We start from the raw sequence: 55,752 nt of genomic DNA, 5'->3' as shown, positions 1-55,752 counted from the left end.
CACGATGGAAACCAACCTTGGCGAATACCGCGAGACGGTCCATTACAACAACCATTCAGGCGTGCGGGCGATCTGCTCTGACTGCCACGTTCCCCATGAATGGCAGTACAAGATGAAGGCCAAAATCATGGCCGTCAAAGACGTGTACCATGAGATAGCGGGCACCATCTCGACCCCCGAGAAATACGAAGAGCGTCGCTTGGAGATGGCGGCAGCAGTCTGGAAGAAGATGAAGGCCAGTGACAGCCGCGAATGCCGCAACTGTCACGCGTTCGAATACATGGACTTCACCATGCAAGAGACCCGCGCTGCCGACAATCACCAGCTTGCCATCGACACCAACATGACCTGTATCGATTGTCACCAAGGGATCGCCCACGATTTGGCCCCCGGCTACATGGAAGAATACAAGCATGTGGTTGATACGCTGGCTGGCACCGCTCCGGCCCGTGACGGCTCCATCGATGTGGCGCAGATCAAAACCTACCTCGGCCTTTCGGCTGACTAAGGCCCAAGGGGCGCGGGCATTCCCATGCCCCGCCCACATAGAAAGGGACAAAGAATGCTTAGTGTATTGGATCTTGTTGGCACCATCGGCGGTGCTGTGCTGGGGCTGCCCGGTCTGGTGGGGATCGCTTTTGGAATGATGACGCGCAAACCCTTGGTGGCGCTGGTGCTGGGGGCCGCTGTCGGGGTTCTTGCGCCGGTCCTGCTGGGAGGCTCTCATTCAACCGACGTTCCGATAACCACGCTTGAGATGGCGATCTCGGTGGTGATCGGCGTGCTGGCCGCGCAGGTGGGCTGCGTGATCCGGCGGCGGGGCGCGACGGTCTAACCGCCGCTTCCCGCAGGTTTCGGCACTGTGCCGAAAAGCAAAACGGGCCTCTTTTCAGAGGCCCGTTTTACGTTGTCCGAAGCTATGTCCACCTTAGGCGGGAACCGGCGCGGTCATCCAGTCGTAAAGCAGCGCGGTATCGGCCTCTAGCCGCGTGGCCATACCGCCCGCATAAGCCAGAAAGTCGTCATGGTTCAGTTGGTTAACTGCGGTCAGAACGGGAATGCCCCTCTCGATCGCTTTGGCAAAGGCATCGCACATCCCGCGCCTCTGACATTCCTGCGCCCCGAATTTGTTGATGATCAGCGCGTCCGCCCCGTCATCCAAAGCACGGACCACCCAAGCCGAGGCATCCTCAAGCGAGGCAGGGTCCAACCGGCATCCCCGCGACCCGCTGCCTAATTGCTGCGCGATAGCGATCTGCGGGCCTACAGGCAGAACCGCCAGATCCATATCGCAAGGATGATCGCTGTCATCGGGCGCACGGCACTGGATAAGTCCCGCCACAGTCCGCCCGTCCGCGTGCAGCCGCGCCGCAAGGTCCGACAGGGCAGCATCTGCCGCGCCGCGCTGGGTCGAAAGAATATAGCCAAAGCGGATCATGTCAGGCTCCTTGTGGGAAGGGGATAAAATCAACTGGTGCACCGGTTGGCAGGGTTGTGACGTCCGCAGGGATGATCACGCATCCGCCGGCATCTAGCAACGGCGACATGCGCCCCGAATGCACAGTGCCACCGATAGTTACAGTCATAGAACGGCGGTCCAGACTGGCAGGCCGGACCTCGGCCCGACCGGACGAGCGTACGATGGTGTTCGCCGCCCGCAGGTTCTGCCGAAAATCCTGTGAGGCTGCGCCCGAAAGCCCCGCCAGCACCGGCAATCCCAGAAGGAGGAACGTCACAAAGGCCGACATCGGATTGCCCGGCAGGCCGATCCAGCAAGCATCCCCGATATGGCCCAAAGTCACCGGCTTGACCGGTTTCAACGCGACCGAGGGCACCGTGACCCGCGCGCCCATTGCCTGAACTGCCGCCCGCATGTGATCTTCTTCGCCCACAGACACGCCGCCAGAGGTGATAATCAAATCCGCATGAGCCAAGGCAGTGGTCAGAGCCGCCATATGGGCGGCCAGCGTGTCAGCCACATGCTCTTGCATCACCAGTTGCGCGCCGTGTTGGGCCAGCAATGCACTGAGCATAGGTGTGTTCACATCGTTGATCTGACCGGCTCTCAGGGTGCTGCCCGCAGGCCGCACCTCATCGCCCGTGGTCAGCAGCGCCACGCGCACTTGCCTGCGCACGGACACCCGATCAATTCCAGCAGAGGCCGCCACCGCAATCGCCCGCGCGGTCATCTGCGTGCCTGCCGCCAGCACCTCTTGGCCTGCCGCGATCTCTTCACCTGCATGGCGAATATTGCTGCCCACAGGGGGCAAGTTGTGGAAGGTCACGGTTTGGTCGTCATAGGTGGCGTTCTCTTGCATCACCACCGTATCGGCCCCCATAGGAATGGGTGCGCCCGTGAAAATCCGTGCGGCTGTGCCGGGCAAAAGCGGCGCGGCTTCCGCCCCCGCAACAATCCTCTGGCTGATCGCAAGACGCCATCTGCCCACCTCTTTCAAACCATGCGACCTGATCGCAAACCCATCCATTGCCGAGGCCGCAAAGATCGGCACGTTGCCCGCCGCCAACACAGGCTGCGCCAGAACGCGTCCGCTGCTTTTACCAAGAGGAAGGGTTTCAAAACCGCTGACGGGTCGGGCCAATTGGCTTGCGGCGATCATGGCCTGCTCTAGCGGCATAGCCGAGCCAACCCCGCAACCGCAGGGGTCTTTTTCCAGAACTTGTCCCATGAAACCTCACGCACCAGACACAACGTTTATCCCGTCGTGTGTGGCCGAAAGCCCGTTCAAAGAACTTAACTTATGTCAAATTCTTGATAAAAAAGCTTAGAACTTAGGCATTGTCCCTTAAAGACACTGCTGCTTACAGAATGTAACCCGTTTCCGAGGTGACCCATGCTTTTACAAGATCGACGGATCGCGCAGTCTTCGCTGCTGCTTTCGGGCTTGGGCGCGGGTGTAACAGATGACATCCTTGCAGGCGCGCAGGTGCAAGACACCGCCCGCGCCAGCACGATCTTTCTTCAAGGTGATCCGGCTCGCAGGATTTTCATCGTACTGGACGGCTGGGTTAAACTCTACCGCATGACCCCCGCCGGGACCGAGGCTGTCGTGGGCGTCTTTACCCGCGGCCACAGCTTTGGCGAGGCGGTGGCCTTTCGCGGTGACCTCTACCCTGTCTCTGCCGAGGCCGTCACCGCCTGCCGACTTGTCAGCATCGATGCAGGGCACATTCTGGGGCAGATCCAGAAAACGCCAGAGATCGCGGTCTCGATCCTTGCGGCGACCTTCACCCACCTGCACGCGCTGGTTCAGCAGGTTGAGGGGCTGAAGGCCCGCACCGGCCCCCAGCGCGTGGCCGAGTTTCTGCTAGAGTTGGCCGATTGCCAATCGGGCACCTGCACGGTGCAGCTACCCTACGACAAAGTGCTGATCGCAGGCCGCTTGGGGATGAAGCCCGAAAGCCTGAGCCGCGCCTTTGCCAAGCTGCGCGAACACGGCGTCACCATCCGCAACAACAGTGCCGAGATCACCGATATGACCGCATTGGCCGCTTTCGTGGCCGAAGATCCTGCAAACGCATGGACCCGTTGAGACGGTAAGTTACTCGGCTGAAGGGGTGGCCAGTTTTGGGCCGGTAAAGACCGGATAGAGGCTAACCGAATACAGCAGAAACACCGCAATCCACATCAAGCCCGACAGCAGGATGTTGGCGTCATAGGTCTGCGGCCACATCTCGGCGCTGTAGCGCAGGAATGCGGTGACCGGCACCAACCCATAGGCAATCGCTAGCGCCTTGGGCGCGATCAGCGGCCTTCCCGAATGGCCCAAGGCCGCCCGCGACATCACGGCCAATGTCATGCCCGCGATCCCGCCGATGGACAGCACATGCAGGGCGGCGATCTCGGACCCCGTTCCCAAGGCTGCCAAACCCCACATCAACAGACCCGCACCCGTCGCCAGATAGGACAGGTGCAGCGTCCACAGGATTGGATAGGGCAGCGTCCAAAGGGGCCGCCAAAGGCTGGTACGGATCATCACCAGAACGCCTGCCAGCATTGCCGGAACCGCTGCATAGTGATCGCCCAAACCTGTCAGCAAGGCCAGAACAGTGGCAATTGCGCTGATGATACTGGCCGCCGCCAATGGCGCTGGATTGACGGGCAGTCCGGTTTCCCGACCGGTGCGTAGCATGGCATTGCGGGTAAAGGCAGGTGTCACCCGCCCGCCCAAGATGACAATCAACGCAGCCAGAGCCAGCACGCCCACACGCATCCCCCGCACGGAGGTATCTTCGGTCCAGCCAAGCCATTCCAGATGCATCATCAGGTTCCCGCTCCAGACCAAAGCGATCATGGTCAAAAGGATCATCTGCGGGGCTTTCGGGCGGCGCAGCAACAGCATCAGGATACGCAAGCCGACCGCAGGCAGCAGGGCCAGATCCACCAGAGCAACGACCCACACAGGCAAGGCACCCGATAGATACAGCGCCAAGCGCCCCGCCAGCCATAACCCCGAAACCGCTGCGAAATACATCTGCGAGGCGCCCTTGCTTTTGGTCCAGTTCGGCGCCGCCGTCAGCAAAAACCCAGCCACCGCAGCCGAACCGTAGCCGAAGATAAACTCGTGGGCGTGCCATTCAAACGGACTGATCGCTATCGAGGTGAACAGATCACCTTCCCCTGTACGCAGCAAAAGATGCGCCAGCCAAAGGGCCATACTGAAAAGGGCGAACAGCCCCGCGAGGAAAAAGAAAATCCGGTAGCCTGCGGAAAACAGCAAAGGAAGGGGACGGCGCGCCATTTGCGAACTCCTGATCGCATCTTTTGGCTGACGCTAGGGTCCGCCACGATCCAGCGCCTTGACTAAAATCAACGGGTGGCGTGGGGATGGGACCTGTGGGATCGGATGAGGTTTCAGACCCAAGCTACAAGCTCTTTCCTTTAGCCGACTTCGCAGAAGCTGCCGGTCTTTACGAGCGTTATTTGACGAAGGTTGTCTTGGGAGGCCCTGCGTAAGAAAACGAGCTGCCGGTTTTCCGGGGTGTGAAGTGTAGTAGGGTATGCGCAATGCTGCGTTCGGGGCGTCTGAGCGTGGCAACCAGCCGAAGCATTGTCTTTGGTCGCAACAAGAAACGTACGTAGAAAGAGCGAGAGACGATATGACCATCCCGACCGCCGCCCAGATTTTTGCTCTGCTGAAGAAGGCGGCACCGCGACCGACGTCCGAGGCGCCGCAGGATGCGTGCGGGATCTACGGGCTGTATGATCACACCGGAACCTTCTGCTACATCGGTGCGACGGCCTCGGGGGCCGAGACGTTTTACACGCGTATCCATCAGCAGCATCGCACAGGATCAGAGACCGGCCCTCATTATTTCGCGCGGGCTTACAACACTGGGCGCATGTGGCGGCAACCGGATGATCCTGTGACCAAGGCAGACGGAGACATCGCCAAGCGACTGCGGGACGAATTTATTGGTTTCTACTGCGCGGCAGTCTGGGTGCCGCTGCCTGATCATGCAGATATTGCAGCGCTTCAGGCCGAGGTGGTCGCGCTTGCTCCGGCAGAGATGGTGTCATGGAACCGTCGCGGGACCACCGAATATGACGAGCCGACAGAGTTGGTGGACGCGCTGGTCGAACGGCTGGCGCTTGGCGCCTATGAACGCGCTGCGCTTGGCCGCCAGCGGGACCGCGCCCGCACGACAGAACCTAGCGGCGCGGCGCTGGCCTCGGGGTTGCCGCCACTGCCCAAAGGCCCTTTCCGCTTTTTCGCGCTGGATGTTGAGACCGCCAACAGCGACCGCAGCAGCATTTGTCAGGTCGGGGTCGCCTGTGTGCGGCACGATCGGCAGATCGAGACGTGGGTGACGCTGGTAGACCCACAGACCGGACGCTGGCGCTTTAGCGATCTGCACGGCATTACCAACGCGATGGTGCAGGGTGCGCCAACCATTGATGTGGTGATCGACGGGCTGGACAGGCTGCTGGCGGGGCAGACGGTCTATCAGCATTCGGGTTTTGACCGCAGCGCAATTCGCGCCGCCTGCGCAGGTCTTGGCCGGTTAGAGCCCGAATGGGACTGGCTGAACAGCGTCAGTGTTGCGCGTCGGGCATGGCCCGAGCTGAGCGGGAACGGCGGCCACGGTTTGGCCTCGCTCAAGGCGTATCTGGGGTTGCGGTTTGAACACCACGACGCCGGTGAAGACGCCCGTGCCGCTGCAGAGGTGGTTCTGCTGGCAGAGCGTGGCATTTCTGGTGGTGTGGACAGATACGACGTTCTGGACGATGGTGATTATTGATTAGCCTTCTTACACGGCAGAGCTGTCGCTTGACTGGAAGCAGCTGTTAGCTGACAGCAGATTTGCGGCCCAGAAACAGCGGGACTAGCCCTACCAGAATGACGATCCGCGCGAAGTGATGGGCGGCTACATAGGCGGGATCATAGCCAAGGGCCAAGCCGATGGCGGCCATGGCCTCGACCCCGCCGGGGGCGAAGGCGACAAGGATCTCTCCCAACGGCAGGCCGGTCAGGGCGCGGGTGCCAAGGGCAAACAGCAATGAGACCACCGAGACCGTTCCCACCACCACAAGACCGGCGCTGAACAGGCGCAGGACGTCGCGCAGGCGGATGGCGTTCAGGCGGGTGCCGATGACCGCGCCGGTGATGCTAAAGGCCCCGAACACCAGCCACGGGGCGGCGCTGCCGTTCATAGCGCCCAAGGCGTGCAGTGTGGCGCTTAGAAACAGGCCGGTCATAAGGCAGGCGGTCGGCACTTTTAGCGCGGCTAACCAGCGGCCCATCGGCAAGCCAACGGCGATCAATAGGGCGACCGCCCAGAGGGGCATCACCGCATGAGGGGTCAGACCGGCAGCTTCTGGCACGCCGATCAGCGCGGCCACAGGCGGCACGCAGGTGACCAGCAACACCAGACGGATCAGTTGCAGCACCATGACGGTGGTGACATCGCCGCGCCCTTCGCTGGCCAAGGCGATTACATTGGACATAGTGCCAGGGGCGCTGGCCAGAACGGCGGTCTCATGGTCCAGCCCGTAAAGACGGCGCAGCAGCCAGACGCTGACCGCCATCGTGCTGACCAGCGACAGCACCAGCCCTCCAAGGCTTAGGGACCATTCGGGCAGCCGCGCCACGACCGAGGCGTCAATCCCCGCCCCAAGCGACAGGCCGATCAGCAAGAACGCCATATCCCGCGCCAGCATCGGCACGCGGGCCTTCAGCCCGAACGCGCCTGCGGCGGCCACGGCCAGAAGCGCTCCGATCAGGGCGCCTGCGGGAACGTGGAAAAGGGCAGCAACCGCCGCCCCTCCCAGTGCTACAACCAGCGTTGCAGCCGTATGCATGGTTTGGTTCATGCAGCAGCGACCTTTCGGGCGCGGCGGGCCAGCACCACGGGCACCAGAACCACCAACAGAGCCAGCAGGTAAAGCAGAACGCTCTTCCAGTTCTGGACCAGAATGCCCCAGTCCCCGCCAGAGATCGACAGTGCGCGGCGCAGGTTGTCCTCGAACAGACCCCCCAGCACAAAGCCAAGGATGATCGGGGCCAGACTGAAGTCCAGTTTCCGCAGGAACCAGCCAAAGACGCCAAGCATCGTGATCATGAACAGGTCATGGGGATTGCCGACGATGGTGTAGATGCCGATGAAGGCCAGCACCGCGATCAACGGGGTCAGATAGTGCTGGGGGATCGTCAGCATGCGGGCGAAAAGGCCCACCAGCGGCAGGTTGATCACCAGCAGGGCCACGTTCCCGATATACATCGAGGCCACCAGACCCCACGCCACTTCGGGGCGCTGCGCGAACATCATCGGGCCGGGCTGGATGTTGAACATCAGCAAGGCGCCTAGCAGGATCGCCGTGGTCCCAGATCCGGGAATCCCCAGCGTCAGCATCGGCACCATGGACCCGCCTGCTGCTGCGTTATTCGCTGCCTCGGGCGCTGCAAGACCGCGCACATCGCCGGTGCCAAAGGTGCCGTGGGTGTCCGAAATCCGCTTTTCCGTGCCATAGGCCACAGCCGAGGCGACCGAGGCGCCGGTGCCGGGCAGGATGCCGATAAAGAATCCGATGACCGAGGCGCGGGCGATGGTCCATTTGGTCTGTGCCAGATCGGCCATGCGCACAAAGCTGCGGTCCACGGGCAGGGACTTCAGCGTGCCCCGCGCTTGGTGTTCCACCAGTGAAAGCAGCTCGGCCATGCCGAAGAGTCCTACCACAACGATCAGAAAGTCGATGCCCGCCAGAATGTCGGGAATTCCAAAGGTATAACGGGCAACTCCGGTGTTGGCGTCAATGCCGATTGTCGCCAGCATCAGACCGATTGTGGCCCCCAGCAGGGTCTTCACCGTGCTTTTGCCCACCAGCGAGGCCAGCGAGGCGAATGCGAAAACCATCAGCGCCACATAATCCGCAGGCCCGAAGGTGACTGCGAATTTGGCCAGTGCAGGGGCGAACAGGGACATCAGGATCACCGCGAAGGTGCCGCCCACAAAGGACGCGACCGCCGATAGGGACAAGGCGCGGCCAGCCTCGCCGTTGCGGGCCATCGGGTTGCCGTCAAGGGTGGTCATCACCGCCCCCGCGTCCCCCGGCACGTTCAGCAGGATGGATGAAATCCGCCCGCCATATTCCGCGCCGTAGTAGATGCCCGCCAGCAGGATCAGCGCCGCTTCGGGCTGAAAGCCAAGACCGTAGGCGATGGGCAGCAGGATCGCGACGCCGTTGATCGGGCCAAGACCGGGCAGAGCGCCAATAAGGGTGCCCAGAAAGCAACCGACCAGCACCAGCATCAGGTTGAAAGGATCAAGCGCGACGGCAAAGCCCGTCGCCAGACCGGAAAGAACCGTATCCATCAGTTGCCCTCCTTGTTGAAGGTTTCCAGCAGGGCCTCGACCACCGCCCCTTCGGGCAGGTTCAGGTCCATGACCGTGACACACAGCAGCCAGCCCAGAACGCCTGCGGCCACGCCAAAGGCGACAGCGCCCCAACGCGGCGCACTAAGCATCAGGGCCATGATGGTGCCGAAGAGAATAGTGGCGATGACAAAGCCCAAGGGCTCGTACAGGCGCCCGTAGGCCAGCAGCAGCGCGACCGCCGCGCCAAGGCGGAACCATACGCTGCGGGTCAGGTCCATTGTCACGTCATCGGGCCGCCACAGGATATACAGCAGGCACAGAACGGCCACGATGGACAGGATCTGCGGCCAGCTTTCGGGTCCAAGGGGATCATATTGGAAGGGCGCACTGATGACGGTAAAGGCGATCACCGCGTAACCGATGGTCACCGCCAACAGGACGGCCGCAAAGATGCGGTCGGTCATGTAGAGCCTCATGTTTCTAAAGAAAAAGATGCGTGAATGCACCGAAAGGGCCGCCCCCTTTGACAAGGGGCAGCCCGTTTTTGGAACTGGCCGATTACTTGATCAGACCGGCTTCTGTCGCGATGGCGCGCAGCTCGTCCATTGTACCGTTGATCGAGGCGGTCAGCGCCTCGCCCGAGAGGTTCAGCGGCAAGAGGCCACGCTCGGCCTGAACGTTGGCGAAGGCGTCGGTGGCATAGGCGGCCTCAAAGGCGTCTACCCATGCCTGATAGTCGGCATCCGACACATCCTTGCCCATGTAGAAGCCGCGCATGATGGTCCATTCCACATCATAGCCCTGCTCTTTGGCGGTTGGGATCTGGTCAAAAGGCGCTGCCAGACGGTCGGGCGACAGGGTCGCCAGTACTTTCATCTCGCCGCTTTCCAGATAGGGAACCATTTCGCCCACATCGCCGGTGTAGACCTCGATCGAGCCGCCAAGCAGCGCGGCAATCGCATCGCCGCCGCCATCGAACGCCACATAGCGCATCTGCATCGGCGTGCCTCCTGCCTCGCGCATCAGCAGCGCGCCTTTCATCCAGTCTTGCGAGCCGACAGAGCCGCCCGCACCCACAACCACGCTTTGCGGGTCAGCGGCCAGATCATCCATCACGTCCTTGAGCGAGGCATATTCGCTGTCCGCCCGCACGACCACCGCGCCAAAGTCCGCGCCTGCGGTCCCCAGCCAGCGCACATCGTTTTCGTCAAACGCGCCGTATTTGCCCACGATGATGTTCAGCAGCGATCCGGTCGAGAACGCCACAATCGCCGAGCCGTCATCGGTGCGGTTGGTGTTGAACTGGTTGAACGCCACAGCGCCGATGCCGCCGGGCATGAAGGTGACCTGAACCGGCGCGGTCAGGTGGGGCTCAAGGCCGGTCTGCGCCACGCGGCAGGTCAGGTCAAATCCGCCACCGGGGTTGGCGGGGGCGATGCACTCGGGCTTGTCGATGGTGCTTTGGGCAAAGGCGGGTGCTGCAACGGCGCACGCCATGGCAGTGGCGAGATAAACGATTTTCATGATGTCCTCCCTGAAATCTCGGGCCCGATGGGGCCGTCGCGGGACCATGCGCGAAACCTGCTGAGCATTTCCTGACCCGAAACTGACAGGACGCTGACCTGCGGCGAAACAGGCGCAAATTGCTTTCGCGGATGTGGGACGCGCAGTAATGTCCGGCCATGAGACTGCTGTTGGTAGAAGACAATGATGCCCTTGCCGATGCCGTGATTGAACGGCTGCGGTCCGAAGGGCATTCCATTGACCGCGAGGCCGACGGCTCCGCCGCCGATGGCCTGTTGCAGTTCGCCCAATTTGACATTGTCCTGTTGGACATCAACCTGCCCGGCCAGTCGGGCTATGACATCCTGCGCAACATGCGGGCGCGGGGGGATGCGACCCCTGTGATCGTTCTGACCGCCCGCAGCGAAATTGACGACCGTATCATCGGGCTGGATGCAGGGGCTGATGACTATATGGTCAAGCCCTTCGATTTCCGTGAACTCTCGGCCCGTTGCCGCGTGTTGGCCCGCCGTAGGGCAGGGGCCTCTAGCAACGTCTTTAGCGCAGGCGCGTTCCGGTTCGACCGCGCCGCGAAACAGGCCAGCGTTGGCGGTGTGGCTTTGGACATGCGGGCGCGTGAGGTCCAGCTGCTAGAGATCATGCTGGATAACTTGGGCCGGATGCTGACCAAGGAAGAGGTCGCAGACCGCCTTTATACCTTTGACGAAACCCCCAGTCTGAACGCCATCGAACAGCTGGTCGCCCGCCTGCGCCGCCGCCTTGAGGGCACACCTTTGGCGATCAAGACCGCGCGGGGGCTGGGGTATATGGCCTATGTCACCGACGATGACTGACCCGCGCCCCTATTCGCTGCAACGGCGGCTGCTCATCTCGATGGCGGTGGGGTTCTCGGTCCTGCTGCTGATCATCTCTTGGCTGCTGTGGACCTATGCGCGGACGGCGGCGAACCGGACCTACGATCTGCTGCTGGCCGGCGCGACCCTATCGGTTCTAGAGCGTGTGACCTTTGACGCCAACGCCCCCACCGTGGACCTGCCGCAAACGGCGATGGATATCCTGTCGCTGGCCCCCGAAGACCGGATCGTCTACCGCATCTTTGCCCCCGAACACGGAGAGATCACCGGAACGCCCGATCTGCCCCTGCCGGATGGGCTGACTCTTTCGACCGAGATGCAGTTCTACACCGCCGACCTGTCCGAGCCCTTTCGCTTCGCTGTTCAAGGCCGCCAGATGACCAGTCCGACGGGGCGCGATTGGGTGATCGTGCAGGTGGGCCAGACCCTACGGGCGCGCAACGAACAGCAGATGTCCCTGTTCCTTTACGGCATTGGCTGGCTGGCGGGGGTGTCCTTGTTGGGGCTGCTGTTCGTCTGGCTGGCGATCCGCGCTTCACTGCATCCCCTGCGGGCGATTGAGGGGGCCTTGGCCAACCGCTCGGCCTCGGACCTGTCGCCCCTTAGCGGCACGCCGCCCCATGAGATTGCGGGGCTTTTTGAGGCGATCAACACATTCATCGCCCAACTGGCCCGCAGCCGGAAGCTGTCGGAACAGTTCATCGCCGATGTGGCCCATCAGACCCGCACTGCCCTGTCGGCCCTGCGCGGGCAGTTGGATTTGGGGCAGGACGCGGCCAGCGATGCTGCCCTGCGCGACCGCCTGTCCCGCGCCCGAAAGCAGACCGACGCAACCGTCCATATGACCAACCAGTTGCTGGCGAACGCGATGGTCAGCCACCGTTCGGAAAGCAACCGCTTGATGCCGCTGGACCTGCGCCTTCTGGTCCGTAACACCTTGGCCGATCTGCTGCGCGAACGGCGGATGCGCGATGTTTCCTTGTCCTTTGACGATCAAACCGCGCCCGAAGACGCCATCCGCATTAACGGGGATGAGGTCTCGATCCGTGAGGCGCTGCGCAACCTGATCGACAACGCCGTGCGTCATGGAGGCGCGGCGAACACCATCGCCGTGCGTCTGATGCGCGAAGATCAGGACGTGGTGCTGGTGGTTTCGGACGCGGGGCCGGGCATTGCGCCGGAACACCGCGCTGCGGCGACGGAACGCTTCCGCTCCCTTGATCCTGTCACCGCAGGTTCGGGCCTTGGGTTGGCCATCGTGCGGCAGGTGATAGAAGGGCATGATGGGAAGATGCAGCTTGGAACCTCGCGCCTTGGGGGGCTACGGATTGCGCTGTTCTTTCCGCGCCTTCTGGCGCTGCTGCTGGCGTTCGCGGCCCTGCCATCGCTGACCCGTGCCGAGGAACTGGTGATCCACGCCGCCGCCGACCCGCAGGCCATGCGCCCGCTGATCGCGGCCTTTCTGGACCAGTACCCAGAACAACTGCCCCAGCCCACGATCACCTACGTCGATTACCAGACCGTCGATCTGTACAATGACATGCTGGATGACAGCGTGCCGGTGCCGGACGTAGTGATTTCATCCGCGATGGATTTTCAGGTGGATCTGGTCAATCGCGGGATGGCGCGGCGGCTGAACCTTTTGACCGCCATCCTTCCGCCCGATTGGGCCCGTTGGCGGTCCGAGCTGTTCGGCTTTACGTTCGAGCCCGCCGCCGTTCTTTACAACACCAACACCCTCAGCGCCGGTGATCTGCCGCGCAGCCACCGCGATTTGTCCAGCTATATCCGCGACAATGAGGCGGCGCTGGATGGCCGGATCGGCGGCTATGATCTGCGCCGCTCGGGCATCGGGTATCTGTTCGCCACCCAAGACACCATCCAGAGCGTGCAGGCCCAACGCCTGATGGAGACTTTGGGCCGCGCCGCCATGCGCCCCTATGAGACCACCGCCCTCATGGCCGAGGCCGTCGCCAAGGGCGAGATCGTGCTGGCGCTGAATGTAATCGGCTCATACGCGATGGCCCGCAACGCCGCCAAGCCCGCGATTGGGGTGCATTTCTTTGACGACTATAATCTGGTGATGACCCGCAGTGTCTTTGTGCCGAAGGATGCGGCGAACCCTGAAATGGGCGAGGCGTTTGTGGCCTTTCTGCTATCCGACGACGGTCAGCGCACCATTCAGGAAAGCACGCCCCTGATCGCGATCCGCCCCCCTGCGGATGCCGAGGCGACGCCAGCCCTGCATGCCTCGCGCAGTGACACAAGCTTTCTACCCATCCGCCTTGGCGCGGGGCTGCTGACCTTTCTGGACGGGATCAAACGCGAAGGCTTTCTGCGGAACTGGGAATCCACCCTGCGCCAGACCAATGCGCCCTAAGGCGCTTTGGCGCATCAAGGCGCGGCAAAGGTTTCTGCGGCAAAGTCGATAAAGGCTCGCAAGGCAGGGGTGATCCGGCGGTCGGGGGCATAGAGGATATGCATGGGCCGCGTCGGGGCCTGATGATCGGGCAATACCTGCACCAACTCGCCCTGCGACAGGGCGTCGTTCACCAGCTCTTCCGGTTGCAAGATCAGCCCTACCCCCTCAAGGGCTGCATAGACCAAAGGCTCGCCGTGATCGGAGGACAGCCGCCCCTTGACCTGCACGTCTGTCGCGCCTGTGGGGCCGTCCAGATGCCATGTGCGCCGTAGCTCAGAATGAACGAACCCAAGGCAATTGTGCGCGACCAGATCGGCGGGCGTTGTGATCGGCGGATGGCTGGCCAGATAGGCAGGGGCGGCACATAGGATCAGCCGGTAAGGCGCCAGCTTGCGGGCCATCAACCCGCTATCCTCTAGCTGGCCCACGCGGAAGACCGCATCAAAGCCGCCCTCAACCAGATCGACCATGCGGTTGCTCAGGGACAGTTCAACCTCGACCTCGGGATTGGCGATCATGAAGGCGGGCAGGCGGGGGGCCAGGGCCCGCATCCCCCAACTGACCGGCGCGTTCACCCGCAGCTTGCCCCGAGGCGCGGCGCTGGTTTGGGCGGCCATCGCCTCGGCCTCGGCGACCTCGGCCAGAATGACCTTGGCCTGTTCGTAAAAGCGCAGGCCAAAGTCCGTCAGGCTTTGGCGGCGGGTGGTCCGGTGCAACAGCTGCACGCCCAAGTGCTGTTCCAGATTGCGGATCTGCTTGCCCACCTGCTGGGGCGACAGATCCAGACTGTCCGCCGCCGCCGTGAAAGAGCCCAGATCGACCGCCCGCACAAAAGTTTCAAACCCGCTTAGCTTGTCCAATTGCCGCCTCTTGGTTTCAAGTGATCCGCATTCAGGTCCATTTATCGAATTTTGTTTCAGGTAGATAGTTCCGCCCAGAGTGATTTCGAAAGGAAAGAAGATGAAAATCGCGATTATCGGTGTGGGCAACATGGGCGGAGCGTTTGCCCAAGCATTGGCCGGAACGGGGGCCAAGGTTCTGCTGGGAGCCCGCGACGGTGCCAAGGCCGCACAGCTGGCAAAGGACACCGGCGCCACTGTGCTGACCCCGAATGAAGCCGCCGCGCAGGCAGATGTGGTGATCCTTGCCCTGTACTTTGCGCAGGCGCAGGAATTTCTGGCGCAAGCAGGGGATCTGACCGGCAAGGTGCTGGTGGATATCAGCAATCCCATCACGGCGGATTTCAAGGATCTGGTTGTGGGTCATACCTCCTCGGCGGCCGAGGAATTGCAGGCGCTGGTCCCCGCCGCCCATGTGGTCAAGGCGTTCAACACCCTCTTCGCCAGTCTGATCGCCCCTGCCGTACGTGCTGGCAAAACGGTGCAGACCTTTGTGGCGGGCGATGATGCCAGCGCTGTCGCGCAGGTGTCCGAGGTCGCCAAGCTGATCGGTTTGACGCCCGTTATCGCAGGCCCCCTGCGCAACGCCCGCTTTATCGAGCCGACAGGCATGTTGAACATCCAGCTTGGGGCGTTTCAGGGGCTTGGCCCCTTGGTCGCGCCGGTATGGGCCTAAGGAGGGCATCGTATGAAACGCATTCTGCTAGCCTTGGCCTTAATGGGCTCTGCCGCCCATGCCGAGGGGCCGGACGCCAGCCTTTGGGCGCCGATCGAGGCTTATGAAACCGCGCTGAACAACGGCGATCTGGCCGGTGTGATGGCCCAGTTCACCGATGCCCCCGTGACGATCCCCAACGCCAATCAGGAACTGTTCGTCCTGCACCGCGAAGAGGGCAGCAACTGGCAGATCGCCCGCTACATCTTCGCCACGACCCTACCCGCGCAGTAAGCGCGAACTGTACAGCGCGCCCTTCAAACGGGCGCGCTTTCCTCGCCGGACAACATTATTTTCTTTGCTTTTTCATCCAGATAAGCCTTCGCTAGCATCCAAGGACATTGGGACGGGGCAGACATGAAAATCGGTTTTATCGGGTTGGGCCAGATGGGCAAACCGATGGCGATCAATCTGGGCAAGGCCTTTGATGTGATCGCCTACGACCTGCGCCCCGACGTGCTGCCCGCGGATGTGGCGGCGAAACAGGTGAATGATCTGCGAGCATTCGCAGACTGCACGCATGTTTTTCTCAGCCTGCCCTCGGTCAAGGTGCTGGAAAGCGTTCTGTTCGATCACGCCACAGGCCTGACCGGCATTCTGAAGGCCGGAACGGTGATCGTTGATACCTCGACCACCGAATACAACGCGACCGTGGATATGGGGAACCGTTTAGAGGCGGCGGGCTTTCCGTTTCTGGATGCGCCCGTGTCGGGAATGCAAAAACGGGCCGAGGATGCGACGCTGACCATGATGATCGGCGGGGATCGCGATTTGGCCACAGTGCTAGAGCCGCTGTTGGCCACGATGGCCAACAAGATCCTTTATATGGGGCCGCGCGGGGCGGGGCAGTTGACCAAGCTGATCAACCAGCTGCTCTTTGACATCAACATGGCCGCTTTGGCGGAAATCCTGCCGGTCTCGGTCAAACTGGGGCTGGACCCCGAACAGGTGGCCGAGGTGGTCAACTCTGGCTCGGGCCGCAGCTTTGCGTCAGAGTTCTTTCTGCCCAACATCCTGAACGGGGTCTTTGATCAGGGCTATCCCATGAACCAAGCTTATAAAGACCTGATTTCAGGGGCAGAACTGGGGGCGCGGCAGATGGTGCCGATGCCCGTACTGGGGGCTGCCACGGCCACCTACCAGCGGGCGCTGTTGGAGGGTCTGGGGGATCAGGACAAAGGCGCCATGATCAAGGTTTTCGAAAATCTGTTGAATGTCGCGTTTCGCAATGCCCGCGAAGGAGAGCAAAAATGACCATGCACATGATTAAACTGAAAGCACTGGATCACCTTGTGCTGACCGTCGCCAGCATTGAGGCCACCTGCGCCTTTTACCGCGATGTTCTGGGGTGTGAGGTGATCACCTTTGGCGAAGGGCGCAAGGCGCTGACCTTCGGGACGCAAAAGTTCAACCTGCATGAGGTCGGCCATGAATTCCTTCCCAACGCCCGTGTGGCCTGTGCAGGCTCGGCCGATCTGTGTCTGATCACTGAAAACCCGCTGGATGAGGTTGAGGCCGCATTGAACGCCGCCGGTGTTCCCATCGAAGAAGGCCCCGTCCCGCGCACCGGCGCGACCGGCCCTTTGCTGTCCCTCTATATCCGCGACCCCGACGGGAACCTGATCGAGCTTTCAAACCGCACTTGACGCCCCCTAGCAAAGGGCCTTTCGCAGGTTGCGGATGGCCTCGGCTGGAACGTGGTTGCCGGTCAGGAAACCGCCTTCATGGACCCAGTAGGACCGCTCGGGGGTGTCGCAGTTCAGTTGGAGCACCCCAAAGAAGTCACCGTGTTTCCCGTCGCCCCTGATAAAGACCTCTTGGGCGCCGGGCAGAAGGCCAGGGCCTTCGGTTGGCGTGGCAAACCACTGCTGGAAATAGGGCGGGGGCAGATCGTGGGTGTCGTGCAGGATCAAAATGGTCTCGGCCTGCGCTGGCAGGGTTAGTGCAAGCAGCACGGCGGCGACAGGCGCTAAGAGGCGTTTCATCTTGGTCCTTTGGCTGGGTTTCCCTACTGCTAAGCATGTTGCAGGCACCCCGCGCTGATCAAGCTGTATCCGGGTGCTGAAATGCAGGTTTTAGGCGGTAAACCCTGACCGCCCATCACAGGGCTGAATCGGACGGGCCCCTTTGATTCAGGAAATGCATTGGACCGGTTGGGGCGGTGGGCCGCATACTGCGCTCTATGACCCACACGCCTTTGCCCCTTCGCATGACCCGTTATGACCCTGCCCGCAACATGGCGCGGTTTTATGCTCTTAGCCTTGAGCCGACCCTGTTCGGAGAGGTCATGCTGGTGCGCAACTGGGGCCGGATCGGGACGCGGGGGCAGGTACTGACCCAGACCTTTGCGCAGGCAGATGAGGCGACCGAGGCGCTAAACACCTTGCACCGCCAGAAGGCCCGAAAAGGCTATCGCGCCCTAGCCAGCCAGTGACAGCCCGCCCTTGCGGCCAATTTCGGCGCGGATTTCGTTGATCAGCCCTTCCAGTGCTGGATTGTGGGTCTTGCGTGCGCGCCTGACCACATAGCTTAGGCGGGGCGGCTGGGGCAGGCGGCTGTCGATCATGGCGATATCGGGGCTGACGTAGCGCCCATTCAGCAGGGCGATCCCAAGGCCCGCCTTCACCGCCGCCGAAATCCCCGCCGCGCTAGAGCATTCAAAGACCGTCTCCAGCACATCGCCTGCGTCCTGCCCGAAATCCATCGCCCATTTGCGGTAAAAACAGTTGGGATCATAGGACAGAAACGGCAGGGGGCCTTGGGCTGGCATCTCGAACTCGGGCGAGGCGACCCAGTGCAGGTCCTCTTGAAACAGCACCTCATCGGTGGGGCGCACTTCGTGGTCAAACATCTGCATGATGGCAAGGTCCAGCTCGCCTGCTTCTAGCTGCTCGCGCAGGATCAGGCTCATGCGGACGCGGGTGCGCACAGCGACTTGGGGATGTAACCTGCGAAAACGGCCCAAGATGCGGGACAGGTCTGTCAGGGTGGTGTCTTCGGTCAGTCCCAGCATGATGCGCCCTGACAGGTCTTTCTGCGCTAAACTCAGCAGGGCTTCATCATGCATGGCCAAGATCTTTTCCGCGTAGTCCAGCAGGTCCAGCCCCAGCGCGGTGAACATCGGCCCCTTGGGCCGCCGCGTCAGCAGCGCGCAATCCAGACTGTCCTCTAGCCGCTTGATCTTGTGACTGACCGCTGATTGCGTCAGGCCAAGAGCCTCGGCCGCGCGGGTGACGCCGCCATGCTGCTTGACGGCCCGCAGCACGCGCAGGGCGTCAATTTCCAAACGTCGCGATTTCAGATCAGCCATCGGGTGTCCTTTCTGTTGCCCATTGAGCATGCCTGTCCGCGCCATCTGCATCAAGCTATGCGTGACGGATTTAGATGACTGTCATCATCATATCAGTTTTTGTCATTCAACATTGTGCCGAGCCTGCCCCTATGTCGAAAGAGCATCTTGTTTATGAGGCTCCCATGACCAATATTGATACCACAAGAATTGCTCCCCGCGCCCAATCGCTGCTTTGGCCCGTCATGGCGGGGCTCTTGGTGATCGGGTGGAGTTCCGGCTACGTTGGCGTCCGGTATGCCAACCAAGAGGCCAGTGTGCCGTTGTTGCTGTTCTGGCGCACGCTGCTTTCAGGGGTGATCCTTTTGCCCTTTGCGTTGCTGATCGGGCCGCGGATGACAAGGCGCGGAGTGCTGTCGCAGATGGGTTTTGGCGTCGGTGCGGTCTATATCTATCTTGGCGGCTTTGCCCTAGCGATTGAACAGCGGGTGCCCACGGGGCTGGTCGCTTTGATTGCTGACCTTCTGCCGCTGGCGATTGCTGTGATGTCCCAACCTGTGTTGGGCGAGCGTTTGTCCAAGGCCCAATGGGCTGGGACTGGGCTGGCTGTGATCGGCGTGTTGGTTGTCTGCTCGCACAGTCTGTCCGTGGGTGACGCGCCCCTTTGGGCCTATGGGCTGACAATTGCGGCGATGCTGGTCTTTGCCGTCGCCTCGGTCCTGCACCGCAGCCGCCGTGAAGGCGCGATGGCCGTCCATCAAAGCATGACCATCCACTGCCTGACCGGCGCGGTGCTGTTCGGTCTGACGTCCCTATGGATCGGTGACGGGCTGGCCCCGCCGATGACGGGGGCCTTTGCCTTTGGCATGGGCTGGCTGGTCTTGCTTGGGACCTATCTGGCGTATTGGGTCTATTACACCTGCCTGCGCCTTTATCCGGCGGCGCAGGTCAGCGCGGTGATCTATCTTTGCCCGCCGGTCACGATGCTCTGGGCTTGGGCCCTGTTTGATGAGCCGATCTCGGGCGTCATGATCATCGGCTTGGCCATCACGATGGTGGGCGTAGCCTTGACCTCGCGGGGCAAAGCGTAGGGGGCTATGAGGGCGGGTCGGAATTGAGGGTCGGCGCAGTGAAGCTAGCTGGAAAAGCGCGCGGCTGTGCTATGCTTGCTTCGGAATCGATATCCCCTCCGAAGATCATACCAAACCGTTTGACCACCCGCGCTGCCGCATCGATGGACAAACCTATTCTACGGCTTACTCAGCCTTCATTTTGTGGCAACGATACACGGTATTCCGGCGATCAGGTGGGGGAGAGATTTCTGAAATGATCACTGAGATCGAAGACTATTTCGACAAGGGCTGCGATCGCTGCGCGCGCTTTGCAACGCCGGACTGCTCAACGCGCCTTTGGGCAGGGGGCTTGGGCGATCTGCGTCGGATTTGCCGTGACGCGGGTCTGGAAGAGACCGTGAAATGGGGGCACCCCTGCTACATGCACGCGGGGCGCAACATCGTCATCATGGGCGCGTTTCGCGGTGATTTTCGCCTGACCTTCTTCAATGCGGCCCTCATGACAGACCCCGAAGGGGTACTAGAGCGATCGGGTCCGAACAGCCGCCATCCCGATATTCTGCGGTTTAAGGGCAACGATCAGGTCGCCGCACGTGAACCCGTCATTCGCGCCTATCTGGCCGAGGCGATGGCCTATGCGCAAGAAGGCCGCAAACCGCCACGGGACGAAGTAGTGCTAGAGTTTCCCGAAGAACTGACCGAGGCGCTGGATGCGGACGCGGAACTGGCCGAGGCCTTTCATGCCCTGACCCCCGGACGCCAGAAAAGCTATGTGATCAACCTGCGCAATGCGAAAAAGCCCGAGACTCGAACAGCCCGTATCATCGGGTTTCGGGACAAGATTCTAGCGGGAAAAGGCGCGTTGGACAGGTAAGCGAACAGACCGTTTTTTACCGTAATCCGGCTTTGGCCGGCTCCATTAAGGAGAGAAGAATGCCAGAAATGATTACCTGCCTGTGGTATGACCATGGCGAGGCACGACGCGCGGCGGAATTCTACGCCAAGACCTTTCCCGACAGCAGTGTCGGGCGCATCAATGCGGCTCCGGGGGATTATCCCGGCGGGCAGGAAGGTGTTGAGTTGACGGTGGAATTCACCGTGCTTGGCCGACAGTTCCTTGGGCTGAACGGCGGGCCGAACTTTACTCCGAACGAGTCCGTCAGCTTTGTGGTGGTGACAGAGGATCAGGCGGAAACCGACCGTTACTGGTCCGCCATTGTGGACAATGGTGGCAGTGAAAACGCCTGTGGCTGGTGCAAAGACCCTTGGGGGTATTCGTGGCAGATCACGCCGCGCCGCTTGCTGGAACTGACCACCCATGCCGACCGCGATATCGCGAAACGCGCGTTTGAGGCTATGATGACCATGTGCAAGATCGACATCGCCGCATTGGAAGATGCGGTGCGCGGCGCCTGAGCGAAAGGACACCCCATGACCGATCAAACCATCACCATCGAGGCCATGGTCGCCGCCCCGCCCGCGCGGGCTTGGCAGGCTTTCACCACACCTGATGACATCACCAAATGGAACTTTGCGTCCGATGACTGGTGCTGCCCCGGCGCAGAGGTCGACCTGCGGGTCGGGGGCCGCTATGTCGCGCGGATGGAGGCGAAGGACGGCAGCTTTGGCTTTGATTTCGAAGGCGTCTATGAGGACGTGGACCCGCAGAAGGCGGTGACCTTGTTGCTGGGGGATGGCCGCAGGGCCAGAACGACCTTTGATCCTGTGGATGGCGGCACGCGGGTTCAGACTACGTTCGATCCGGAAAACACCAATCCGCTAGAGATGCAGCGTTTTGGCTGGCAGCAGATATTGAACAACTTCAAAGCGCACGTCGAGGGCAGCTAACTGGCGCCGCAGACCCGTTGCGCCCTTAAAACGCCAAAGCGCGGTGGCCGGTTTTGCCCGCCACCGCGCTTTGTCTGTTTCTGACGATCAGCCCAAGGCTTACATCGCACGCAGACCTTTCGACAGGCGGTCGATGGTATCGCCCATGGATTTGGTGGCGCTGTCCACTTCACCCACGCCTGCCAGCAGCTGCTCTGCCGAGGCGGCAGAGCGTTCAGAGGCCGCTTTCACCGTTTGCAGATTGTTGTTCGACACTTCCACGTTGGTCATCGTGCGGCGCATACGCTCGGCGATCTGTTCGGTGGCCTTTTTCTGTTCATTGGCCGACGAAGAAATATTCTGCGTCTGCTCGTTCACCTCAGAGATCAAGCCCGAGATTTCCTGGTTGGCCGCCAGACTTTTCTGGATCAGCGAGGTGACCGCATCGATCTGTGCGGCAATCTCGGTTGTGGACTGGGTGGTCCGCGCCGCCAGTTTGCCGATCTCGCCCGAGAGCACCTTAAAGCCCGTGCCCCATTGGCCCGCATTCGCGGCCTCGATCCCTGCGTTGATCGACAGCAGCTTGGTCTGCCGCGCGATCTCTTCGATCAGGGTGACAACGCCCGCGATGTCCGCAGCCGCTTTGCTCAGGTCCTCGCCTGCCATTGACGCAATCTCTGCTTTCGAGGCCGAGACCTCGGTCAGAGAGGTGGTCTTTTCCACCGACCGCGACACGGTTTCCAAGGCGCTGGACAGCTCTTCGATGGCGACGGCAACGTCGGTCACATCGGCATTCACCTTCGACGTTCTGTCATTGACCTCGCTCACCTGTCTTTGCGTCTCTTTCGAGGCTTCCGCCAGCTCCGTGGACGCATCTCTGGCCTCACGGGATGTGCGTGACAGGGTTCCCAGCGATTGCGTTGCCTCGGACGAGGCGATCTCGGTCACCTTGCGGATGGGGGCCAGTAGATAGCGGGTCAGCAATGCCGCGAAGGCCGCGATGAGCACGGCGAAAATCCCCATAGTTTTTAGAGATTTATCGCGTATCTGGTTGGACGATGACATGACCTCGTCATAGTCGATTTCGGAAACGATCTTCCAATCGAGACCGTCCAGTTCAAGTTCGTTCCATGTGGTCAGATGGAGGATGTTCTCGGAATCCGGAACGACCTCGGAACCAGCGTCACCAGACAGAACAGCCTTTTCAATCGTGGGCTCGATCCGATCCCCGATGGAACGACCCTCAAGATAGGGGTGGTTCGAACGTAGCGCGCCATCGGCCGCCACCAGAAACGCCTTGTTCTTTGCGTTGGTAGGTTCTGACTTCGTGACCATCTTCGCGATCATTTCCAACGGCAGCTGGACTGCGAAAATCCCTGCGAAATCCTCGCCCGAGCCAATCGCGAACAGCATAAAGGCCGCCTGATCGCCATAGGACGGCGCATAGGGTTCGAAATCGACAACAATGTGGGGCTGCGCACCTTTGTCTTTCAGCATCTGCTGCGCCGCAAGGCCAAAGGCCGTATCAGCGAAGGGGCCGTCAATCAGGCTGGTTCCGAAATCAACCTCTTTGAACACCGAATAGACGATATGTCCCTGTTCCGGCTCGATCAGGAAAAATATCGTAGAAGCCGTAGTTCTCCAGATATTGGCGGTACATGGGGTGAATTTTGGCGTGTAGCCGTGAATAGCTGCTGCCATCATTCGCGTTATCCAGCAGCTGCTTCTGGCCAATCGGGTGCGTGTTCTGCGCGATATATAGTTCCTGCAGCGCGATCGTCTGCGGATCCAGGTTCTTTTGCCATTCCGCTGCGGCTTGGGGCGTTGCGGATTTGGTGTTATCCGCCTGATGCTTGTAGCGCGCTTTCAGGGCTTCGCTGGGGACAGTCTCGACGTCGCGTTTGAAAAGGTAGCCGGCGTTCTTGATAAGGGTTCTGATCTCTGTTGGCAGTTCATCTCTGGCGGTGATCACCTCGCCAAAGTCGATCATGCTGTCAAAGTAGGAAGAAACGAATTTCCCTTTTTGAACCAGGCTGGATTCCGCAGTTCGGATCGCCTCGGCTCTGGAAAACGCTTCAAGGTCATCAAGGTTAAGCTTGGAGACCACCCCGATCGGGATCATACCAGCCGCCAGAAGCGCCAGCCCCAGTTTGTATTTGAAACGCATGCCGACCTTCTACTTTTGTGAAATCTAGGCTAACGGTATACGAGACATGGTTTGCAAAAAGGCCCTACTCTTTGGGGTGCTAGGTAGGTCATTTCGGTAGGTGACTAGGCGTTCTTACGTGCCGTTCATCAACAATTTCCTGAGATATCTGCGAAAACTCTAACCGGATCCGAGTTGGCGTCTGAATTCCTTACTTGACGAGGGTACTTGATTCTATCGGCGGCGGCCCTAAGGGAGTATGACCAAACTGTTAGCCAACTTTGGACTTAAAGTGCAGCTATTCGGGCTCCGCTTGCGCGGGCTCTTCGGCAAGAGGCAACGCGGCTGCGGGCAGTTCCAACCGCACGCAGGTGCCTTTTTCAGTCTGCTCTAGACGGGCGCTGCCGCCGTGGGTGCGCATGACTTGCTCGACAATCGCCAGACCAAGGCCCGTCCCCTCGCCGTGGCGCAGCTGTGAGAACCGCCGGAACGCAACGTCGGCCTGATCAAAGGGGATGCCGATGCCGTCATCCTGAACCACCACCACAACCCTGTCTTGTTCGTGCAAGATGCGAACGGCGATCTTCGTCAGTGACGGGCCGCCGTGCCGCAGGGCGTTCTCGATCAGGTTGGCAATTGCCTCACCGATCAGTACGTGATCGGCGTTGACCCAAAGCGGCTCGGGACACGGTTCGAACGAGAAATCCAGATCGCGGGACAGGGCCACCGGCGCAAGGCGCTGGCAGATATCGCGAACCACGACGTTCAGATCGCACCGCGTCATGGCGCCATCATAGCCGTAGCGCAGCCGTTCCAGCGACAGTAGCTGATCCGCCAGCCGCGCCGAGGCGCGGGCGGCGGCGATCAACTCGGCCTCACGCAGGGCGCGTTCGGCGGGGTCTTTCACGTCCGGCAAAGTTTCGGCCAGCGCCAGCAGCGCAGCAGCGGGGTTTCGCAACTGATGGGCCGCGTCAGAGATAAAAGCCTGATGGGATTCGATACTGTCCTGCACCTGTCCGAACAGACGGTTCAAGGTTTGCACGACACCGGCCACCTCGGTCGGGACCGGACGCCGGATGCGCCCCAGATCATCGGGCGAGCGGCGGCGGATGGCCTGTTGCAGGTCATTCAGTGGACGCAAGCCGACCTGCACCCCGAACCAGATCGTAAAGGTCAGCGCCCCGATCAACCCGCCCATTAGCGCGATGGCCCGCAATGCCAGATCGCGGGCAAAGGCCTGCCTGTCGCTGACCCTTTGCCAGACGGTCACGACAATCTCGCCCGAGAGGTTGCCGATGGTCTTGCTTTCGGTCATGCGCAGAACCCGCATTTCCTCGCCCCGATAATCGGCAAGGTAATAGCTTGGCAAATCGCTGTTCACGGCTTGCTCAGAGCGGGGTGGATAGGCGTAGCCGGTCACGTAATAGCCCCCCGGCCCCGTGACGTGGTAAAAGATCTCGCCCCCGCCAGCGTCCGAGATAAAGCTGCGCGTGCTGGGGGACAGGGCATCCCCGTCAGAGATCGAAACATCGCGGGAAATCGCAAGGGCGGCGGACAGAAGGCTGCGGTCGAACAGCTCTTCCGAGGTGTCCTGCGCGGCCTTGAACCGCCAGATACCCAACATGACCGAGACCAGCAACAGTGGCGGCAGGATCACCAGAAACAGGCGCATCCGCAATGACATCGCTTTTTGCGGCTTTGCCTGCGGTCTATCAGACACTGCCGATTTCCAGCATATAGCCAAGGCCGCGGGCGGTTTTGATCCGGATGCCAAAGGGTTCCAGCCGCTTGCGCAGACGCGAGACATGGGGCTCGATCGCGCTGTCATCGGCGTCAGAGCCGGTTCCGTAGACATGGGTAATCAACTGCGATTTCGACACGATCCGCCCGCGCCGTTCCAGCAGGCATTCCAGCGTGGCGATTTCCTTGCGCGGGATGTCGATGGGCTGACCATCCTGAAGCAACTGCCGCCCGTTGCGGTCAAACACCAAGGGGCCAAGGGTATCGCAGGCGGAAAACTCAAGGTTCTTGCGGCGGGCCATCGCGCGCAGGCGGGCCTCAAGCTCGTCCATCTCGAAGGGTTTGGTCAGGTAGTCATCGGCACCGGCATCCAGACCCGCCACACGCTCGGCGGTCTCGGAACGGGCGGTTAGCAGGATGACGGGCGTGTTGTCCCCGCGTCGGCGCAAGGAACGCAGCACATCAATGCCGTCCATCAAGGGCAGGTTCAGATCCAGCACCACCAGATCGGCCCCTTCCTGCGCTAGAAAGGCGTCGGCTTCTTGTCCGTCATGCAGCAGATCAACCGCGTGGCCACGGTCCCGCAGACGAAAGGCGATCCCGTTCGCCAAAGCCTCGTTATCTTCGATGACTGCGATGCGCATGATTACTTCTTTGTCAGGATGCGCAAGTTTCGCGCAAGGTTGGAACGTCATGGTGACGCCGTTGGAGGAGGGAATCAATCCCTCGGGAAAAGAACATCAAGTGCACCGGACACGCGTTCGGTACTGTTAAGGTCTAGGGAGGACACCAATGACCATCAAGCATCTTGCAGCCTCTGTTGCTGCTCTTGCCTTTGCCGCGGCCCCTGCGTTTGCCGAGGTCGATTTCAGCGGCAAGACCATTGAATGGGTCATCCCGTTTTCGGAAACCGGCGGTTCGGCCAAGTGGGCAAACTTCTTTGCGCCGCTCTTGGCGCAGGAACTGCCTGGCCAGCCGACGGTTGTGGTCAAATTCATGCCGGGCGCCGGGTCCACCAAAGGGGCGAACTGGTTTCAGGAGCAAAAACATAAGGATGGCACGCTGCTGTTCGGATCGTCGGGATCAACCCAGTTCCCCTACCTGCTGAGCGATCCGCGCGTGCGCTACGAATACAATGACTGGATTCCGGTCATGGCAACCGGCACAGGGGGCGTGGCCTATCTGAACCCTGAAGACGGCGCAAACTTCGATGGCTCGGCGAACGGGTTGAAGGATGTGGACCTGATTTTCGGCTCGCAAGGGGCCACGGGCCTTGATCTGGTGCCACTGCTGGCGTGGAAGCTGCTGGGTATGAACGTCGAGCCGGTGTTCGGCATCAAGGGCCGTGGTGATGGCCGGTTGATGTTCGAACGGGGCGAGGCGACCATCGATTACCAGACCTCTTCGGGTTACATTTCGGGGGCCGCTGATCTGGTGGCCGCAGGCACCGCCGTCCCGATGATGAGCTGGGGCGCATTGGATGAAGACGGCATGATCGTGCGTGATCCGACCTTCCCCGATATGCCGTCCTTCAAAGAGGTCTGCGCCGCGACAGAGGGTTGTGAAACCGAAGGCGTGGCGTGGGATGCGTGGAAGGCATTCTTTATCTCGGGCTACCCGTCCCAGAAAATCGCTTTCCTGCCCAAAGAGACACCGCAAGAGGTGATCGACACCTATGTCGCCGCCTTCGAGGCCGTGCGTGCCCGTCCTGATTTCAAGGAAATCTCGTCGAACGAAGTGGGCCAATACCCGATGTTCGTGGGCGAGGGCGCCGTCAAGGCCACCCATGAGGCGACCACCGTAACCCCCGAGGCCAAAGCCTATGTCATTGACTGGCTCAAGACCTCTTACGGCGTGACGATCGAGTAATCGGCGCGTCTGCGGGTCCGTCCCTGAGCGGACCCGCGCACCCTCATACCTCCTAAAAATTCAACCGAAAGAACGGTGCGATGGATCTCTTCGCGACCGCCCTGCCGGCGCTTGCCGACGCATGGGCTCTTATTTTGCAACCTATTGTTCTGGGTTATCTGGTTTTGGGCGTCGTTATGGGCCTTGCCGTGGGCATTTTCCCGGGTTTGGGCGGCATTGCGGGCCTGTCCCTGCTGCTGCCCTTCATGTTCGGGATGGAGCCCGTTCTGGGTCTGGCCCTGATGATCGGCATGGTGGCCGTGGTGCCGACCTCAGACACGTTTTCATCCGTCCTCATGGGTATTCCCGGATCATCGGCGTCACAGGCCACGGTGCTGGACGGCTTTCCCCTAGCCCGCAAGGGCCAAGCGGCGCGGGCGCTATCGGCGGCCTTCACGGCCTCGCTCTTCGGGGGGCTGGTCGGCGCACTGTTCCTGACCTTGTTCATCGTGATCGCACGCCCCTTGGTGCTGGCCTTCGGCCTGCCAGAGATGCTGATGATCTCGATCCTCGGGCTGTCGATGGTGGCGGTGCTGGCGGGGCGCGTGGCCCTGAAGGGGCTGGCAGCCGCCGGATTGGGCATGTTGATCGGCACCATCGGCATTGCGGATGCGGGCGGGTCGTTGCGGATGGCCAGCTATGACTTTCCCTACCTGACCGACGGGCTGCAACTGGTGATCGTGGGTCTTGGCATCTTTGCGGTGCCTGAGATCGTATCGCTGCTACGGCAGGATCGGTCTATCGCCAAGGACGCCAGCCTTGGCGCGGGCTGGATGGACGGTGTGCGCGACTGGTTCGAACACAAGTGGTTGTCGATCCGTTGTTCGCTGATCGGCGTTCTGGTCGGCGTTATTCCGGGTCTGGGGGGATCGGTCGTGGACTGGATCGCCTATGGCCACGCAGTGCAGACCACCAAGGACAAATCCGGCTTTGGCAAGGGCGAGATCCGCGGCGTGATCGGGCCGGAAAGCTCGAACAACGCGAAAGAGGGCGGCGGGTTGGTTCCGACCCTGCTGTTCGGTATCCCCGGGTCAGGCTCAATGGCGATCTTTATCGGCGCGATTGCCCTTTTGGGGTCCGGCGATATCGAGGTCGGCCCCGCCATGCTGCGCGACAACCTTGATATTACCTACTCTATCGTCTGGCTGCTGGCCTTGGCGAATGTGGTGGGCACCTTGCTTTGTATCGCCGTTTCGGGCGGCATCGCAAAGCTGACGACGATCCGCTTTACCTATCTGGCACCGTTCCTGTTCATGCTGATCGCCTTTGCCGCGTTCCAGTCGGGCCAGAACTTCGAAGACATCCTAGCTCTGTTCGCCATCGGCCTGATCGGCATCTTCCTGCGCCGCTTTGACTGGTCGCGCCCTGCCTTTCTGATCGGTTTTGTGCTGTCCAATCCGGTCGAGAAATTCTCGAACCAGGCGTTCCAGATCGCGTCCTTCCGGTTCCGCAAATCCTTTGAAGAGGGCATCGACTATCTGTTCTCGCCCATTGTGATCGTGCTGCTGATTGTGACCGTGATTTCGGTGGTGCTTGGCCTGCGTCAGGCGAAATCAATCATGGCCGAAGGGGCAGTTCAGTCCGGCTCGAAGCGGGCGCCGATCGTCTTTTTGCTGGTGATCATGGCCTATGTTGTGGCCGCTTTGATCAATGCCAACGCGATCCCCGATTACAACCTGACCGACAAGATCGTGCCGCTGTTCATCGGAGGCGTCACCTTGGTCGCCCTGCTGATCCTGCTGGTGCAGATGATCCTGCGCCCCGAGACGGACGCCCTGTTCGCCGACAAGGAATCCGCAGGCGAGGATGCAGATGCGCCTTACGGCCTTTGGGGTACGCTGGCGTGGTTCGCGGGGCTGATCATCGCCACCTATTTCGTGGGCTTTATTCTGGCGCTGGCCGGTTTCCTTGTGACCTTCCTGCGGGTGCGGGCGCAGACCCCTTGGGGCAAGACGCTGGTTCTGGCCGCATCGGGCATCGCCCTGATGTGCGTCATGGGTGGTGCGCTGAACCGCGATTTCCCCCCCGGCTTGCTGCAAGAGGCCGCCACCTTGCCGTGGCCCCTGACATGATCTCCGGAGCAGAGCAGATGAAACAGATAGGTATTCCCTATGTCTTCATGCGCGGGGGCACGTCGCGCGGGCCGTATTTCAACCTGACCGACCTACCGCAAGACCGCGAGACTTTGGCCGAGGTTCTGATGGCGGTGGTCGGCGCGGGGCACGCGTCGAACATCGACGGGATCGGCGGCGGCGTGGCGGTCACCACCAAGGTCGCCATCCTGTCTCCGTCCGATGATGAATGGGCCGACGTGGACTATTTCTTTGCGCAGGTCTCGGTCGAGGATCGCTTGGTCGATTTCAAACCCACCTGCGGCAATATCCTGTCCGGCGTCGGTCCCGCCGCCATCGAAATGGGGCTGGTCACGCCCGCTTTCGATGAGACCGAAGTCAAAATTCGCGCCGTCAACACAGGGGCGCGGGTGCTGGCGCGGGTTCAGACGCCGGGCGGTATGATCCGCTATGATGGTCTGTCTGAGATTGCAGGCGTTCCCGGTACAGCCGCACCGATTGCCCTGAACTTTATGGGGGTGGTCGGATCATCCACGGGGGCGTTCCTGCCGACAGGCAAGCTGCGGGACACCTTCGACGGGATCGAGGTCACTTGCATGGACGTCGCCATGCCCATGGTGATCGCCGGCGCCGCCGACTTTGGCCTGACCGGCTATGAAACCGTGCAAGAGCTGGACAGCAACAAGCCCTTCTTTGCCAGAATGGAGGCGATCCGCCTGCAAGCAGGCGCGGCCATGGGCATGGGAGACGTGTCGAAATCCGTCACACCAAAGTTCGGCCTTCTGGCCCCCGCAAAGGACGGCGGCACCATCTGCACGCGCTATTTCATGCCGTGGAACACCCATCCGTCGATGGCAGTGACGGGGTCCCAATGTCTGGCCGCCTGCGCCTTGACCCCCGGCACGGTGGCTGACGGGCTGTTGCAACGTCCCACCCAAAGCCCTGCGAATGTGGTGCTGGAACATGCCTCGGGCACTATCGATGTGCTGATCGATTTCGGCATGAACAACCACTTTACCCTGAACTCGGCAGGCATTCTGCGCACCGCCCGCAAGCTGGCCGATGGCCGCGTCTATGTGCCTGCAAGCATCTGGAAAGGTTACTGAAATGCCCATGATGAACCTGTTGGTGGCCTTCAACGGATCCGCCGGCTCTGTGGCCGCTTTGCGTTATGCGGCGGCCTTGGCCAAGCGTTTCGACGCCCATGTCACGGCCCTTTTGGCCCACAGCGGGCATGAGGTCATCGACCGCCGCTCGCGCTGGATCCCGAAAGAGGCCCGCGCCTTGCTAGAGGCTGCCAACGCCAGCATCCTGACCCAGATCGAGGCCACATTCGAGGCCGAGCGCGCCGCCCTTGGCCTGACCGGCACCCTGCATCTGCGTTCGGTTGCGGGCCGTGTTGATACGGTTCTGTCCGAGGCCGCACGCCACTATGACATGCTGATCGTCGGCACCCGCGATGAGGCCGATGATGAACATGTGGCCCTGCACCCTGACCGTATCGCATTGCTGTCGGGCCGGCCGGTGATTGTGGTTCCGGCGGGCTATGACGCGGGGGCCAACCACAGCCATGCGGCCTTGGCGTGGGACGGGGGACGGGCCGCCGCGCGGGCCTTGTCCGACAGTCTGCGCCTGCTTGAGGCCGATGGCCGCGTCAGCGTGCTGACGGTGGGATCGCGCAGCGGCTGGCCCATCGATGATTTGATGACCCACCTGCACCGGCATGGCGTTTCGGCGGTTCACGAAGACTGGCCCGACACCCATCCGGTCGCCGCGACATTGCTGACGTGGTGCGCCAAGCATGATCCCTCGCTTTTGGTGCTGGGGGCCTTTGAACACTCGAAATTCCGCGAGGATTTTCTGGGGGGCGTGACCTCGGAAATCCTGTCCAGAACCACGATTCCGGTTCTGCTGTCCCATTAAAGCGAAGGGCCGACGATGACCTATTACGAAAAACTCAGCCACATGCGCCGCGACCTTGAGGCCATCCGCGCCGAGGTGTGCCAGCGCATCAGCACCGACCCGACTGACAAGGCCGATCTGTCCATCCTGCATGAGCGCATCAGCCGTGCGATCAAGGCCCTCTCTGGCCAAGGCTGAGCGTCCCGCATGGGACTAACCTATTGAAAAGACGGAGACCGATTTGACCCAAAGTCATTCCCCGACCAATCCCGACATTGTGGTGATCGGGGGCGGGAACGCGGCCCTTTGCGCCGCCATGACCGCTGCTGAAGCGGGCGCAAGCGTGCTTGTTCTGGAGGCCGCGCCCAAAGCCTATCGGGGCGGCAATTCGCGCCACACACGCAACTTTCGCTGTATGCACCAAGGCCCTTTGGGGCCGCTGGTCGAAAGCTATTCGGAAGAAGAATACCTTGCCGATCTGATGAAGGTCACAGGCGGCAAGACCGACGAACAGCTGGCGCGTCTTGCGATCCGCACGTCAGAGGAATGCCTGCCGTGGATGCAGGCCCACGGTGTGCGGTTCCAGCCCTCGCTCTCCGGCACGCTGTCGCTGGCGCGGACGAATGCGTTTTTCCTTGGGGGCGGCAAAAGCCTTGTGAATGCCTATTACCGGACGGCGCAGCAGCTGGGGGTTCAGGTGCTGTATGAGGCCGCTGTGACCCATGTGCATCTGGCCGGTGATCAGGTCGAATACATTGACTACACGCATATGGGCGAAACCCACCGGATCACACCGAAATCGGTGGTGGTGGCCTCGGGCGGGTTTCAGGCGGACACCGACTGGCTGGCCCGGGCATGGGGACCTGCGGCCAAGAACTTTCTGATCCGCGGCACGCCCTATAACCGCGGCGTCGTGCTGGCGGACCTGCTGGATCAGGGCATCGCCCAAGTGGGCGATCCGACCCAATGCCATGCGGTGGCCATCGATGGCCGCGCGCCAAAGTTCGACGGCGGGATTGTGACGCGGCTGGACTGTGTGCCTTTTTCCATCGTGGTGAACCAGAACGCCGAGCGGTTCTATGACGAAGGCGAGGACGTCTGGCCCAAACGCTATGCCATCTGGGGCAGGTTGGTGGCCGCGCAGCCCGATCAGGTCGGGCATGTGATCATTGACGCGAAATCCCTTGATCTCTTCATGCCCTCGGTCTTTCCGCCGATCAAAGCCGCCAGCCTGCGCGAACTGGCCGAAAAGATGGGCCTGCCCGCCGACGGGCTAGAGCGCACAGTGGGCGAATTCAACGCCGCTTGCGGGGATACCTCTGGGTTCCATCCCACCGAACTGGACGGGGTCTCGACCACGGGGCTGACCCCGCCGAAAACCAACTGGGCGCGCCCGATCACCCAGCCGCCGTTCTACGGCTACACCCTGCGGACCGGCGTCACCTTTACCTATCTGGGGCTCAAGGTTGACGAACGGGCGCAATGCTCGGTCGGGCAGGGGCCTGTGCGCAACCTTTGGGCTGCAGGCGAGACGATGGCCGGTTCGATCTTGGGGCAGGGCTATCTGGCCGGTTTCGGCATGACCATCGGAACCGTCTTTGGACGCATCGCAGGCAAGGAGGCCGCCGCTTATGCAAACGCACACTGAGGTTCTAGAGGAAGCTCGCCGTCAGGCCGAGATTTGCAACGCCTGCCGCTATTGTGAGGGCTATTGTTCCGTGTTCCCCGCCCTGCACGCGGAACGGGCCTTTGCCGACGGGAACCTGACGCAACTGGCAAACCTGTGTCACAACTGTCGGGGCTGCTATTACGCTTGCCAATACACTGCCCCGCATGAGTTTGATCTGAACCTGCCTCAGGCCTTGGCGAATGTGCGGCAGAGCAGTTGGGAAGAGCTGGCCTTCCCCCAAGCCGCTGGCCGGGCCTTTCAAAAGAACGGGATGCTGATCGCCGTCGCGACGGTCATCGGCTTTGCCCTGCTTTTTGCTGCCCTAAGGGCCTTGCCCGCCGCTGGTGGCGAGGGCTTCTACGCCGCGCTGCCTCATAACGCGATGGTGGCGATCTTCCTGCCCGCCTTCCTGTTCCCGCTGGTTAGCATCGGGATCAGCCTGCGCCGCTACTGGCGGCAGGTCGGTGGTCGGCCCGTGAAACTGTCTCATTTGGTGCAGGCGTTTGGGCAAGCCGCGCGGATGAAGAACCTGAAGGGCGGACATGGGGACGGGTGCAATTTTGAGGATCAGGACCGGTTCTCGCACGCCCGCCGCCATGCCCATCAGGCTGTGATGTACGGGTTCTTGCTGTGCTTTGCCGCGACCAGCGTGGCGACTGTGATGCACTATGCGCTGGGGATGCCCGCGCCCTATGGATTGCTGTCCTTGCCGAAAATTCTGGGAAACTCGGGCGGTCTGCTGCTGGTCGCAGGCTGCGGCGCGATGATCCGGCTAAAGCTGCGATCGGATCGGTCCTTTGGTGCACCTTCGGCCTTTGGGGCAGAGTTGGCTTTCGTGGGGCTCTTGGGTTTTGTTGGGCTTAGTGGTCTGGCGCTTTATGCGCTGGGTCAAACGGCGCTGATGCCCGCGCTGCTGGCGTTGCATCTGGGGGCAGTTCTTGCGTTCTTCCTGTTGGCCCCCTTCACCAAAATGGCGCACGGGTTCTACCGCCTTGCGGCGCTGGTGGCGGACGCGCAGCGATGACGGGCCGGTGCGGGCGGCGGGCGCGACCTATTCGCGCCGCTGGTTGCGGTCATCATCGGGGCCGCGATGGGCGAGGCTGTGACTGCCGTCGAACTGATCGCTTTGGTGATGATCTTGGGCGGCGTGGTACTGATCCAGACCGGCAAGCAACGTGGCTTTCCGGTCGCCCAAGCCCAAGCCAAAACCACTTAAGCTGTGGGGGCAGGGCCGGTGGTGTCACGCACCACCAGCTCGGCCGCCAGTTCTGACACCGTAGGCGGCATTTGTGGATCCTCGATCCGGTCCAGCAGGGTACGGGCCAGACGGTGGCCCAGTTTCTGGGGCGAGACTGACATGGTAGTTAGCGGCGGCGTCGCGACAGCGGCGTCCTGAATATCGTCGAACCCGATGACCGAGACATCCTTGCCGGGTTTCAGCCCCAGACGGGTCAGCGCCAGACTGGCCCCGATCGCGACCACGTCGCCATTGCAGACCACCGCCGTAATCTCGGGATGCGCGCGGATAAGGGCGGTCATGGAATCAAGGCCCGCCCGCTTGTTGTCCTCAGAGTCCCAGATCAGGCCGGAACCCAAGCCGCGCTCGGCCATGGCAGTCTTGTAGCCCGCGATCCGGTCGCGCCGCACAAAGGTCATATCGGTCCCGCCCAAGTAGGCGATGTGCCGGTGGCCAAGGTCGGCCAGATAGTTGGTCGCCACGCCGGTGGCCTCGGCGTTGCGGATGCCCACGTGGTCCAGATCACGGCGGACGTGCCGCAGAAAGGTGACCGTGGGAATGCCGTGGGCGGCCAGCAGATCGAACGCCTTGTCGGGCGTGTTCATCGCCGGAACCCACAAAAGGCCCCCGCGCCCGTGCCGGATGAAGGCCTGCAACTGCCGTTCTTGCCGCGCAGCATCGTCACGGGTGTCAACGATGGAGACCATGTAGCCTTCGTCCTCCAGCAGATCGACCACGCCGCTGACCACCTCGGCGTTGAAGGGGTTCATCAACTGGTTGATGACAAAGCCGATCTCGCGGTTTTCACCCGACCGCATGGCGGCGGCGCGCTGGTCGGTGACGTAGTGCAGCTTGCGGGCGGCAGCCATCACCTTGTCGCGGGTCTGCTCTGAAATCCGGCCGGTTCCTCGCAGCACTTGGCTGACGGTCGGGATCGAAACCCCCGCCTCTTTCGCGACCGTTGCCAGAGTGGGTTTGCCCGACATCATGCCTCATTTGATAGAACGATTAGGCATCTTTTGTGGCGGAAAACACCGTCAGGATCAAGATTTTCCGCAGGGATATGGAGTCTGTCAGATGAATTGATGCAATTCACATACAGATTCTGATTGACGGAAGGTATATCGTTATATCAAGCTTAGCCTCACGCCGGAGGATTCTCGTCCTGCCCAAAAAGCGGGCGACTCTGGTTAAAGGTTCCGCTGATCTCCGCCGGATAAAGGGAGACGGCTGAACGACATCGCACATCAGCGGGGAGGCTGGTGTGTTCCGTCATGAAAGGGAGGACTCCATGACGCTTCGTTCCAAATTCTCCGGTATGGCCTCTGGCCTTGCCATCCTGTGCGCGGCGGCTGCGGCGCAGGCTGAAACCCTGTTCTGGTCAACGCAGGCCCGCCCCGTGGAAGAGGCGCAGGCGATGCGCGAACAGGTTCTGGCGGGCTATGGCAGCGCCGTTGATTATCAACCGAATGAGGACGGCCCGTGGCTGACCCGTTTGCAGGCGGAATTGCAGGCGGGCAAAGGTACAATCGAGGTGCTTGGCGCCCTGCACGGCAACTTTGCCGCCATGAATCCCGATGATCTGGTGGACCTTGGCGATCTGGGTGTTGCGGCGGAAAGCGCCACATTCAACAGCCTCGCGATGCTGGGAACCGACCAGATGCAGTACCTGCCGTGGATGCAGGCCAGCTACATCATGGCCGCCAATAAAGAGGCGCTGCAATATCTGCCCGAAGGCGCGGATATCAACGCGCTGACCTATGATCAGCTGATCGCATGGACCGCCGCCGTTGAAGAGGGCACCGGCCAGAAGAAATTCGGCTTTCCCGCTGGGGAAAAGGGCCTGAAGCACCGCTTCTTCCAAGGCTATCTCTACCCGTCCTACACGGATGGTGTGGTGCGGACCTTTGCCTCGGACGCGGCGGTTGAGGCGTGGGAAAAGTTCCGCGAGCTGTGGTCGCACACCAATCCGGCCTCGACCAACTTCTCGTTCCTGCAAGAGCAGCTGCTGTCGGGCGATGCGTGGATCGTCTTTGACCATACCTCGCGACTGGCGCAGGCGTTCAATGAACGTCCCGATGATTTCGTTGCCTTCCCCGCGCCCGCAGGCCCCACGGGGCGCGGCTTTATGCCGGTGCTGGCAGGTTTGGCCATCCCCAAGACCGCGCCCGACATGGAGGCATCCAAGGCGCTGGTCCAATACATGATGCAGCCGGAAACCCAGATTGCGACGCTGAAGGCCACGAACTTCTTCCCCGTGGTGCCGGTTGATCTGCCGGACGATCTGCCCCCCGCCGTGAAGGCATCGGGCGATGCGATTGCCAAGATGAGCGGCGCGGCTGATGCGAACCCCGGCCTCCTGCCTGCGGGGCTTGGCGACATGGGCGGCGATTTCAACCGCGTCTTCGTCGACACGTTTGAGCGCATCATCTTGGGCGGTCAGGACATCCGCGCGGTGCTGGATGATCAGAAGTCCACGCTGGCGGGCATCATGGAAAAGACCGGCGCCCCCTGTTGGGCACCTGACGCGCCGTCCGAAGGCGCATGTCCGGTCGAATAATCGCGCTAAACTAATCTGGTTCGGGCCAACTTCGGCCCGAACACCCCATTCCCCGACGGCCCCTTGGCCCGTTGGCACGGAGAGGTTCCATGACTCCGCGATATCTGCCCTACGTCCTGATCCTGCCAGTCACATTGTTTCTGGGGGTGTTCTTTCTCTACCCGTTCGCACTGGTGGCCAAGCAGGCTTTCACCACGGGCGGTGGCTTTACGCTGGATAACTTCCGCGAGGTGGTCGGCTACTGGAAGTTCCCGATTTCCCTCAAGAACACCATGCTGCTGGCCGCCATCGTGGTGCCGGTGCAGCTGGCGCTGGCGCTGTTGATGGCGACAATGGTGAACCGGATGCAGAAGGGCCGCGATCTGGTGCTTTATGTCTGGACGATCCCGCTGGGGATTTCGGACCTTGCGGCAGGCATCATCTGGCTGGCGATTTTTGAACAGTCGGGTTTTTTAAACTCGATGATGACGGGGTTGGGGCTGGTGGATCAGCCGATTACGCTCTTGGGCTATCAGAACCCGTGGCTGGTTTTCGCGGCCATTGCGCTGGCGGAAATCTGGCGTGCGACGGCGATCATGCTGGTGATCTTGGTGGCGGGCATCGGCCTGATCCCCAAGGAATATTATGAGGCGGCCGAGGTCTTTGGCGCCTCCCCGTGGAAGCGTTTCGTCAAGATCACACTGCCCCTCTTGCGTCCGTCGCTGCAAACCGCGCTGATCCTGCGGGTGGTGCTGGCGTTTGAGGTCTTCGCCGTGGTCGTGGCCCTTGGGGGCACCCTGTTCCCTGTGCTGATGGGGCAGATCTATTCCTACCAGTTTGACCTGATGAACGGCGGCGGCGCGGCGGCGCTTGCGCTGATCGTGCTGGCGATCTCGGTCGTGTTCACGCTGATCATCCTACGCGCCCTGCGCGTCCCGAAAGGAGCCACCATATGACCGCGACAGATGTCTCATCAGGCGCCGCGCAGCGTCGCAGTGGGCATTACCTTTATGCTGCTTCGGTTGCGCTGCTGTGCGCGTGGGTGCTGGTGCCGCTCTATTTCCTGCTGATCAACACCCTCTCGTCGCCGGACACGGTGAACAGCTTTCCCAAGCCGTTCATTCCCGAATTCGACTGGGGCAGTCTTGAGTTTTTTGCCGGTTATGAGGGCATGCTGAAGGCGCTGAAGAACTCGGTCGTGGTGGCGGTGCTGACGATGATCATGTCCATCGCCGTGGGGGCCCCTGCGGGCTACGCCCTGTCGCGGTTCGAATTTCGCGGCAAGGGGCTGTTCCGGATGCTGGTGCTGCTGACACGGGCCTTTCCGCTGCCGCTGCTGGCGCTGCCCTTGGCGGTGATGTTCATTCGCACGGGGCTGGATGACACGGCCATCGGCCTTGCGCTGGTGCATACCACGCTGGCGATCCCCTTTGCGGTGCTGATCACTTTCTCGCTGTTCTCGGGCATCCCGATTGAACTGGAAGAGGCCGCGTGGACCCTTGGCTGCACCCGCTTCACCGCCTTTACCAAAGTGGTGCTGCCGCTGATCCTGCCCGGCATTGCGGCCTCGGCGATCTTTGCCTTCGTGATCTCATGGAATGAGGTCTTCGCCGCCGCCGTCCTGACGATCGAGAACCGCACCCTGACGGCCTTTCTCTTGGCCAAACTGGGCGAGGCACCCCTGCATCTGAAATTCGCGGGCGGCTTTATTCTGGTGGTTCCGGCGCTGGTCTTCATCTTCGCCGTCCGCAAGTACCTTTTCGCTATGTGGGGCATTGCGAACCGCTAAGGCGGCGCTGTCCTAGGGAGACTGACACAATGGCAGAAATCCAGATCAAGGGCGTCGCCAAAAGCTTTGGCAGCTACACGGCCCTGCATGACATCAACCTGACCATTCAGGATCAGGAGTTCGTGGTCCTTCTGGGGGCCTCGGGCTGCGGCAAGACCACGCTTTTGCGGATCGTTGCGGGGCTTGAGACCGCCACCACCGGCGAGGTCTGGATCGGCGGCAAACGTGTGGACCATCTGCCGCCCAAGGATCGCGGCATTGCGATGGTGTTCCAGAACTACGCGGTCTTTCCGCACCTCACGGTGTTCGAAAACATCGGCTTTGGCCTGCGGATGAAAAAGCTGCCCAATGATGAAGTCAAACGGCGCGTCGAACGCACTGCGGGCCTGATGCACATCGAACAGCTACTGGGCCGCTACTCGGGCGAGCTTTCGGGCGGTCAGCGTCAGCGCGTCGCCGTGGCCCGCGCTCTGGCGATGGAGCCTGACGTGATCCTGATGGACGAGCCCTTGTCGAACCTTGACGCCCTTTTGCGGATGGAGATGCGGGCCGAGTTGAAAGGCGTTCTGGCCGAAAGCAACACCACCGCGATCTATGTCACCCACGATCAGGTTGAGGCCATGTCTATGGCCGACCGCATCAGCGTCATGCATCAGGGGCGCATTGTGCAGGCGGCCTCGCCCATTGAGGTCTACCGCAATCCCGCCGCCGAATTCGTGGCCGGTTTCATTGGCAATCCGCCGATGAACTTCCTGCCCGCAACGCCGCAAGGTGGGGGCAGATGGGCCGTGGCAGGGCAGGTTCTGGACGGACCCCAGACCCCAAAGGCGTTGAAATTCGCCATCCGCCCCGAAGATCTGCGCCTTGCCGATCACGGGCTGCAAGCTGTTGCCAAAGTGATCGAGCCCTTGGGCGCCCATCTGCTGGTCACCTGCGATGTGAATGGGGCGTTGTTCCGCGCCGTGTTGGACAGCGATCTGTCCGTGAAACCGGGGGATACCCTGACCCTTGCCCCGCAATCCGACCGCATCCGCTGGTTCGATCCCGAAACCACCCGCGCCGTCGCCTAAGACCGGCCAGAGACTAGACCTATGCAAAGACACGAAATGATCGATCACGCGCGTCTGGTGATGCGCGACAATGACCGTGGCACCTACACTGTGCCGACCCACGGGCTTTATCCGTTCCAGTGGAACTGGGACTCTGCCCTTTCGGCGTTGGGGTTTTCCCACTTTGACGAGGCCCGCGCGTGGCAAGAGCTGACGACCCTGATGGCCCACCAATGGGCCGACGGCATGGTCCCGCACATCATCTTTCACCGGCCCGACGATGGGTACTTTCCGGGGCCAGAGGTCTGGGGCACCGGACATACGCCTCCCACATCGGGGATCACCCAGCCAGCGGTGGCGGGCTTTGCCGTGGCGCGCATCCACGCCCGTGCCCACGACAAGGTGCTGGCCGATGAACAGGCGCGGGCGCTGCTGCCCAAGATTCACGCGTGGCACCAGTGGTTCTACCGCTGCCGTGATCCCCAAGGCACTGGTCTGGTCGCCGTCCTGCACCCGTGGGAGACGGGGCGCGACAACTCGGTCGATTGGGACGCGGCCTTTGAGCGTGTCCCGACCGAGGGCGTTGCCCCCTTCACCCGCCGCGACACCACCCACGCCAATCCGGCGCATCGCCCCACAGATGACCAGTACAAACGCTATATCTGGCTGGTGCAGACCTTCCGCGCGCTTGGCTGGGATAACTCCAAGCTGCACGATGCCTCGCCTTTTCAGATGGTTGATCCCGGTTTCAACGCCATCCTGATCCGCTCGTGCAATGACATCGCCGATCTGGCTGAACGTCTGGGGCTGGATGATATCGCCGTGCAATCGCGGGACATGGCCCGTCGCGGCTTGGACGCGATGGAGACCCTGTGGAATGACCGCCTTGGTCAATACGCTTGCCTTGACCGCACCACCGGCGATCTGCTGGACAGCCCGTCGATCGGCGGCATCCTTGCCGCCTTTGCGCCCATCCCCAAAGCCCGTGCGGCCGCCCTTAGCCAACGGGTCGAGGTGCTGTCGCACAGCTGTAATTATCTGGTCCCCAGCCACGACCCGACCTCGCCCGATTTTGAGGGGCTGCGTTACTGGCGCGGACCGGTCTGGCTGATCGTGAACTTCATGATCGCGGACGGGCTAGAGCAGGCCGGAGAGACCGCCATGGTTCCCCGCATTGTCGGCGACTGTCTGGCGCTGATCGAGGACAGCGGCTTCGCCGAATACCACGATCCCATCACCGCCGAACCCTGCGGCGGGGCCCACTTCACATGGACCGCCGCTATGGTGATTGAACTGCTCTATGCCCACGGGCTGGTGGTCTGATCCAGCGGGGCGCTTGTGGATGGGGCTACTATTTCACGCCCCTCCAAACGCTCCGACGCGGATGTTGTTGGTCTGGCCGGACGCGCCTGAGGGCTCGCCGCAGAGCATCACGAAACAGCCCGCCCCTTGCAAAAGCATCTCGCAGCCTTGCTGCGCTTGCCGGATCATTCCGCCATGATCAGAGGCCGCGTTGTCTTGGCAAGCCGTTGCTCCCCAGACCAATGCCATGCGCCGCTGGACCGCCGGATCAGGGGTCAGCACCACCAGCGGCAGACCGGACCGCCGCGCCGAGACGCGCAGGGCCGTGGCCCCGCTGCGGGAATAGGCCACGATGGACCGCGCACCCAAGGCGCAGGCCAGTTTCGCCCCCGTATTGGCGATGGTGTCGGCGGGCGTCACCGCAGGTTCGCGGCTTGCGGCCAACGCCCCCAGATATAGCTGATGGGACTCGGTCGCTTTGATGATCCGGTCCATGACCGCGACGGCCTCGACCGGATATTGCCCTGCGGCGCTTTCGGCGGACAGCATCACCGCATCGGCCCCGTCATAGACTGCCGTCGCCACGTCCGAAGCCTCGGCCCGTGTGGGCGCGGCGGCGGAGGTCATGGATTCAAGCATCTGCGTTGCCACGATCACTGGCGTTGCCATGCGGCGGCAGAGGGCGATGATGTCTTTCTGGTGGCCCGGCACGGCCTCTGGCGGGATTTCGACCCCAAGATCACCCCGCGCAATCATGATAGCGTCGGCGCGGGTCACGATGGCCTCGATCTGTGTCAAGGCCGAGGGCTTTTCGATCTTGGCCACGATGCCTGCGCGGCCTTGCACGATCTGCGCGATTTCTTCCAGATCGCTGGCCCGTTGTACAAAAGACAGGGCCACCCAATCCACCCCGCGCGACAGGCCGAATTCCAGATCAGCGCGGTCTTTGGCGGTCAGGCACGGCATCTCCAAGACACAATCAGGCAGGTTCACCCCTTTGCGGTCGTTCAGCGCGTGGCCCGAGACCACTTTGGCCGCGATCGTACCCTCTGTGACCTTGGTCGCGACAAGACAGACGCGGCCATCGTCCACCAGCAGCCGGTCGCCTGCCTTCAGAGCGGCGAAGATTTCCGGATGGGGCAGGGGGATATCATCGCCCTGCGCTGTGTCGCTGTTGATCAGGCGCAGGGTCTGGCCCTGTTTTACGGGCCGCACACCCCCCAGAACTCCAAGCCGGATTTTCGGCCCTTGCAGGTCTTGGAGGATGGCGATGGGGGTGCCGGTCTCTTGTTCCAGCGCCCGTAGGGCGGTGATCACCGCGTCATGGTCGGCGTGGGTGCCGTGGCTGAAGTTCAGGCGAAAGGTGTCTACGCCCGCCTCAAACAACTGGCGCAGCACTTTGGGATCACTGCTGGCGGGGCCGACAGTGGCTAGGATCTTGGCGCGTCTTTGGCGCATGTTATGGGTCTCCGGAAAGGCTTTAGCGCGCGGGGCCTGAGATCAGGATGGCGCGGAAATCATTGACGTTTGTCAGGGTGGGGCCGGTGATGATCTGATCCCCGAGGGCGGCGAAAAAGTTATGGCTGTCGTTGGTTGCCAAGGCTTTGCTGGCCGACAGACCCAACGCGCGGGCGCGGCCTAAGGTGGTTGCGTCCACAAAGGCGCCCGCCACATCGGCGGCGCCATCCACTCCGTCCGTATCGCAGGCGATGGCAGAGATACCGCTGGCGGCGTTCAATGCATGGGCCAAGGCTAAGGCGTATTCGGCATTCGGTCCGCCCGTGCCGTCACCGCGCCGCGTGACCGTGCATTCCCCGCCCGACAGCAGTAGCAGGCGTTCGCCAGCAGCCAAACGGGATTGCTCTGCCAATGCCAGAGCCGCGTGGTCGCGGGCCAGATCACGGGCCTCGCCTTCAAGATCATCGGCAAGGATGCGGACAGAAATGCCCTGATCTTGCGCCAGATCTGCGGCGGCTTGAAGGGACAGCATCGGGGCGGCGATGATGCGGTTTTCTACTTCGCTCAAGGCGGGGCTGTCTGGACGATGCGTCACCGGATCGCCCGTCAGCACAGCCATTTGTTCCGGCGTCAGCAGGATGTTCCAGCGCTGCGCGATATGCAGCGCGTCTGCTTGGGTCGTCACATCACCCACCGTAGGGCCAGAGGCGATGCCCGCCGGATCATCCCCCGGTACGTCCGAGATGATCAGCGTCAGCATCCTTGCCTCACACATAGCGGCCAGATTGCCCCCTTTTATGCGGCTTAGGTGCTTGCGCAGGGTGTTCATCGCCCCGATGGGCGCGCCCGAGGCCAGCAAAGCGCGGCTCATGTCCTGCTCTTGCGCCAGAGTAATTTCCCCCGCAGGCCACGTCAGCAGGGACGAGCCGCCACCTGAAATCAGGCACAGGACGAAATCGTCGGAGCCGCAGGTTTGCAGCAGCGACACCATGCGCTGGGTGGCATCAAACCCCCGTTGGTCAGGCACAGGATGGGACGCCAAAGCAACCCTGATCCCCTGCAAAGGGCGGTCATAGCCGTCGCGGGTGATGATCAGTCCGTCGCAGGGGCCCCAAGCGGCCTCGACCGCTTCGGCCATGCGGGCGCTGGCTTTGCCTGCGCCGATCACCACCACCCTGCCTGCGGGCCGAGGAGGCAGCGCCGCAGGCAGGGCAGACATCGGGTCGGCCGCCGCCACGGCCGCGCCAAAGCACGACCGCAGCAAGGTGCGGGCCTCAGGACAGGGCATCAGCGATGGCCTTTCCGCAGGTGACGGTGTCCGCGCTGCCCCCCAGATCGCGGGTGCGCAGGGCGGGCTGTGCCAGCACGGTTTCAATGGCGCTGACCATCTCGGCGGCGGCCTCGGCGTGGCCCAGATGGTCCAGCATCATCGCGCCTGCCCAGATTTGCCCGACGGGGTTCGCCACCCCTTGCCCCGCAATATCGGGGGCCGAGCCGTGGACAGGTTCGAACAGCGAGGGAAAGTTCCGCTCGGGGTTGATGTTGCCCGAGGGCGCAATCCCGATGGTGCCGGTGCAGGCAGGCCCCAGATCCGACAGGATATCCCCGAACAGATTGCTGGCGACCACCACGTCGAACCGATCAGGGTTCAGCACGAAATGGGCGGTCAGAATGTCGATGTGGTACTTGTCCACGGTGACCTCTGGGTAGTGCTGCGCCATCTCTGCGACACGCTCGTCCCACCACGGCATGGTGATGGAAATCCCGTTGGATTTCGTGGCCGAGGTCAGCCGCCCCCTTGGCCGTTTCGCTGCCAGTTCAAAGGCATAGGCCAGCACGCGGTTAACCCCGTGACGGGACATAACCGTTTCCTGCATGACGACCTCTCGGTCGGTGCCCTCGAACATCTTGCCACCGATCGAGGAATACTCCCCCTCGGTATTCTCGCGTACGATCCACATATCGATGTCGCCCGGTTTGCGCCCTGCCAATGGGCAAGGCACCCCCGGCATTAGCCGCGCGGGCCTGAGCGAGATATACTGATCGAACTGCCGCCGGAACTGGATCAGCGAACCCCAGAGGGACACATGATCCGGCACCGTATCCGGCCAGCCCACCGCGCCAAAGAACAGGGCGTCATGACCTTCGATCTGCGCTTTCCAGTCATCAGGCATCATCTGCCCGTGGCGCTGGTAATAGTCGCAAGAGGCAAAGTCGAACTCGTCAAACTCAAGCCCGATCTTGTGCCGCTTGGCGACGGCCTCAAGGGCGCGAATGCCCTCGGGGACCACTTCTTTGCCGATGCCGTCACCGGCAATGACAGCGATTTTCAATGCGTTGCTCATGGAGGCCTCAGGCATTGCGGCCACGGATCGCGGCGATGACCGCATCAGTGACGGCGCGAGTGGTGGCCTTGCCGCCCAAGTCGGGCGTGTGCAGAGAAGGATCGGCGGTGACACTTTCGACAGCGGCCATCAGGCGATCCGCGGCGGGCTTTTCGCCCAAATGCTCCAGCATCATGGCGGCGGTCCAGAAGGTCGCCACGGGGTTGGCAACGCCCTTGCCGGTGATGTCAAAGGCCGAGCCGTGGATGGGTTCGAACATCGACGGAGTGTCCCGTTCGGGGTTCAGGTTCGCCGTGGGCGCCACACCGATGGACCCCGACAGCGCCGCCGCCAGATCCGACAGGATGTCCGCGTGCAGGTTGGTGGCCACAATCGTATCAAGGCTGTCAGGGTGCATGACCATGCGCACGGTCATCGCGTCCACCAGCATCTTGTCCCAAGTCACATCGGGGAAGTCCTGCGCGACCTCGGCGGCGATCTGATCCCAGAGGACCATGCCATGACGCTGCGCGTTCGATTTGGTCACCACAGTCAGCAGCTTGCGGGGACGCTTTTGCGCCAGCTGGAAGGCATAGCGGATGATGCGTTCCACCCCTGCGCGGGTAAAGATCGACACATCGGTTGCCACCTCAATCGGCAGACCGGGGTGCGAACGTCCCCCTTGGCCTGCGTATTCCCCTTCGGAGTTCTCGCGCACGATGACCCAGTCCAGTTCGGTCCGGTCCACACCCCGCAGAGGCGAGGTGATGCCCGGCAGCATCCGCGTGGGCCGCACGTTGGCGTATTGGTCCAAGGGCTGGCAGATCGACAGGCGCAGGCCCCAAAGCGTCAGGTGGTCCGGCACATCAGGCGCACCCACCGCGCCAAAGAGGATCGCGTCAAAGGCCCGCAGCTGGTCCGCGCCATCTTTGGGCATGAACTCACCGGTGCGCTTGTAGCGGTCGGTGGACCAGTCAAAGTTGGTGGTCTCTAGGGCAAAGCCGCCGTCGCGTTCAGCCAGTGCGTCCAGCACCTCAAGGCAGGCGTCTACAACTTCCACACCGATCCCGTCACCGCCGATTGCGGCGATCTTATGCGTCTTAACAGTCATTTTATTCTCCGATTAGAAAAGTAGTCCTGCGGGCATCCGCAGCAGCAGGACGTTGGCCATCAGCCACCAGAAGCCAGAGCAGATCAGCAGGCCGGTCAGCCCCCAGATCAGCCAGCGGCGCAGGGGCGGGCGGTCATAGTCAGCGATCAACATGATCGCGGCAAAGGCGGCAAAGCTGGTCACCAGAAAGCCGACCAGCGGCATTACAAAGACCCACGCCAGCATCACGGCCCCCAAGGCGATCCGGCGGATTGCGCCAGCATCCCGTTGGCGCGGCTTGGGCTCAGCGGCAGGGCGGCGCAGGTGCTGGATGACCAGCAGACCCGAGAACACCGCCAGCGCAGCCCCGATGGTCTTGGGGAACACCGATCCCAGCATCGACATGCCAGAGGCACCGGTCCAGATCACCGCGCCAAGGGCGATGAAGGCCACGGCAAAGCCGATAGAGGGCAGATCGCGGGTCTTGATTTCCGGCGCGATGGTGGTGCCTTCGTCGGCCACGGGTTCGCTCATCTGGGCGCGGCGCTTGGCCTTCCAGTCGGCCCAGATCGGGAACAGCAGGGTCACAAGGGCGGCGATGATAATGCCGATACTGATGGGACGGCTGAAGAACATCTCTGGCAGGCGGCCTGTGGCATTGCCGATCAGATAGGTCTGCACAAAGCCCTGTTCCGCGATGGACCCCAGCACCAGCCCCAGCACGATAGGCGAGGGTTGAAAGCCGTAACGGTTCAGCACCCAAGCGATCACACCCAGACCCACCATCAGTTGTGCGTCCGCGACGTTGGAATGGATGGCGAAGGCACCGATGATGGTCAGCAGGGCAACCGTGGGGGCCAGCAGGGTCTTGGGGACCTTGATGATAAAGCCATAGGCATAGCGGCCGATCAGCAGACCCACAGGCAGCATCAGAAGCGTGGCAATCAGCAGACCCCAGATGAAGGTGTAGACAACATTGCCATCGGTGGTGAACAGGGTCGGCCCGATCTTGATGCCCTGCACCAGAAGAGCGCCCATGATGATCGCGTCCGGCGGCGTGCCGGGGATGCCAAGCACCAGCGTCGGGATAAAGCCCCCGCCGACGGTGGCGTTATTGGCGGCCTCGGTGGCGATGACGCCGTCGGGGTTGCCCTTGCCAAAGGTCTCGGGGCGTTTGGCGGTACGGCGGGCCTCGGAATAGCTGACAAGACCCGCGATCGAGCCGCCCGCACCGGGCAGAATACCGATCACTGTGCCGATCACGGAGGATCGCAGCAGGTTGCCCCAGCGGCTAAGGGCGTGACGCGCGCCTTCCATCACCCGCAGACCACCCGTGGCCGAGGGGCTAAGATGCGGATCGGGCGAGGCGACAAGGTCCAGAATGACCGGCACACAGTAAAGGCCGATGATCGCAGATGTCAGGTCAACGCCGGCCAGAAACCGTTGCATGTCCATGGTATAGCGCACATCGCCCCCCACCACGGCCACACCGACCATCGACAGGAACAGGCCAATACACGCGCCGATCAGACCCTTCACGGTGTTGCCCACAGACAGGGCAGCGATCAGCGTTAGGCCGAACATCGCCAGCCAGAAGTATTCAGTCGGACCAAAGGCCAGTGCCACCCGTGCCAGCGGCGGGGCTAGCATCAACAGGGCCAGCGCCCCCACGATCCCGCCCGCCACCGAGGCAAGCGTGGCCAGCGAAATCGCCAGCCCCCCGTCGCCGCGCTTGGCCATGGGAAAGCCGTCAAAGGTGGTGGCAATCGCCGAGGGCGTGCCGGGTGTGTTCACCAGAATGGCCGCATAGGCCCCGCCGTAGATGGCTCCGGTGTAGATCGCGCCGAGGGCAATCAGCCCCCCGGCGGGATCCATTGTGAAGGTAAACGGGACAAGCACGGCCACCGCCATGGTCGCCGAAAGTCCGGGCAATGCGCCGATGATCGTTCCCAGTATGACGCCGACCAAAGCCAGCATCAGGTTAAAGGGTGTCATCGCGTCCAGAAGGTAGCCGAGAATGTCCATCGTCGTTTACTTGATGATCCCCAGCGCCTTGGCGCCTGCGGTGTATTCCTCGACGCGTTCGGCAACAAAGGCGTCCATCTTGTCGTAGCCGATGTCGGTCAGAACAAAGCCGCCGCTTTCCATCTTCTCGACAAAGCCTGGCTGCGCGTTGATCTTGGACACGATATCGGACACCGCCTGACGGGTCTCTTCCGAGGCCGAGGCAGGCACAGCCACACCGCGATAGGCACCGCCTACGATGTCAAAGCCCAGTTCTTTGAAGGTGGGCACATCGGGGAAGGCGGGCATACGCTCTTCGGCGGCAACGGCCAGCATCCGCAAGGCATCGCCCTGCGCCACGCCCGAGGTCGCATAGTTAAAGCCCGCAGTGGTTTGGCCGCCAAGGATCGCGGTGATCGACGGGCCGGTGCCCGAGAACGGCACATAGGTGGTGATCACATCCGCCGCCGCATTCAACTGCACCGCCGCCAGATTGTTGGCCGAGTTCGAACCCGATCCCGCAAAGGTCACCATGCCGGGGTTGGCCTTGGCATAGTCCAGCAGATCAGCCAGCGTCTGGTATTCGCTGTCCTTGGTCACAAAGATCGCGTTGGGGGTGTAGTGGAAATAATGCACGGGCGTCAGGTCTTCGGTCTTGTACCCGACGGACCCCGCCAGCGGTTGCAGCACCGTATGGGGCATGTTGATGCCCATCACCGTATAGCCATCACCGGGCAGCGAATTCAGCTGCGACCACGCCTGCGCACCGCCCGCGCCGGGCTGGTACTGGATCACGACCTGCTGGCCGGTCACGGCCTCCCACTCGGACTGCTGATAGCGCGCCGAGACATCGGATTCGCCGCCTGCGTTGAAGGGGATGATGTAGGTCATCGCCTTGTCGGGAAAGCCTTCGGCCAGTGCGCCACTGGCTGCCACCAGCGCGGCAAATGCCGTTGTCAGAATAGTTCTCATGGTAATCCTCCACTGTGTCCGGCCTGCGGGTGCAGATCGGATGGGGCCGGTCGCCCTATCGGTTCGAATTGTTGTGCGTCAGCGCCCCGTTGCGCCCGTGCGAGACGGGCATTCGATCCGGACCTCCTCTGTCCGAATGGATAGACCCTAGACTGGTTCATTGAATTTGTTAATTTCAGAATAGGAAGTTCATTAGTGCGTTGAGGGAACGAATGAGCGAAGGCGATCTAGGGTTCTTTGTCACGCTGGCGCGGCACGAAAGCTTTGCCGGAACTGCGCGGGAATTGGGCGTGACGCCTTCTGCGGTCAGTCGTCGTTTGGCGCGGCTTGAGGACCGTCTAGGCGTGCGCCTGATGCAGCGCACCACGCGGCGGGTCAGCCTGACCGGCGAAGGCGCGGCCTATTTCGCCAAAGCCCAACGCCTATTGGGCGAGATTGAGGAACTGGAAACGTCGCTAAGGGCGGGGCAGGAACACCCCTCGGGTCTGCTGCGGATCAACGCGACCTTTGGTTTCAGCCGTGGCTATATCGCGCCCTGCGTGGCCGAATTCTCGGCGCTCTATCCGGATGTTGAGGTGCAATTGGTGGTCACGGACGCGCCCCTGAACCTTGTGGAGCAAGGGGTGGATCTGAACATCCGCTTCGGCTCGCCGCCGCCGTCGGGGCTGTATCAGCGGGTGTTGCAGCGGAACCGGCGGTTCATCTGCGCCTCGACCCGCTATCTGGAACAGCACGGCACGCCGCAGACCTTAAGCGATCTGGCGCAGCACAGTTGCATCGTCCTGCGGCAAGAGCATGGCATCTACGACATCTGGCGCTTTGACGAAGTAGACGGCCACGCGGATTCCGTCCGTGTGAACGGCCAGCTTAGCACCAACGATGGCGAGATGGCCCGCGAATGGATGCTGGCGGGGCGGGGGATCATGTTGCGGTCCGAATGGGACGTGGCCCACCACGTGCGGCGCGGCACGCTGAAGGTGCTGCTGCCCAAACATTTCCAAAGCGCCAACATCACCGCCATCTACCCAGAGCGGCACCAGCTGACCGCCAAGGTGCGCCTTTTCGTCGATCTGCTGTCCCGCCGCCTGCAAGAGGTCAACGCCGCCACGCCCCTCCAGATCGCACCTGAACTGCTGGAAGGCTGATCCGCCCGGGTGAGGCGTCGACAAGCGGGCCAGCCCGTGTCATTGATACGGCTTAGGCATGTGTCAGAGGGCGATCATGGACCTGTCGCAGATCGAGGATTTTCTGGAACTGGCGCGGACGCTGAACTTTTCCCGCGCCGCCGAGGGGCGCAATATGACCCAGCCTGCCTTCTCGCGCCGTATCCGTGCGCTAGAGGATGCTATCGGCACGCCCCTGACCCAGCGCACCACCCGCAGCGTCACCCTGACCCAAGCAGGCCGCGCTTTTCTACCCCGCGCCGAGGCGCTGGTGCGCATGGCCCAAGACGCGCGGACCGAGGCGCTGGCCGCCGCAGGTCTTGCCCAAAAGACCCTGACCTTGGCCGCCACTCACGCGCTGTCCTACACCTTTGTGCCCCGCTGGCTGATGGGGATTTACGGCGCAGCGACGGCAGGAACGTTGAACCTTGTGTCCGACAGCTTTCAGTCGTGCTTGCAGTTGATGGCACGGGGTGAAGCGCAATTCTTTATCTCTCACAGGGGGTTGGGCGAGGCACCCGCGGCGCTGCAAGCCTTTCGCACCATCACCATCGGGCAGGACATTTTGCTGCCCCTCTGTGCGCCGGACAAGGACGGCGAACCGATGTGGCGACCTGGTCCCGATGCGCCGCTGCTGGCATACGCGCCCGCCTCTGGCCTGCATGCGATCCTGCAAGGGGTGGCTGGTCAGGTGCGGATGCGATCTGTCCTTGCGGCCAGCAATCTGGAGCTGGCCAAGTCCGGCCAAGGCATCGCGTGGCTGCCTCTGACACTGGCGCAGGATGCCTTGGACAGCGGCGCTCTGGTACGGGCCAGTGACAGTGATCAGGTCCCCGTGGATATCGTCCTGCACCGCCCGCGCGCCCGCCTTTCTGCCCATTGTGAGGCGGTCTGGGACAGGGCCGCCGCCACATGATTAATACGCATTCAGTATGAATATAGCCGGAAACGGCATTTCTCTTTGCGCCCCCGTGGCGCGTAGCCTGAGGCCAACCAATCAGGAGAGAATGCCATGCGCATCATTGATATTGTTGAGGTGACCAAGCCCATCGCCTCGCCCATCCGCAACGCCTACATCGACTTTTCCAAAATGACCGCCAGCCTTGTGGCGGTGGTGACCGATCAGGTCCGCGATGGGCGTCGGGTGGTGGGCTACGGGTTCAACTCGAACGGGCGGTACGGTCAGGGCGGTTTGATCCGCGAACGCTTTCGGGACCGCATTCTTGAGGCCGATCCTGCGTCCCTCTTGAATGAAGACGGCAGCAATCTGGACGCCCATAAAATCTGGGCCGCTATGATGCAAAATGAAAAGCCGGGTGGTCACGGGGAACGCTCGGTCGCGGTGGGGACCATCGATATGGCGGTCTGGGATGCCATCGCGAAGATCGCGGAAAGGCCCCTGTTCCGGATGCTGGCCGACATGAAGGGCCTTGAGGCCAACCCCCGCGTCTTCGTCTATGCGGCGGGGGGGTATTACTACCCGGGCAAGGATGACGGCGCCCTACGGGCCGAGATGCGCGGCTATCTGGATCGCGGCTATAACGTGGTCAAGATGAAGATCGGCGGTGCTTCCTTGGCCGAGGACCAGCGCCGGATCGAGGCCGTTCTGGATGAAATCGGATCAGAGGCGCAGCTGGCCGTGGACGCCAATGGCCGCTTTGATCTGGAGACCGCGATTGCCTACGCCAAGATGCTGCGCCAGTACCCCCTGTTCTGGTACGAGGAAATCGGCGATCCGCTGGACTATCAGTTGCAGGCCGCGATGGCCGAGTTCTACCCCGCCCCGATGGCCACGGGCGAGAACCTGTTTTCGCATCAGGACGCCCGCAACCTGATCCGCTACGGCGGCATGCGCCCTGACCGCGACTGGCTGCAATTCGACTGCGCCCTGTCCTACGGTTTGGTGGAATACCTGCGCACTCTGGACGTTCTGGATCAGGCGGGCTGGTCGCCCAAACGCTGCATCCCCCACGGCGGCCACCAGATGTCCCTGAACATCGCGGCGGGCTTGGGCTTGGGCGGGAACGAGAGCTATCCCGACCTCTTCCAACCCTACGGCGGCTTTCCCGACGGGGTGCAGGTGATCGACGGTCACATCACCATGCCCGAACTGCCCGGCATTGGGTTCGAGGGGAAATCGGACCTGATCTCCGTGATGCGCGATCTGGCAGAATAACCATTTGGAGGCGCGGCAGCACCGCAACCGCACACTTGCAACGCGGCATGCGTTACCACCTTAAATATACATATTCGACTGTTTATATGTAGAGACACCGCCCGAGTGGCGGTGCCTAGCAAGTATCGGCGGCACACGGTATGTCCTCCCCCGTGTGTCGCCGTTTTCCGTCACAGTTTGTAGAACCGTTCGGCGTTGTCATGGAACAGCTTCATCCGCTCGTCCCGACTGTAGCTTGCCGTGATCTGTTTAAAGGCGTCGAAAATCGTCCCGTAGCTTGAGAACAGTTTGTCCACGGGGAAGTTCGAGGCAAACATGCAGCGGTCGATCCCGAAGATCGCGATGGCCTCTTCCACGTAGGGGCGGATGCTTTCGGTGGTCCAGTTGAAGTCCCCCATTCCCAGACCCGAGATTTTGCAGGCCAAATTCGGCGCTGAGGCCAGTGTGCGCATGCCCTCGCGCCATGCATCGAAATGCTCGATCCCGTCCACCTGCATGCCGGTGTGGTTCAGGATGATCTGGGTGTCGGGAAAGTCGCGGGCCAGTTCGTGGAACTCGGCCATTTGGGGATAGTAGAGCTGCAAATCAAAGCTCAGATCCCGCCGAACCAACTCCTGAAATCCGCGCCGCCATTCGGGGGTGCGGCTGACCTCGGGGCACGAGAGATAGGTCTTGGCCGGGTCTTCGTGATAGTTCATCGATTGGCGGATGCCGCGGAAATTGGGGCTGTCCATATGGGCATCCAGTAGATCGCCCACATCGGGTTTGCTGAAGTCCGCGTAGCCGACAATCCCGTGGGGAAAGCCGCGCTTGTTGGCGATGGCCTGTAGCCAGCGGGTCTCGCCCACCGGATCGGCTGGGTCGTAGCCCACATCCAGATGCACCGATTTCACAAGGTTCTGACCTGCGGCGTCGGCCAGAAAATCATCCAGCAGATAGTCGTGGATGATGGCGCTGTAATCGCCGAAGGCCGAAGGCTTGGCACCGTCGTTCAGCCACGGATAATAGTTGTTCGTGATGTCCCACAGATGGTGGTGCGGGTCGATCAGGGGAATGTCGTCGCTCATAGCAACCTCTGTCAAAGCAAGGAAAGACAGGCCCCCGTCAGTAACGGGAGCCAGCAGGTTGTCGCCCGAAGGCGGTGGAGAGCCGGATCAATCCTGCGGGAAGACGCGCGCGATGACGGCCTTTGCTTCGTCGCTGTCGATCTTGTCAGCGGTTACAAGCGGCATCAGCAGCGCCATATCCTGCGTGGTTTCCTCGCCGTTCAGGGACTTGTAGACCTGCTCGGTCGCGTCGATGCCTTGGCCCACGGCCTCTTGGAAGAAGATGCCCTGAATGGCACCGTCCTTCATCAGCTGGATGGTGGTGGGGCTGCCGTCAGCCACAGTCACTGCGACCTGACCGGTCATGCCGCGCGTCTCCAGCGCCTTTGCCGCGCCAGTGCCCGCCTGATCGTACATGCCGTAGATCGCCTTCACGTCAGGGTTCGCGGTCAGCAGATCGTTCGCCTGTGTGACCGCTTCGTTGATCGTGAGGCCTTTGGTTTCCAGCATCTGCACCAGTTCACAGCCGTTGTCGGCAAAGGCTTCTTCCGCGCCTTTCAGGTACTTTTGCGCATTCTCGCGGTCTTGGGGCAGCGAAAGCATACCAACCTTGTTGCCACCGCGTTCTTTGGCCAATTCGCAGGTGAATTTGCCTTGGGCGATGCCGGTCTCATAGTTGTTCGCGGTCACCGCCGAGGTGTAGTTGGTCAGACCCGGTTGCGGGCCGATGCCGGTGAAGGCCACTGGAATGCCCTCTTTCTCAAGGTAGTTCAGGAACGGCGGGGTCGAGGTCGAGCTAACCGGCCCGATCACGATCGCATCGACGCCGCGGGTCACGGCCACGCGGGCGTTGTCCATCTGTTTCGCGGGCGAGTTTTCAGAGGTGTATTCCACATACTCCATTCCCAGCTCTTCCGCTTTTTGCTGCACGCCGCGGGCGACCCATTGCCAGTAGTCGATGTCCAGCGACGGGGCGATGTAGGCCACCGTCTTTTTGTCTTCGGCATGGGCCATTCCGGTGGCGACTGCCAGCAAGGATGCCGCAAGAATTGCTTTCTTGAAAATCATCATCATATCTCCTCCGCGATGATATTCTTTTGAAATAAAGGGGTTATTTCTGGCTGAAGCGGTCAATCAGGACCGCCACCAGAATGGCCAGACCCGTGACCGAGCCTTGCCAGAAACTGTTGATGCCAATCAGGTTCACGCCGTTCTGGATTACCGTGATCATCAAGGCACCCAATACCGCGCCGACCGCCGATCCTGTGCCGCCGAACAGGCTGGCTCCGCCGATCACCACAGCCGCAATCGCCTGCAACATCAGTGACGCGCCCGATGTGCTTTCGGCGTTCAGGATGTAGCTCAGTGTTAGAAGGCCCGCGAAAGAGGCCATGGTGCTGGAGAACACATAGGCCGCGAACCGAGTGCGCTTGACCGGAACACCCAGCAGATGCGCCGCCGTGGACGAGCTGCCAACCGCATAGAACCAGCGTCCGAAGGTGACCTTGCGCAGCACAAACTCAAGGCAGATCAGGAAGATGATGCAGAACAGCACATAGTTGGCGATGCCCGGCACCAGCGATCCGCTGTTAAACAGCCAGTAATTCGGGGCCGCAACTCCGACCGAGCGGCCATTGGTCACAATAAAGGCCAGCGATCCGGCGACCGCGTAGGTGATCAGGGTCACCACAAACGGGGCCAGCCCCGCCAAAGTGACAAGTGCGCCGTTGATGGCCCCGAAGACCACGCCTACCCCTAGGCCGATCAGGCTGGCGGTGAACCCGTCCACGCCGTTCGCCATCGCTGATGCCGCCACCATGCCTGTCAGCGAAAAGACCGAGCCCACAGACAGATCGATTCCGCCGGTGATGATCACCAACAGGATGCCAAGCGCCATGATAACCAAGGGCGCGGCGGCCTGCGCGATATTGGCAAAGTTTCCCAGAGATAGCGCCGCCGGAACGAAAGCGCCGACGCCAAGCATGATGACAATGATGGCACCCGCAATGGCCAGTTCTGTGCGGTAAGTGGACAAAACCGAAGGGGGCTTGGCCCGTGTGTCCGTGGTTCCATTGGTGTCCAGTGTGTTTGAAGTGCTGTTCATGCAGCCATCCCCGTCAATTCCGCCAAGGCGTCTTCGTCGAACCTGTCAGCGGGTAGAAATCCTTTGGGCTGGCCCTCGGTGTCAAAGGCCAGAATCTCGTGGCACAGCTCAAGCAGCTCCACGTTTTCGGTGGACCACCACACAACGATGGTGCCTTCCTCGGCCATCTGGCGGATCAGCGCGTACATGTCCCGTTTGGTGCCGATATCGACGCCGCGGGTCGGCTCTTCAAAGACCACCATCTTCAGAGGCAGCCCCAACCAGCGCGCGACCAGCAGTTTCTGCTGGTTTCCGCCCGACAGGGTGCCGGGGCGGTCCCACGCTGATCCGGCCTTGACCTTCAGTGCCTGCATCAGCCCCGCGCATTCGGACCGTTCGTTCTGTCCGACGAACAGCCGCCTTTCCCGCACCCGCCGCGAGGCCAGCACGTTGTCGATGATCGGCAACTGCGCCAGCACGCCTTTGGTGGCCCGATCGCCAGACACAAAGCCGATGCCCTGCGCGACAGCGTCGCGAGGAGAGGTGGGCGCGTTGCCCCAGCCGTCCCCCGTCATACACCAATCGCGGTGCCGCCCGTGCCCGATCAGGGACGAGATCACATGGGCGGGGCCTTCTGGCGCGCCT

At 61.8% G+C, this 55,752-nt stretch carries 56 protein-coding genes (2 of these 56 only partly in view); 31 read left to right on the top strand and 25 right to left on the bottom strand.

The features are described from left to right. Both CLV74_RS16850 and CLV74_RS16845 read left to right on the top strand, forming a co-directional pair. Positions 1 to 508, top strand: the 3' portion of a protein-coding gene (locus CLV74_RS16850; protein WP_106267076.1) for a NapC/NirT family cytochrome c. The gene continues 197 nt to the left of window position 1, outside the view; 508 of the gene's 705 nt are visible here — the last part of the coding sequence; the start codon falls outside the window, past its left edge; the stop codon is at positions 506 to 508. Positions 509 to 562: 54 nt separating this feature from the next. Beyond that, a complete protein-coding gene (locus CLV74_RS16845; RefSeq protein ID WP_106267074.1) occupies positions 563 to 835 on the top strand; it encodes a hypothetical protein in 273 nt (90 codons plus the stop codon). A 93-nt stretch (positions 836 to 928) separates the two neighbouring features. Here the strand turns inward: CLV74_RS16845 and CLV74_RS16840 are convergent, their stop codons facing one another. Further along, complete coding sequence (locus CLV74_RS16840; protein WP_106267072.1) at positions 929 to 1,438, bottom strand: DUF2478 domain-containing protein; 510 nt, start codon at positions 1,436 to 1,438, stop codon at positions 929 to 931. 1 nt (position 1,439) lies between these two features. Further along, entirely contained in the window at positions 1,440 to 2,687 is a 1,248-nt protein-coding gene (locus CLV74_RS16835; RefSeq protein WP_106267070.1) for a molybdopterin molybdotransferase MoeA, read from the bottom strand. A gap of 165 nt (positions 2,688 to 2,852) precedes the next feature. On the opposite strand from CLV74_RS16835, the gene CLV74_RS16830 reads away from it, so the two are divergent. Beyond that, on the top strand, positions 2,853 to 3,551 hold the full coding sequence (locus tag CLV74_RS16830; RefSeq protein WP_106267068.1) for a Crp/Fnr family transcriptional regulator: 699 nt from the start codon (positions 2,853 to 2,855) through the stop codon (positions 3,549 to 3,551). Between the two features lie 9 nt (positions 3,552 to 3,560). Here the strand turns inward: CLV74_RS16830 and CLV74_RS16825 are convergent, their stop codons facing one another. Then, positions 3,561 to 4,760, bottom strand: coding sequence for an NnrS family protein (locus CLV74_RS16825; protein WP_106267066.1), 1,200 nt, complete (start codon positions 4,758 to 4,760; stop codon positions 3,561 to 3,563). A gap of 358 nt (positions 4,761 to 5,118) precedes the next feature. Between CLV74_RS16825 and CLV74_RS16820 the strand changes: the two genes are divergently transcribed. Continuing rightward, on the top strand, positions 5,119 to 6,261 hold the full coding sequence (locus CLV74_RS16820) for an exonuclease domain-containing protein (RefSeq protein WP_106267065.1): 1,143 nt from the start codon (positions 5,119 to 5,121) through the stop codon (positions 6,259 to 6,261). Positions 6,262 to 6,307: 46 nt separating this feature from the next. Here the strand turns inward: CLV74_RS16820 and CLV74_RS16815 are convergent, their stop codons facing one another. The 4 genes from CLV74_RS16815 to CLV74_RS16800 all read right to left on the bottom strand — a co-directional run bounded on the left by CLV74_RS16815 (position 6,308) and on the right by CLV74_RS16800 (position 10,359). After that, complete coding sequence (locus CLV74_RS16815) at positions 6,308 to 7,333, bottom strand: AbrB family transcriptional regulator (protein ID WP_106267063.1); 1,026 nt, start codon at positions 7,331 to 7,333, stop codon at positions 6,308 to 6,310. Then, on the bottom strand, positions 7,330 to 8,832 hold the full coding sequence (locus tag CLV74_RS16810) for a tripartite tricarboxylate transporter permease (RefSeq protein WP_106267061.1): 1,503 nt from the start codon (positions 8,830 to 8,832) through the stop codon (positions 7,330 to 7,332). Before CLV74_RS16810 ends, CLV74_RS16815 begins: the two co-directional genes overlap by 4 nt. Beyond that, entirely contained in the window at positions 8,832 to 9,299 is a 468-nt protein-coding gene (locus CLV74_RS16805; RefSeq protein ID WP_106267059.1) for a tripartite tricarboxylate transporter TctB family protein, read from the bottom strand. Before CLV74_RS16805 ends, CLV74_RS16810 begins: the two co-directional genes overlap by 1 nt. Positions 9,300 to 9,393: 94 nt before the next feature. Next, the gene (locus CLV74_RS16800) at positions 9,394 to 10,359 is read right to left on the bottom strand and encodes a Bug family tripartite tricarboxylate transporter substrate binding protein (protein WP_106267057.1); all 966 of its coding nucleotides are present in this window, start codon (positions 10,357 to 10,359) and stop codon (positions 9,394 to 9,396) included. 158 nt (positions 10,360 to 10,517) lie between these two features. Here CLV74_RS16800 and CLV74_RS16795 point away from each other — a divergent pair, with 158 nt between their 5' ends. Continuing rightward, the gene (locus CLV74_RS16795; protein WP_106267055.1) at positions 10,518 to 11,192 is read left to right on the top strand and encodes a response regulator transcription factor; all 675 of its coding nucleotides are present in this window, start codon (positions 10,518 to 10,520) and stop codon (positions 11,190 to 11,192) included. After that, the gene (locus tag CLV74_RS16790) at positions 11,173 to 13,593 is read left to right on the top strand and encodes a sensor histidine kinase (RefSeq protein WP_106267053.1); all 2,421 of its coding nucleotides are present in this window, start codon (positions 11,173 to 11,175) and stop codon (positions 13,591 to 13,593) included. The genes CLV74_RS16795 and CLV74_RS16790 overlap by 20 nt, the downstream gene beginning before the upstream one ends. A gap of 14 nt (positions 13,594 to 13,607) precedes the next feature. On the opposite strand, the gene CLV74_RS16785 is transcribed toward CLV74_RS16790, so the two are convergent. Next, positions 13,608 to 14,495: a LysR family transcriptional regulator gene (locus CLV74_RS16785; protein WP_106267051.1), complete on the bottom strand. Its 888-nt coding sequence runs from the start codon at positions 14,493 to 14,495 to the stop codon at positions 13,608 to 13,610. Positions 14,496 to 14,595: 100 nt separating this feature from the next. Between CLV74_RS16785 and CLV74_RS16780 the strand changes: the two genes are divergently transcribed. From CLV74_RS16780 to CLV74_RS16765, 4 genes are all read left to right on the top strand, one after another. Further along, positions 14,596 to 15,210 carry an NADPH-dependent F420 reductase gene (locus CLV74_RS16780; protein WP_106267049.1) on the top strand — a complete coding sequence of 205 codons (615 nt, stop codon included), beginning with the start codon at positions 14,596 to 14,598 and terminating at the stop codon, positions 15,208 to 15,210. Positions 15,211 to 15,222: 12 nt separating this feature from the next. Further along, complete coding sequence (locus tag CLV74_RS16775) at positions 15,223 to 15,483, top strand: hypothetical protein (RefSeq protein WP_106267047.1); 261 nt, start codon at positions 15,223 to 15,225, stop codon at positions 15,481 to 15,483. Positions 15,484 to 15,606: 123 nt separating this feature from the next. After that, positions 15,607 to 16,503 carry an NAD(P)-dependent oxidoreductase gene (locus tag CLV74_RS16770; RefSeq protein WP_106267045.1) on the top strand — a complete coding sequence of 299 codons (897 nt, stop codon included), beginning with the start codon at positions 15,607 to 15,609 and terminating at the stop codon, positions 16,501 to 16,503. Further along, entirely contained in the window at positions 16,500 to 16,895 is a 396-nt protein-coding gene (locus tag CLV74_RS16765) for a VOC family protein (protein ID WP_245888577.1), read from the top strand. Before CLV74_RS16770 ends, CLV74_RS16765 begins: the two co-directional genes overlap by 4 nt. 6 nt (positions 16,896 to 16,901) lie before the next feature. On the opposite strand, the gene CLV74_RS16760 is transcribed toward CLV74_RS16765, so the two are convergent. Further along, positions 16,902 to 17,234 (bottom strand): hypothetical protein, encoded by a 333-nt coding sequence (locus CLV74_RS16760; RefSeq protein ID WP_106267043.1) that lies wholly within the window; start codon positions 17,232 to 17,234, stop codon positions 16,902 to 16,904. A gap of 197 nt (positions 17,235 to 17,431) precedes the next feature. Here CLV74_RS16760 and CLV74_RS16755 point away from each other — a divergent pair, with 197 nt between their 5' ends. Next, positions 17,432 to 17,683 carry a WGR domain-containing protein gene (locus CLV74_RS16755; protein WP_106267107.1) on the top strand — a complete coding sequence of 84 codons (252 nt, stop codon included), beginning with the start codon at positions 17,432 to 17,434 and terminating at the stop codon, positions 17,681 to 17,683. On the opposite strand, the gene CLV74_RS16750 is transcribed toward CLV74_RS16755, so the two are convergent. Continuing rightward, positions 17,669 to 18,559 carry a LysR family transcriptional regulator gene (locus tag CLV74_RS16750; RefSeq protein WP_106267041.1) on the bottom strand — a complete coding sequence of 297 codons (891 nt, stop codon included), beginning with the start codon at positions 18,557 to 18,559 and terminating at the stop codon, positions 17,669 to 17,671. The two genes, CLV74_RS16755 and CLV74_RS16750, sit on opposite strands and share 15 nt — an antisense overlap. Positions 18,560 to 18,723: 164 nt before the next feature. Between CLV74_RS16750 and CLV74_RS16745 the strand changes: the two genes are divergently transcribed. The 4 genes from CLV74_RS16745 (at position 18,724) to CLV74_RS16730 (ending at position 21,459) form a co-directional block, all read left to right on the top strand. Continuing rightward, positions 18,724 to 19,629, top strand: coding sequence for a DMT family transporter (locus CLV74_RS16745; protein ID WP_211299070.1), 906 nt, complete (start codon positions 18,724 to 18,726; stop codon positions 19,627 to 19,629). A gap of 235 nt (positions 19,630 to 19,864) precedes the next feature. Further along, positions 19,865 to 20,485 (top strand): YdeI/OmpD-associated family protein, encoded by a 621-nt coding sequence (locus CLV74_RS16740; RefSeq protein ID WP_106267039.1) that lies wholly within the window; start codon positions 19,865 to 19,867, stop codon positions 20,483 to 20,485. A gap of 59 nt (positions 20,486 to 20,544) precedes the next feature. Next, positions 20,545 to 21,027, top strand: coding sequence for a VOC family protein (locus CLV74_RS16735; protein ID WP_106267037.1), 483 nt, complete (start codon positions 20,545 to 20,547; stop codon positions 21,025 to 21,027). A 15-nt stretch (positions 21,028 to 21,042) separates the two neighbouring features. After that, entirely contained in the window at positions 21,043 to 21,459 is a 417-nt protein-coding gene (locus CLV74_RS16730) for an SRPBCC family protein (protein WP_106267035.1), read from the top strand. Positions 21,460 to 21,558: 99 nt separating this feature from the next. Here the strand turns inward: CLV74_RS16730 and CLV74_RS23215 are convergent, their stop codons facing one another. From CLV74_RS23215 to CLV74_RS16715, 4 genes are all read right to left on the bottom strand, one after another. Further along, positions 21,559 to 22,104, bottom strand: coding sequence for a methyl-accepting chemotaxis protein (locus CLV74_RS23215; protein ID WP_245888581.1), 546 nt, complete (start codon positions 22,102 to 22,104; stop codon positions 21,559 to 21,561). A gap of 895 nt (positions 22,105 to 22,999) precedes the next feature. Next, on the bottom strand, positions 23,000 to 23,605 hold the full coding sequence (locus CLV74_RS23210) for a hypothetical protein (RefSeq protein ID WP_245888576.1): 606 nt from the start codon (positions 23,603 to 23,605) through the stop codon (positions 23,000 to 23,002). Between the two features lie 277 nt (positions 23,606 to 23,882). Beyond that, the gene (locus CLV74_RS16720; protein WP_245888575.1) at positions 23,883 to 25,304 is read right to left on the bottom strand and encodes a sensor histidine kinase; all 1,422 of its coding nucleotides are present in this window, start codon (positions 25,302 to 25,304) and stop codon (positions 23,883 to 23,885) included. Further along, positions 25,297 to 25,968, bottom strand: coding sequence for a response regulator transcription factor (locus CLV74_RS16715; RefSeq protein WP_106267029.1), 672 nt, complete (start codon positions 25,966 to 25,968; stop codon positions 25,297 to 25,299). The genes CLV74_RS16720 and CLV74_RS16715 overlap by 8 nt, the downstream gene beginning before the upstream one ends. Positions 25,969 to 26,116: 148 nt before the next feature. Between CLV74_RS16715 and CLV74_RS16710 the strand changes: the two genes are divergently transcribed. The 8 genes from CLV74_RS16710 (at position 26,117) to CLV74_RS23400 (ending at position 34,091) form a co-directional block, all read left to right on the top strand. Beyond that, positions 26,117 to 27,193, top strand: coding sequence for a type 2 periplasmic-binding domain-containing protein (locus CLV74_RS16710; RefSeq protein ID WP_106267027.1), 1,077 nt, complete (start codon positions 26,117 to 26,119; stop codon positions 27,191 to 27,193). Positions 27,194 to 27,273: 80 nt separating this feature from the next. Beyond that, positions 27,274 to 29,304, top strand: coding sequence for a tripartite tricarboxylate transporter permease (locus tag CLV74_RS16705; RefSeq protein ID WP_106267025.1), 2,031 nt, complete (start codon positions 27,274 to 27,276; stop codon positions 29,302 to 29,304). Between the two features lie 17 nt (positions 29,305 to 29,321). Then, positions 29,322 to 30,410, top strand: a complete 1,089-nt coding sequence (locus CLV74_RS16700) for a 4-oxalomesaconate tautomerase (protein ID WP_106267103.1) — start codon at positions 29,322 to 29,324, stop codon at positions 30,408 to 30,410. A 1-nt stretch (position 30,411) separates the two neighbouring features. Beyond that, the gene (locus CLV74_RS16695) at positions 30,412 to 31,227 is read left to right on the top strand and encodes a universal stress protein (protein WP_106267023.1); all 816 of its coding nucleotides are present in this window, start codon (positions 30,412 to 30,414) and stop codon (positions 31,225 to 31,227) included. A gap of 15 nt (positions 31,228 to 31,242) precedes the next feature. After that, entirely contained in the window at positions 31,243 to 31,404 is a 162-nt protein-coding gene (locus CLV74_RS22885; RefSeq protein ID WP_170108086.1) for a hypothetical protein, read from the top strand. 118 nt (positions 31,405 to 31,522) lie between these two features. After that, complete coding sequence (tcuA, locus tag CLV74_RS16690; RefSeq protein WP_245888580.1) at positions 31,523 to 32,854, top strand: FAD-dependent tricarballylate dehydrogenase TcuA; 1,332 nt, start codon at positions 31,523 to 31,525, stop codon at positions 32,852 to 32,854. After that, positions 32,838 to 33,899 carry a tricarballylate utilization 4Fe-4S protein TcuB gene (gene tcuB, locus CLV74_RS16685; protein WP_106267019.1) on the top strand — a complete coding sequence of 354 codons (1,062 nt, stop codon included), beginning with the start codon at positions 32,838 to 32,840 and terminating at the stop codon, positions 33,897 to 33,899. Before tcuA ends, tcuB begins: the two co-directional genes overlap by 17 nt. A 66-nt stretch (positions 33,900 to 33,965) precedes the next feature. Further along, on the top strand, positions 33,966 to 34,091 hold the full coding sequence (locus CLV74_RS23400; protein ID WP_281260665.1) for a hypothetical protein: 126 nt from the start codon (positions 33,966 to 33,968) through the stop codon (positions 34,089 to 34,091). Here the strand turns inward: CLV74_RS23400 and CLV74_RS16680 are convergent. Next, a complete protein-coding gene (locus tag CLV74_RS16680; RefSeq protein ID WP_106267101.1) occupies positions 34,088 to 35,098 on the bottom strand; it encodes a LacI family DNA-binding transcriptional regulator in 1,011 nt (336 codons plus the stop codon). The genes CLV74_RS23400 and CLV74_RS16680 overlap by 4 nt on opposite strands. Before the next feature lie 305 nt (positions 35,099 to 35,403). Here CLV74_RS16680 and CLV74_RS16675 point away from each other — a divergent pair, with 305 nt between their 5' ends. From CLV74_RS16675 to CLV74_RS16655, 5 genes are all read left to right on the top strand, one after another. Next, a complete protein-coding gene (locus tag CLV74_RS16675; RefSeq protein WP_106267017.1) occupies positions 35,404 to 36,672 on the top strand; it encodes an ABC transporter substrate-binding protein in 1,269 nt (422 codons plus the stop codon). An 89-nt stretch (positions 36,673 to 36,761) separates the two neighbouring features. Beyond that, on the top strand, positions 36,762 to 37,607 hold the full coding sequence (locus CLV74_RS16670; protein WP_106267015.1) for a carbohydrate ABC transporter permease: 846 nt from the start codon (positions 36,762 to 36,764) through the stop codon (positions 37,605 to 37,607). Further along, positions 37,604 to 38,440: a carbohydrate ABC transporter permease gene (locus CLV74_RS16665; protein WP_106267013.1), complete on the top strand. Its 837-nt coding sequence runs from the start codon at positions 37,604 to 37,606 to the stop codon at positions 38,438 to 38,440. The genes CLV74_RS16670 and CLV74_RS16665 overlap by 4 nt, the downstream gene beginning before the upstream one ends. Before the next feature lie 29 nt (positions 38,441 to 38,469). Further along, positions 38,470 to 39,510, top strand: coding sequence for an ABC transporter ATP-binding protein (locus tag CLV74_RS16660; protein WP_106267011.1), 1,041 nt, complete (start codon positions 38,470 to 38,472; stop codon positions 39,508 to 39,510). A gap of 21 nt (positions 39,511 to 39,531) precedes the next feature. Continuing rightward, positions 39,532 to 40,812, top strand: coding sequence for an MGH1-like glycoside hydrolase domain-containing protein (locus tag CLV74_RS16655; protein ID WP_106267009.1), 1,281 nt, complete (start codon positions 39,532 to 39,534; stop codon positions 40,810 to 40,812). 33 nt (positions 40,813 to 40,845) lie between these two features. Here the strand turns inward: CLV74_RS16655 and pyk are convergent, their stop codons facing one another. Genes pyk through CLV74_RS16625 form a run of 6 tightly spaced genes read right to left on the bottom strand, consistent with a single transcriptional unit; the run spans position 40,846 to position 48,639 of the window. Next, positions 40,846 to 42,249, bottom strand: a complete 1,404-nt coding sequence (pyk, locus tag CLV74_RS16650) for a pyruvate kinase (RefSeq protein WP_106267007.1) — start codon at positions 42,247 to 42,249, stop codon at positions 40,846 to 40,848. A gap of 22 nt (positions 42,250 to 42,271) precedes the next feature. Further along, positions 42,272 to 43,537 (bottom strand): glycerate kinase type-2 family protein, encoded by a 1,266-nt coding sequence (locus CLV74_RS16645; protein ID WP_106267005.1) that lies wholly within the window; start codon positions 43,535 to 43,537, stop codon positions 42,272 to 42,274. Then, positions 43,524 to 44,594: a tartrate dehydrogenase gene (locus CLV74_RS16640; RefSeq protein ID WP_106267003.1), complete on the bottom strand. Its 1,071-nt coding sequence runs from the start codon at positions 44,592 to 44,594 to the stop codon at positions 43,524 to 43,526. The genes CLV74_RS16645 and CLV74_RS16640 overlap by 14 nt, the downstream gene beginning before the upstream one ends. A gap of 7 nt (positions 44,595 to 44,601) precedes the next feature. After that, a complete protein-coding gene (locus tag CLV74_RS16635; RefSeq protein WP_106267001.1) occupies positions 44,602 to 45,684 on the bottom strand; it encodes a tartrate dehydrogenase in 1,083 nt (360 codons plus the stop codon). A gap of 12 nt (positions 45,685 to 45,696) precedes the next feature. After that, on the bottom strand, positions 45,697 to 47,688 hold the full coding sequence (locus tag CLV74_RS16630; RefSeq protein ID WP_106266998.1) for a tripartite tricarboxylate transporter permease: 1,992 nt from the start codon (positions 47,686 to 47,688) through the stop codon (positions 45,697 to 45,699). A 6-nt stretch (positions 47,689 to 47,694) separates the two neighbouring features. Continuing rightward, the gene (locus tag CLV74_RS16625) at positions 47,695 to 48,639 is read right to left on the bottom strand and encodes a tripartite tricarboxylate transporter substrate binding protein (protein ID WP_106266995.1); all 945 of its coding nucleotides are present in this window, start codon (positions 48,637 to 48,639) and stop codon (positions 47,695 to 47,697) included. Positions 48,640 to 48,851: 212 nt separating this feature from the next. On the opposite strand from CLV74_RS16625, the gene CLV74_RS16620 reads away from it, so the two are divergent. The 3 genes from CLV74_RS16620 (at position 48,852) to CLV74_RS16610 (ending at position 51,978) form a co-directional block, all read left to right on the top strand. Then, a complete protein-coding gene (locus tag CLV74_RS16620) occupies positions 48,852 to 49,784 on the top strand; it encodes a LysR family transcriptional regulator (protein ID WP_106266993.1) in 933 nt (310 codons plus the stop codon). Between the two features lie 76 nt (positions 49,785 to 49,860). Continuing rightward, positions 49,861 to 50,718 (top strand): LysR family transcriptional regulator, encoded by an 858-nt coding sequence (locus CLV74_RS16615; RefSeq protein WP_170108085.1) that lies wholly within the window; start codon positions 49,861 to 49,863, stop codon positions 50,716 to 50,718. A gap of 96 nt (positions 50,719 to 50,814) precedes the next feature. Beyond that, positions 50,815 to 51,978, top strand: coding sequence for a mandelate racemase/muconate lactonizing enzyme family protein (locus CLV74_RS16610; protein ID WP_106266989.1), 1,164 nt, complete (start codon positions 50,815 to 50,817; stop codon positions 51,976 to 51,978). A gap of 170 nt (positions 51,979 to 52,148) precedes the next feature. Here CLV74_RS16610 and CLV74_RS16605 read toward each other — a convergent pair whose 3' ends face one another. The 4 genes from CLV74_RS16605 to CLV74_RS16590 form a co-directional block, all read right to left on the bottom strand. Then, positions 52,149 to 53,045, bottom strand: coding sequence for an amidohydrolase family protein (locus tag CLV74_RS16605; RefSeq protein WP_106266986.1), 897 nt, complete (start codon positions 53,043 to 53,045; stop codon positions 52,149 to 52,151). An 87-nt stretch (positions 53,046 to 53,132) separates the two neighbouring features. Then, on the bottom strand, positions 53,133 to 54,092 hold the full coding sequence (locus tag CLV74_RS16600; protein WP_211299069.1) for a substrate-binding domain-containing protein: 960 nt from the start codon (positions 54,090 to 54,092) through the stop codon (positions 53,133 to 53,135). A gap of 43 nt (positions 54,093 to 54,135) precedes the next feature. Beyond that, positions 54,136 to 55,128 carry an ABC transporter permease gene (locus CLV74_RS16595; protein ID WP_106266984.1) on the bottom strand — a complete coding sequence of 331 codons (993 nt, stop codon included), beginning with the start codon at positions 55,126 to 55,128 and terminating at the stop codon, positions 54,136 to 54,138. Next, on the bottom strand, positions 55,125 to 55,752 hold the end of the coding sequence (locus CLV74_RS16590; protein ID WP_245888579.1) for a sugar ABC transporter ATP-binding protein. Its footprint extends 809 nt past the window's final position; the window shows 628 of its 1,437 coding nt (coding positions 810–1,437); its start codon lies off the right edge, out of view; it ends in the stop codon at positions 55,125 to 55,127. Before CLV74_RS16590 ends, CLV74_RS16595 begins: the two co-directional genes overlap by 4 nt.

The organism is Donghicola tyrosinivorans, from assembly GCF_003003355.1.
Lineage (GTDB): Bacteria > Pseudomonadota > Alphaproteobacteria > Rhodobacterales > Rhodobacteraceae > Donghicola > Donghicola tyrosinivorans.
The sequence above is the reverse complement of the archived record's forward strand: the minus strand, read 5'-3'. Positions and strand labels throughout refer to the sequence as shown.

Coding starts and splice junctions, on each gene's coding strand:
- CLV74_RS16800 (WP_106267057.1), bottom strand. CDS start 10,359: ATGAAAATCGTTTATCTCGCCACTGCCATGGCGTGCGCCGTTGCAGCA.
- CLV74_RS16595 (WP_106266984.1), bottom strand. CDS start 55,128: ATGAACAGCACTTCAAACACACTGGACACCAATGGAACCACGGACACA.
- CLV74_RS16815 (WP_106267063.1), bottom strand. CDS start 7,333: ATGAACCAAACCATGCATACGGCTGCAACGCTGGTTGTAGCACTGGGA.
- CLV74_RS16620 (WP_106266993.1), top strand. CDS start 48,852: ATGAGCGAAGGCGATCTAGGGTTCTTTGTCACGCTGGCGCGGCACGAA.
- CLV74_RS16715 (WP_106267029.1), bottom strand. CDS start 25,968: ATGCGCATCGCAGTCATCGAAGATAACGAGGCTTTGGCGAACGGGATC.
- CLV74_RS16825 (WP_106267066.1), bottom strand. CDS start 4,760: ATGGCGCGCCGTCCCCTTCCTTTGCTGTTTTCCGCAGGCTACCGGATT.
- CLV74_RS16615 (WP_170108085.1), top strand. CDS start 49,861: ATGGACCTGTCGCAGATCGAGGATTTTCTGGAACTGGCGCGGACGCTG.
- CLV74_RS16640 (WP_106267003.1), bottom strand. CDS start 44,594: ATGAGCAACGCATTGAAAATCGCTGTCATTGCCGGTGACGGCATCGGC.
- CLV74_RS16775 (WP_106267047.1), top strand. CDS start 15,223: ATGAAACGCATTCTGCTAGCCTTGGCCTTAATGGGCTCTGCCGCCCAT.
- pyk (WP_106267007.1), bottom strand. CDS start 42,249: ATGCGCCAAAGACGCGCCAAGATCCTAGCCACTGTCGGCCCCGCCAGC.
- CLV74_RS16830 (WP_106267068.1), top strand. CDS start 2,853: ATGCTTTTACAAGATCGACGGATCGCGCAGTCTTCGCTGCTGCTTTCG.
- CLV74_RS16795 (WP_106267055.1), top strand. CDS start 10,518: ATGAGACTGCTGTTGGTAGAAGACAATGATGCCCTTGCCGATGCCGTG.
- CLV74_RS16655 (WP_106267009.1), top strand. CDS start 39,532: ATGCAAAGACACGAAATGATCGATCACGCGCGTCTGGTGATGCGCGAC.
- CLV74_RS16645 (WP_106267005.1), bottom strand. CDS start 43,537: ATGCCCTGTCCTGAGGCCCGCACCTTGCTGCGGTCGTGCTTTGGCGCG.
- CLV74_RS16660 (WP_106267011.1), top strand. CDS start 38,470: ATGGCAGAAATCCAGATCAAGGGCGTCGCCAAAAGCTTTGGCAGCTAC.
- CLV74_RS22885 (WP_170108086.1), top strand. CDS start 31,243: ATGACCTATTACGAAAAACTCAGCCACATGCGCCGCGACCTTGAGGCC.
- CLV74_RS16710 (WP_106267027.1), top strand. CDS start 26,117: ATGACCATCAAGCATCTTGCAGCCTCTGTTGCTGCTCTTGCCTTTGCC.
- CLV74_RS23210 (WP_245888576.1), bottom strand. CDS start 23,605: ATGCGTTTCAAATACAAACTGGGGCTGGCGCTTCTGGCGGCTGGTATG.
- CLV74_RS16625 (WP_106266995.1), bottom strand. CDS start 48,639: ATGAGAACTATTCTGACAACGGCATTTGCCGCGCTGGTGGCAGCCAGT.
- CLV74_RS16750 (WP_106267041.1), bottom strand. CDS start 18,559: ATGGCTGATCTGAAATCGCGACGTTTGGAAATTGACGCCCTGCGCGTG.
- CLV74_RS16805 (WP_106267059.1), bottom strand. CDS start 9,299: ATGACCGACCGCATCTTTGCGGCCGTCCTGTTGGCGGTGACCATCGGT.
- CLV74_RS16745 (WP_211299070.1), top strand. CDS start 18,724: ATGACCAATATTGATACCACAAGAATTGCTCCCCGCGCCCAATCGCTG.
- tcuB (WP_106267019.1), top strand. CDS start 32,838: ATGCAAACGCACACTGAGGTTCTAGAGGAAGCTCGCCGTCAGGCCGAG.
- CLV74_RS16780 (WP_106267049.1), top strand. CDS start 14,596: ATGAAAATCGCGATTATCGGTGTGGGCAACATGGGCGGAGCGTTTGCC.
- CLV74_RS16810 (WP_106267061.1), bottom strand. CDS start 8,832: ATGGATACGGTTCTTTCCGGTCTGGCGACGGGCTTTGCCGTCGCGCTT.
- CLV74_RS16665 (WP_106267013.1), top strand. CDS start 37,604: ATGACCGCGACAGATGTCTCATCAGGCGCCGCGCAGCGTCGCAGTGGG.
- CLV74_RS23215 (WP_245888581.1), bottom strand. CDS start 22,104: ATGGCAGGCGAGGACCTGAGCAAAGCGGCTGCGGACATCGCGGGCGTT.
- CLV74_RS16790 (WP_106267053.1), top strand. CDS start 11,173: ATGTCACCGACGATGACTGACCCGCGCCCCTATTCGCTGCAACGGCGG.
- CLV74_RS16635 (WP_106267001.1), bottom strand. CDS start 45,684: ATGACTGTTAAGACGCATAAGATCGCCGCAATCGGCGGTGACGGGATC.
- CLV74_RS16840 (WP_106267072.1), bottom strand. CDS start 1,438: ATGATCCGCTTTGGCTATATTCTTTCGACCCAGCGCGGCGCGGCAGAT.
- CLV74_RS16820 (WP_106267065.1), top strand. CDS start 5,119: ATGACCATCCCGACCGCCGCCCAGATTTTTGCTCTGCTGAAGAAGGCG.
- CLV74_RS16680 (WP_106267101.1), bottom strand. CDS start 35,098: ATGTCGGGCAAACCCACTCTGGCAACGGTCGCGAAAGAGGCGGGGGTT.
- CLV74_RS16605 (WP_106266986.1), bottom strand. CDS start 53,045: ATGAGCGACGACATTCCCCTGATCGACCCGCACCACCATCTGTGGGAC.
- CLV74_RS16630 (WP_106266998.1), bottom strand. CDS start 47,688: ATGGACATTCTCGGCTACCTTCTGGACGCGATGACACCCTTTAACCTG.
- CLV74_RS16845 (WP_106267074.1), top strand. CDS start 563: ATGCTTAGTGTATTGGATCTTGTTGGCACCATCGGCGGTGCTGTGCTG.
- CLV74_RS16695 (WP_106267023.1), top strand. CDS start 30,412: ATGCCCATGATGAACCTGTTGGTGGCCTTCAACGGATCCGCCGGCTCT.
- CLV74_RS16740 (WP_106267039.1), top strand. CDS start 19,865: ATGATCACTGAGATCGAAGACTATTTCGACAAGGGCTGCGATCGCTGC.
- CLV74_RS16705 (WP_106267025.1), top strand. CDS start 27,274: ATGGATCTCTTCGCGACCGCCCTGCCGGCGCTTGCCGACGCATGGGCT.
- tcuA (WP_245888580.1), top strand. CDS start 31,523: ATGACCGCTGCTGAAGCGGGCGCAAGCGTGCTTGTTCTGGAGGCCGCG.
- CLV74_RS16760 (WP_106267043.1), bottom strand. CDS start 17,234: ATGAAACGCCTCTTAGCGCCTGTCGCCGCCGTGCTGCTTGCACTAACC.
- CLV74_RS16670 (WP_106267015.1), top strand. CDS start 36,762: ATGACTCCGCGATATCTGCCCTACGTCCTGATCCTGCCAGTCACATTG.
- CLV74_RS16755 (WP_106267107.1), top strand. CDS start 17,432: ATGACCCACACGCCTTTGCCCCTTCGCATGACCCGTTATGACCCTGCC.
- CLV74_RS16700 (WP_106267103.1), top strand. CDS start 29,322: ATGAAACAGATAGGTATTCCCTATGTCTTCATGCGCGGGGGCACGTCG.
- CLV74_RS16735 (WP_106267037.1), top strand. CDS start 20,545: ATGCCAGAAATGATTACCTGCCTGTGGTATGACCATGGCGAGGCACGA.
- CLV74_RS16730 (WP_106267035.1), top strand. CDS start 21,043: ATGACCGATCAAACCATCACCATCGAGGCCATGGTCGCCGCCCCGCCC.
- CLV74_RS16610 (WP_106266989.1), top strand. CDS start 50,815: ATGCGCATCATTGATATTGTTGAGGTGACCAAGCCCATCGCCTCGCCC.
- CLV74_RS16835 (WP_106267070.1), bottom strand. CDS start 2,687: ATGGGACAAGTTCTGGAAAAAGACCCCTGCGGTTGCGGGGTTGGCTCG.
- CLV74_RS16675 (WP_106267017.1), top strand. CDS start 35,404: ATGACGCTTCGTTCCAAATTCTCCGGTATGGCCTCTGGCCTTGCCATC.
- CLV74_RS23400 (WP_281260665.1), top strand. CDS start 33,966: ATGGGCGAGGCTGTGACTGCCGTCGAACTGATCGCTTTGGTGATGATC.
- CLV74_RS16770 (WP_106267045.1), top strand. CDS start 15,607: ATGAAAATCGGTTTTATCGGGTTGGGCCAGATGGGCAAACCGATGGCG.
- CLV74_RS16765 (WP_245888577.1), top strand. CDS start 16,500: ATGACCATGCACATGATTAAACTGAAAGCACTGGATCACCTTGTGCTG.
- CLV74_RS16600 (WP_211299069.1), bottom strand. CDS start 54,092: ATGATTTTCAAGAAAGCAATTCTTGCGGCATCCTTGCTGGCAGTCGCC.